55 protein-coding genes and 1 pseudogene (2 of these 56 running past the window's edge) are annotated in these 55,718 nt (G+C 61.2%); 25 read left to right on the top strand and 31 right to left on the bottom strand.

Annotated features, from left to right (window positions below; genetic code table 11):
- A protein-coding gene (locus K1567_RS21190) for a LysR family transcriptional regulator (protein ID WP_169868789.1) crosses the window boundary here: on the top strand, nt 1-436 show its end. It extends 461 nt beyond the left edge of the window; the window shows 436 of its 897 coding nt (coding positions 462-897); the start codon falls outside the window, past its left edge; the stop codon is at nt 434-436.
- Here K1567_RS21190 and K1567_RS21185 read toward each other — a convergent pair.
- A complete protein-coding gene (locus tag K1567_RS21185) occupies nt 417-872 on the bottom strand; it encodes a flavodoxin (RefSeq protein ID WP_034100540.1) in 456 nt (151 codons plus the stop codon). The genes K1567_RS21190 and K1567_RS21185 overlap by 20 nt on opposite strands.
- Nucleotides 873-1,001: 129 nt before the next feature.
- Between K1567_RS21185 and K1567_RS21180 the strand changes: the two genes are divergently transcribed.
- The gene (locus tag K1567_RS21180) at nt 1,002-1,469 is read left to right on the top strand and encodes a PAS domain S-box protein (protein ID WP_034100542.1); all 468 of its coding nucleotides are present in this window, start codon (nt 1,002-1,004) and stop codon (nt 1,467-1,469) included.
- 58 nt (nt 1,470-1,527) lie between these two features.
- Nucleotides 1,528-2,133, top strand: a complete 606-nt coding sequence (locus K1567_RS21175) for a hypothetical protein (RefSeq protein WP_034100543.1) — start codon at nt 1,528-1,530, stop codon at nt 2,131-2,133.
- Nucleotides 2,134-2,135: 2 nt separating this feature from the next.
- On the opposite strand, the gene K1567_RS21170 is transcribed toward K1567_RS21175, so the two are convergent.
- A complete protein-coding gene (locus K1567_RS21170) occupies nt 2,136-3,095 on the bottom strand; it encodes a MerR family transcriptional regulator (RefSeq protein ID WP_220698835.1) in 960 nt (319 codons plus the stop codon).
- A 213-nt stretch (nt 3,096-3,308) separates the two neighbouring features.
- Between K1567_RS21170 and K1567_RS21165 the strand changes: the two genes are divergently transcribed.
- From K1567_RS21165 to K1567_RS21140, 6 genes are all read left to right on the top strand, one after another.
- Nucleotides 3,309-3,869 (top strand): antibiotic biosynthesis monooxygenase, encoded by a 561-nt coding sequence (locus tag K1567_RS21165; protein WP_034139260.1) that lies wholly within the window; start codon nt 3,309-3,311, stop codon nt 3,867-3,869.
- 57 nt (nt 3,870-3,926) lie between these two features.
- Nucleotides 3,927-4,637, top strand: coding sequence for a dihydromonapterin reductase (folM, locus tag K1567_RS21160; protein WP_040269422.1), 711 nt, complete (start codon nt 3,927-3,929; stop codon nt 4,635-4,637).
- Nucleotides 4,638-4,656: 19 nt separating this feature from the next.
- Nucleotides 4,657-5,217 carry a GTP cyclohydrolase I FolE gene (gene folE, locus K1567_RS21155; protein ID WP_034100547.1) on the top strand — a complete coding sequence of 187 codons (561 nt, stop codon included), beginning with the start codon at nt 4,657-4,659 and terminating at the stop codon, nt 5,215-5,217.
- 2 nt (nt 5,218-5,219) lie between these two features.
- Complete coding sequence (gene folX / locus K1567_RS21150; RefSeq protein ID WP_034100548.1) at nt 5,220-5,591, top strand: dihydroneopterin triphosphate 2'-epimerase; 372 nt, start codon at nt 5,220-5,222, stop codon at nt 5,589-5,591.
- A gap of 85 nt (nt 5,592-5,676) precedes the next feature.
- Nucleotides 5,677-5,973, top strand: a complete 297-nt coding sequence (locus K1567_RS21145) for a DUF1244 domain-containing protein (RefSeq protein WP_034100549.1) — start codon at nt 5,677-5,679, stop codon at nt 5,971-5,973.
- Entirely contained in the window at nt 5,966-6,307 is a 342-nt protein-coding gene (locus tag K1567_RS21140) for a HopJ type III effector protein (protein WP_034100550.1), read from the top strand. Before K1567_RS21145 ends, K1567_RS21140 begins: the two co-directional genes overlap by 8 nt.
- Before the next feature lie 229 nt (nt 6,308-6,536).
- On the opposite strand, the gene trxB is transcribed toward K1567_RS21140, so the two are convergent.
- On the bottom strand, nt 6,537-7,499 hold the full coding sequence (gene trxB, locus K1567_RS21135) for a thioredoxin-disulfide reductase (protein WP_034115064.1): 963 nt from the start codon (nt 7,497-7,499) through the stop codon (nt 6,537-6,539).
- Nucleotides 7,500-7,792: 293 nt separating this feature from the next.
- Between trxB and cysZ the strand changes: the two genes are divergently transcribed.
- Together cysZ and K1567_RS21125 are read left to right on the top strand one after the other, a co-directional pair.
- A complete protein-coding gene (gene cysZ / locus K1567_RS21130; RefSeq protein ID WP_034115065.1) occupies nt 7,793-8,578 on the top strand; it encodes a sulfate transporter CysZ in 786 nt (261 codons plus the stop codon).
- A gap of 37 nt (nt 8,579-8,615) precedes the next feature.
- A complete protein-coding gene (locus K1567_RS21125; protein WP_034115066.1) occupies nt 8,616-9,818 on the top strand; it encodes a glycosyltransferase family 1 protein in 1,203 nt (400 codons plus the stop codon).
- On the opposite strand, the gene K1567_RS21120 is transcribed toward K1567_RS21125, so the two are convergent.
- From K1567_RS21120 to rplU, 7 genes are all read right to left on the bottom strand, one after another.
- Entirely contained in the window at nt 9,787-10,890 is a 1,104-nt protein-coding gene (locus K1567_RS21120; RefSeq protein WP_034100554.1) for an NADH:flavin oxidoreductase, read from the bottom strand. The genes K1567_RS21125 and K1567_RS21120 overlap by 32 nt on opposite strands.
- Nucleotides 10,891-11,038: 148 nt before the next feature.
- Complete coding sequence (locus K1567_RS21115) at nt 11,039-11,521, bottom strand: glutathione peroxidase (RefSeq protein ID WP_034115067.1); 483 nt, start codon at nt 11,519-11,521, stop codon at nt 11,039-11,041.
- 101 nt (nt 11,522-11,622) lie between these two features.
- Nucleotides 11,623-12,087, bottom strand: a complete 465-nt coding sequence (locus tag K1567_RS21110; RefSeq protein WP_040269428.1) for a CreA family protein — start codon at nt 12,085-12,087, stop codon at nt 11,623-11,625.
- A 15-nt stretch (nt 12,088-12,102) separates the two neighbouring features.
- The gene (proB, locus tag K1567_RS21105; protein ID WP_034100557.1) at nt 12,103-13,221 is read right to left on the bottom strand and encodes a glutamate 5-kinase; all 1,119 of its coding nucleotides are present in this window, start codon (nt 13,219-13,221) and stop codon (nt 12,103-12,105) included.
- 127 nt (nt 13,222-13,348) lie between these two features.
- Nucleotides 13,349-14,572, bottom strand: coding sequence for an Obg family GTPase CgtA (gene cgtA, locus K1567_RS21100; protein WP_024077369.1), 1,224 nt, complete (start codon nt 14,570-14,572; stop codon nt 13,349-13,351).
- 194 nt (nt 14,573-14,766) lie between these two features.
- On the bottom strand, nt 14,767-15,024 hold the full coding sequence (gene rpmA / locus K1567_RS21095) for a 50S ribosomal protein L27 (protein ID WP_003176049.1): 258 nt from the start codon (nt 15,022-15,024) through the stop codon (nt 14,767-14,769).
- A gap of 34 nt (nt 15,025-15,058) precedes the next feature.
- Complete coding sequence (rplU, locus tag K1567_RS21090; protein ID WP_003176051.1) at nt 15,059-15,373, bottom strand: 50S ribosomal protein L21; 315 nt, start codon at nt 15,371-15,373, stop codon at nt 15,059-15,061.
- 239 nt (nt 15,374-15,612) lie between these two features.
- Here rplU and K1567_RS21085 point away from each other — a divergent pair, with 239 nt between their 5' ends.
- The 3 genes from K1567_RS21085 to K1567_RS21075 all read left to right on the top strand — a co-directional run bounded on the left by K1567_RS21085 (nt 15,613) and on the right by K1567_RS21075 (nt 17,459).
- Complete coding sequence (locus K1567_RS21085) at nt 15,613-16,581, top strand: polyprenyl synthetase family protein (protein ID WP_034100558.1); 969 nt, start codon at nt 15,613-15,615, stop codon at nt 16,579-16,581.
- 118 nt (nt 16,582-16,699) lie between these two features.
- Entirely contained in the window at nt 16,700-17,041 is a 342-nt protein-coding gene (locus K1567_RS21080) for a zinc ribbon domain-containing protein YjdM (protein WP_034100559.1), read from the top strand.
- Nucleotides 17,042-17,201: 160 nt separating this feature from the next.
- The gene (locus tag K1567_RS21075; RefSeq protein ID WP_024077374.1) at nt 17,202-17,459 is read left to right on the top strand and encodes a hypothetical protein; all 258 of its coding nucleotides are present in this window, start codon (nt 17,202-17,204) and stop codon (nt 17,457-17,459) included.
- Nucleotides 17,460-17,522: 63 nt separating this feature from the next.
- On the opposite strand, the gene K1567_RS21070 is transcribed toward K1567_RS21075, so the two are convergent.
- On the bottom strand, nt 17,523-18,140 hold the full coding sequence (locus K1567_RS21070; protein ID WP_034100560.1) for an FKBP-type peptidyl-prolyl cis-trans isomerase: 618 nt from the start codon (nt 18,138-18,140) through the stop codon (nt 17,523-17,525).
- Between the two features lie 113 nt (nt 18,141-18,253).
- Complete coding sequence (locus K1567_RS21065) at nt 18,254-19,477, bottom strand: OprD family porin (protein WP_094065557.1); 1,224 nt, start codon at nt 19,475-19,477, stop codon at nt 18,254-18,256.
- Nucleotides 19,478-19,662: 185 nt separating this feature from the next.
- Between K1567_RS21065 and K1567_RS21060 the strand changes: the two genes are divergently transcribed.
- The 5 genes and pseudogenes from K1567_RS21060 to K1567_RS28055 all read left to right on the top strand — a co-directional run bounded on the left by K1567_RS21060 (nt 19,663) and on the right by K1567_RS28055 (nt 26,043).
- Nucleotides 19,663-20,559, top strand: coding sequence for a LysR substrate-binding domain-containing protein (locus tag K1567_RS21060; protein ID WP_034100624.1), 897 nt, complete (start codon nt 19,663-19,665; stop codon nt 20,557-20,559).
- Nucleotides 20,560-20,668: 109 nt separating this feature from the next.
- Nucleotides 20,669-22,096 (top strand): YfcC family protein, encoded by a 1,428-nt coding sequence (locus K1567_RS21055; RefSeq protein ID WP_169868792.1) that lies wholly within the window; start codon nt 20,669-20,671, stop codon nt 22,094-22,096.
- 34 nt (nt 22,097-22,130) lie between these two features.
- A complete protein-coding gene (locus K1567_RS21050) occupies nt 22,131-23,960 on the top strand; it encodes a CocE/NonD family hydrolase (RefSeq protein WP_169868793.1) in 1,830 nt (609 codons plus the stop codon).
- Between the two features lie 163 nt (nt 23,961-24,123).
- Nucleotides 24,124-25,188 (top strand): annotated as a pseudogene (locus K1567_RS28060) (methyl-accepting chemotaxis protein); the annotation flags it as partial.
- Entirely contained in the window at nt 25,180-26,043 is an 864-nt protein-coding gene (locus K1567_RS28055; RefSeq protein ID WP_371918507.1) for a methyl-accepting chemotaxis protein, read from the top strand. The pseudogene K1567_RS28060 and the gene K1567_RS28055, both read left to right, overlap by 9 nt.
- A gap of 627 nt (nt 26,044-26,670) precedes the next feature.
- Here K1567_RS28055 and K1567_RS21040 read toward each other — a convergent pair.
- From K1567_RS21040 to K1567_RS21025, 4 genes are read right to left on the bottom strand one after another with little or no spacing between them, the layout of a single operon-like run.
- Nucleotides 26,671-27,039 (bottom strand): glyoxalase superfamily protein, encoded by a 369-nt coding sequence (locus tag K1567_RS21040; RefSeq protein WP_034115072.1) that lies wholly within the window; start codon nt 27,037-27,039, stop codon nt 26,671-26,673.
- A 29-nt stretch (nt 27,040-27,068) separates the two neighbouring features.
- Nucleotides 27,069-28,532, bottom strand: a complete 1,464-nt coding sequence (locus K1567_RS21035; protein WP_169868794.1) for an amidohydrolase family protein — start codon at nt 28,530-28,532, stop codon at nt 27,069-27,071.
- A 1-nt stretch (nt 28,533) separates the two neighbouring features.
- Nucleotides 28,534-29,394, bottom strand: a complete 861-nt coding sequence (locus K1567_RS21030; RefSeq protein WP_034100567.1) for a MurR/RpiR family transcriptional regulator — start codon at nt 29,392-29,394, stop codon at nt 28,534-28,536.
- A gap of 12 nt (nt 29,395-29,406) precedes the next feature.
- Nucleotides 29,407-30,756: a gluconate:H+ symporter gene (locus tag K1567_RS21025; RefSeq protein ID WP_236238723.1), complete on the bottom strand. Its 1,350-nt coding sequence runs from the start codon at nt 30,754-30,756 to the stop codon at nt 29,407-29,409.
- 248 nt (nt 30,757-31,004) lie between these two features.
- On the opposite strand from K1567_RS21025, the gene K1567_RS21020 reads away from it, so the two are divergent.
- The gene (locus K1567_RS21020) at nt 31,005-31,385 is read left to right on the top strand and encodes a lysozyme inhibitor LprI family protein (protein WP_169868795.1); all 381 of its coding nucleotides are present in this window, start codon (nt 31,005-31,007) and stop codon (nt 31,383-31,385) included.
- A gap of 21 nt (nt 31,386-31,406) precedes the next feature.
- Here the strand turns inward: K1567_RS21020 and K1567_RS21015 are convergent, their stop codons facing one another.
- From K1567_RS21015 to K1567_RS21000, 4 genes are all read right to left on the bottom strand, one after another.
- Nucleotides 31,407-32,852 carry a SulP family inorganic anion transporter gene (locus tag K1567_RS21015; RefSeq protein ID WP_034115076.1) on the bottom strand — a complete coding sequence of 482 codons (1,446 nt, stop codon included), beginning with the start codon at nt 32,850-32,852 and terminating at the stop codon, nt 31,407-31,409.
- Nucleotides 32,853-32,980: 128 nt separating this feature from the next.
- A complete protein-coding gene (locus tag K1567_RS21010; RefSeq protein WP_034100570.1) occupies nt 32,981-33,877 on the bottom strand; it encodes a LysR family transcriptional regulator in 897 nt (298 codons plus the stop codon).
- 30 nt (nt 33,878-33,907) lie between these two features.
- Nucleotides 33,908-34,498, bottom strand: coding sequence for an NAD(P)H-dependent oxidoreductase (locus K1567_RS21005; RefSeq protein WP_220698834.1), 591 nt, complete (start codon nt 34,496-34,498; stop codon nt 33,908-33,910).
- A 115-nt stretch (nt 34,499-34,613) separates the two neighbouring features.
- Nucleotides 34,614-35,378 carry a sulfite exporter TauE/SafE family protein gene (locus K1567_RS21000; protein WP_034100572.1) on the bottom strand — a complete coding sequence of 255 codons (765 nt, stop codon included), beginning with the start codon at nt 35,376-35,378 and terminating at the stop codon, nt 34,614-34,616.
- 152 nt (nt 35,379-35,530) lie between these two features.
- Between K1567_RS21000 and K1567_RS20995 the strand changes: the two genes are divergently transcribed.
- Complete coding sequence (locus K1567_RS20995; RefSeq protein WP_220698833.1) at nt 35,531-36,451, top strand: LysR family transcriptional regulator; 921 nt, start codon at nt 35,531-35,533, stop codon at nt 36,449-36,451.
- Between the two features lie 45 nt (nt 36,452-36,496).
- Here the strand turns inward: K1567_RS20995 and kynU are convergent, their stop codons facing one another.
- Complete coding sequence (gene kynU, locus K1567_RS20990; protein WP_220698832.1) at nt 36,497-37,747, bottom strand: kynureninase; 1,251 nt, start codon at nt 37,745-37,747, stop codon at nt 36,497-36,499.
- Between the two features lie 144 nt (nt 37,748-37,891).
- Between kynU and K1567_RS20985 the strand changes: the two genes are divergently transcribed.
- Nucleotides 37,892-38,365, top strand: coding sequence for an Lrp/AsnC family transcriptional regulator (locus K1567_RS20985; protein WP_034100577.1), 474 nt, complete (start codon nt 37,892-37,894; stop codon nt 38,363-38,365).
- A gap of 222 nt (nt 38,366-38,587) precedes the next feature.
- Nucleotides 38,588-39,991, top strand: coding sequence for an amino acid permease (locus K1567_RS20980; RefSeq protein WP_034100579.1), 1,404 nt, complete (start codon nt 38,588-38,590; stop codon nt 39,989-39,991).
- A 39-nt stretch (nt 39,992-40,030) separates the two neighbouring features.
- On the opposite strand, the gene kynA is transcribed toward K1567_RS20980, so the two are convergent.
- Together kynA and kynB are read right to left on the bottom strand one after the other, a co-directional pair.
- Nucleotides 40,031-40,888 (bottom strand): tryptophan 2,3-dioxygenase, encoded by an 858-nt coding sequence (gene kynA / locus K1567_RS20975; RefSeq protein ID WP_034100581.1) that lies wholly within the window; start codon nt 40,886-40,888, stop codon nt 40,031-40,033.
- Complete coding sequence (kynB, locus tag K1567_RS20970) at nt 40,885-41,535, bottom strand: arylformamidase (protein ID WP_040269444.1); 651 nt, start codon at nt 41,533-41,535, stop codon at nt 40,885-40,887. Before kynB ends, kynA begins: the two co-directional genes overlap by 4 nt.
- 357 nt (nt 41,536-41,892) lie before the next feature.
- Between kynB and K1567_RS20965 the strand changes: the two genes are divergently transcribed.
- The gene (locus tag K1567_RS20965) at nt 41,893-42,237 is read left to right on the top strand and encodes a cupin domain-containing protein (protein ID WP_003230905.1); all 345 of its coding nucleotides are present in this window, start codon (nt 41,893-41,895) and stop codon (nt 42,235-42,237) included.
- A gap of 85 nt (nt 42,238-42,322) precedes the next feature.
- On the opposite strand, the gene mmsB is transcribed toward K1567_RS20965, so the two are convergent.
- Nucleotides 42,323-43,210, bottom strand: coding sequence for a 3-hydroxyisobutyrate dehydrogenase (gene mmsB, locus K1567_RS20960; protein WP_034100586.1), 888 nt, complete (start codon nt 43,208-43,210; stop codon nt 42,323-42,325).
- A gap of 15 nt (nt 43,211-43,225) precedes the next feature.
- Nucleotides 43,226-44,743, bottom strand: a complete 1,518-nt coding sequence (locus K1567_RS20955; RefSeq protein ID WP_034100588.1) for a CoA-acylating methylmalonate-semialdehyde dehydrogenase — start codon at nt 44,741-44,743, stop codon at nt 43,226-43,228.
- Nucleotides 44,744-44,875: 132 nt separating this feature from the next.
- Here K1567_RS20955 and K1567_RS20950 point away from each other — a divergent pair, with 132 nt between their 5' ends.
- The gene (locus K1567_RS20950) at nt 44,876-45,823 is read left to right on the top strand and encodes a LysR family transcriptional regulator (protein ID WP_169868800.1); all 948 of its coding nucleotides are present in this window, start codon (nt 44,876-44,878) and stop codon (nt 45,821-45,823) included.
- A gap of 249 nt (nt 45,824-46,072) precedes the next feature.
- Here K1567_RS20950 and K1567_RS20945 read toward each other — a convergent pair whose 3' ends face one another.
- The 6 genes from K1567_RS20945 to recC all read right to left on the bottom strand — a co-directional run.
- The gene (locus tag K1567_RS20945) at nt 46,073-46,564 is read right to left on the bottom strand and encodes an OmpA family protein (RefSeq protein ID WP_034100592.1); all 492 of its coding nucleotides are present in this window, start codon (nt 46,562-46,564) and stop codon (nt 46,073-46,075) included.
- Nucleotides 46,565-46,568: 4 nt separating this feature from the next.
- Nucleotides 46,569-47,831: a diguanylate cyclase domain-containing protein gene (locus tag K1567_RS20940; RefSeq protein ID WP_169868801.1), complete on the bottom strand. Its 1,263-nt coding sequence runs from the start codon at nt 47,829-47,831 to the stop codon at nt 46,569-46,571.
- Complete coding sequence (locus tag K1567_RS20935) at nt 47,828-48,403, bottom strand: YfiR family protein (RefSeq protein WP_040269449.1); 576 nt, start codon at nt 48,401-48,403, stop codon at nt 47,828-47,830. The genes K1567_RS20940 and K1567_RS20935 overlap by 4 nt, the downstream gene beginning before the upstream one ends.
- A gap of 155 nt (nt 48,404-48,558) precedes the next feature.
- Entirely contained in the window at nt 48,559-50,616 is a 2,058-nt protein-coding gene (gene recD / locus K1567_RS20930; RefSeq protein WP_034115084.1) for an exodeoxyribonuclease V subunit alpha, read from the bottom strand.
- Nucleotides 50,613-54,287 (bottom strand): exodeoxyribonuclease V subunit beta, encoded by a 3,675-nt coding sequence (gene recB / locus K1567_RS20925; RefSeq protein WP_034115085.1) that lies wholly within the window; start codon nt 54,285-54,287, stop codon nt 50,613-50,615. The genes recD and recB overlap by 4 nt, the downstream gene beginning before the upstream one ends.
- A protein-coding gene (recC, locus tag K1567_RS20920; RefSeq protein ID WP_220698831.1) for an exodeoxyribonuclease V subunit gamma crosses the window boundary here: on the bottom strand, nt 54,284-55,718 show its end. It continues 2,018 nt past the right edge of the window; 1,435 of the gene's 3,453 nt are visible here — the last part of the coding sequence; its start codon lies beyond the right edge, outside the window — the gene reads right to left on this strand; it ends in the stop codon at nt 54,284-54,286. The genes recB and recC overlap by 4 nt, the downstream gene beginning before the upstream one ends.

The following is a 55,718-nucleotide window of genomic DNA, read 5'->3' as shown; positions in this document are numbered from 1 at the left end:
TGCCTGGCAGGCGTTCTGCGATGAACCGCTGGACGCGTTGCTGCCCGTGGATCACCCCTTGGCGCAACAACCACAGGTACGCCTGGAGGCGCTGGCCGACACACCGTTCCTGATGTATCAGCGCAGCTTCGTGTTGAATGATCGGCTGCTGCAAGCCTGCCAAAGCCTGGGCTTTACCCCCAAGGAAGCCGGGCGCAGCGGCCAGGCGGATTTCCTTGCGGCCCTGGTCGCGGCCGGCCAGGGCGTGGTGCTGCTGCCCAGCGTGGTCGCCCGTGGGCTGGTGCGTCCAGGGGTGGTGCGCGTGCCCCTGCAAGCGCCGGATTATCTGCGCTGGGACATTGCTTTTATCTGGCGCGACGGCGCTTATCTGTCGAAAGCCGCCCAAGCCTGGCTGGCGCTGTTGCGTGAGTACCCACTCAACCGCGCAGTGCCGTGATCAACTCGCCCAGCCACGGTTCGGCGTCGGTTTCCGGGGTCACGCTTTCGCTGGCATCCAGGCGCAGCATCGGCAGCACTTCGCGCACGCCCAGCTCGCCGAACAGCTCGCGCATCTGCTCGCCACCGGCACAGAAGGTATCGCCGTAGCTGGCGTCGCCCAAAGCGATTACCGCGCCAGGCAAACCGCGCAAGGCAGCGGGTAGTTGATCGCGAAGTGTCGAGTACAGAGGCTGGAGGTTGTCGGGCAATTCACCCATGCCGGTGGTGGACGTCACGGCCACGAGCGCCTGGGGGGCATACGCCTGCACGTCCGCCAGGGTGGCGCGAGGATCGTGCCAGGCCTCGAAGCCCGCGGCTTTGAGGATGCCGACAGCGTGGCGGGCCACTTCTTCTGCGGTGCCGTACACCGAGCCGGAAAGGATGGCGACTTTCATCAATCTGATCCTGTAGTTGAGCGAAAGCCTGGGATATTAACAGCTGGCGCAAAAATTTCGCGGTGCCCAGTGCAAGATTCAGCACTTGCCATAAACTGCACATTCCACCGACATGCCATGGACCGCTCAATGATTAATGCCAAGCTGATGCAACTGGTCATCAATGCGTCGAACGACGGTATCGTCGTCGCCGAACGCGAAGGCAAAGACAAACCGCTGATTTACGTCAACCCGGCATTCGAACGGCTGACCGGTTACACCTTGGATGAAATCCTCTATCAGGACTGCCGCTTCCTGCAATCGGGCGATCGCGACCAACCCGCGCTGATGGCCATTCGCGACATACTGGAAAGCGGCGGCGCCTGCCGAGAAATCCTGCGTAATTACCGCAAGGACGGCAGTCATTTCTGGAATGAGCTGTCGCTGTCGACGGTTTATAACGAGGCCGACAAGCAGACGTATTTTGTCGGTGTGCAAAAGGATGTTACCCAGCAGGTCAAGGCCCAACAGCGCGTGGCCCAGTTGGAAGCCGAACTGGCCCAGGTCAAGGCCGAGCTTGCTGCCCTTCGCGCGACCAGCGGAACAAACAAAATTTAGAAAACAGGGTCACTAAAGGGGATAATGGCGCTTTAGCACCTCCTACCGAGCAACGGCGATGCCACGCAACGCACTTCTGACCCAGGATGAACTGGACTTCATTCAGAACATGCAGCACAACCCGCAACTCAACCTGCGGGATTCTTCGTCGAGCCTGACCGTCAACGGCGGCGCGCAGATTCGCGATCTACTCACCCGCCTCGCGGCTCATGACCATGTGACCATCCAGGCGCAGTTCGACAACCAGCAACTGACCTTCCCTTTGCAGTTGGTAGAGGACGAGTTCAATGCGGTGCATCTGCGGCTAGGCGTGCCGAGTATTTTCGAAGACGGGCCCATGATTCGCCCGTGGCGGCTGGCACTGGAAACGCCGGTGGCATTGGAGAATATCCGGGGCATCCCTGGCGCCCTGTGGGTGCATGAGGTGTCATTCAAAGGCGTGCTGGTGGAAATCCGCGGGCGCTTCAAGCCGCCGAAAACCTTCGCGTTGTGGTTCAGCCCTTCCGGCTACGAGCGCATCGCCCTGCGCGGCACGCTGCAACGGGAAACCGCGCGGGGCCTGTTCGCCTATCGCATTAGCCAGAGCAACGTGGACGAAACCGAACGCCTGCGCCACTTCATCCTGCACCAGCACCGCTTGGCTCACCCGCACGTGCATGCCTGAAATCAGGTATCGAGGCTGCCGCTGAGAAACTGCTGCAAACGGCGCTGCATCACCGGCCCGTAACTGCCCAAGCAGCCGATGGAAGAACCCGCCAGGTCGTTTTCGGCCAGGTCTGAAGCATCCCCGGCGATAAATAGCGGGCAATCCAGGGTTTGCGCCAGGCGGTTCAACCGCGCAGCCAGGTCGTGGTTATGGGCATGATTGGAGAAGATCACCAGCGCCTGGGGCTGGATCTTCTGGCAGACCAGCGTCAACTCGTCGAAAGGCTGGCCCATCCCGAGCACCGTCACGGCTAGGCCGTCGCGCGCCATCAGCAAGCCCGCCACCAGCAATTCCAACTTACGGCATTCGCCCGGCAGAGCCGCCAGTAAAACTCGACGCGGTGCTGCGGCGCTTGCCAGTTGCAGACGCTGCGATACTTGCATGCGCAGGAAGGCGTCGAAGAACAACCATTCACTGGCCTGGCCGAAGCGTCCTTGATGGCGCAGCAGCTCATTCCACAACGGCATCAGGACGTCTTGGAATGCGACGCTGACGGGGTAGGTGGCAAGCACCTGGCCGTACAGGCTCTCCAGTTGGCGGTCATCGAAACCACTGATGGCCTGTCTCAGCCGTGCCTGTAACTGCAGCCATTCATTCTCCTGCGGCGCAACCCCTTCGGCGCGGACCGCTGCAGCCTGGCGAGCATCCCGGGCGAGAATCTTGCCCACTTTACTGACCGCCACGCCACGCTCGATCCAACTGAGGATGCGATTGACCGTCTCAATATCGTGCCGGGAGTACAACCGATGCCCGCTTTCAGTGCGCATCGGTTGGATCAGACCATAGCGTCGCTCCCATGCACGCAGGGTGACGGGGTTGATGCCTGTCATTCTGGACACTTCGCGGATCGGAAACAGCTCTTGAGAATCCGTCGAGTCTGAATGCGAAATACTATCAACGGGGGCAATGATCAAAGGCATTTAAGACCAAGAACCAACGGTAAACGGGGCCTCATTTAACGCCTTTAAAGCTGTCTATTTCAAGACCTGTGCTTTTCAGACCAATGTCGCTGGTGTATTGGCTGAATTCAGGAATAATCCTTGCCTGTTTTTTCCACGTCGCTGCATTACCCCGCAGCCTCGTCTGTGTGCCACCTACCCGGTCAAGCGCACCTGTCTATTTGGAGATACACAATGTCTACCTCTCCCGTCACCCTGATGGTCGCCCGCCGTGTGGCTAAGGGACGCTACGAAGAACTGATGGCCTGGCTGCGCGAAGGCGAGCAACTGGCCACTGACTTCCCCGGTTACCTGGGTTCGGGCGTACTCGCGCCACCGCCCAACGACGATGAGTTCCAGATCATTTTCCGGTTTGCCGATGAACAGACCCTGCACGCCTGGGAGTTTTCGGCGTCGCGCAGTGCCTGGCTGAGCCGTGGCAGCGACTTGTTTGCCGACCCGTCCGAGCACCGTGTGCGTGGCATCGACGGTTGGTTCGGCGCAGTGGGTGCGCGTCCACCGCGCTGGAAGCAGGCCGTGGCGATCTGGCTGGCCTTTTTCCCGGTGTCGCTGCTGTTCAACTTTGTGTTGGGGCCGCTGCTCAACGGGCTGGAGCTGGTGCCTCGGGTGCTGGTCAGTACCCTGGCGCTGACGCCACTGATGGTTTACCTGTTCATCCCGCTGTCGACCCACCTGCTGGCGAACTGGCTGCACCCCACCCCGCCACCGCGCAAGGCCACCGAAGCGGCGGCGTGAGTACAGAGGCGGCGTGTCGCTGGTATGATTCGAGCCTGCCAGCGACGCGAGCCTCCCATGACTGCAACGAACGCCCCGATCCTGATCACCGGCGCCGGCCAGCGTGTCGGCCTGCATTGCGCCCATCGCCTGCTGGACGAGGGTCAACCGGTTATTTTCAGTTACCGCAGCGAACGCCCCGGCGTGCAGGCCTTGCGCGAACGCGGCGCGATCGACATCTTCGCTGACTTCTCCAGCGAGGCCGGGGTGCTGGCGTTTATCGCGCAAGTGCACACCCGCACTCAAAGCCTGCGCGCGATCATTCATAACGCCTCGGCCTGGATCGCGGAAACCCGGGGCGACGAAAGCCGCGCGTTTATCGACATGTTCAATGTGCACATGCTTGCGCCGTACCTGATCAACCTGCATTGTTCACCTTTGCTGCAACGCTCTTCACCCGCCGATATCGTGCATATCAGCGATGACGTGGTGCGCAAGGGCAGCCGCCAGCACATCGCCTATTGCGCCACCAAGGCCGGGCTCGACAGCCTGACCCTGTCGTTCGCCGCGCAGTTCGCGCCGCGGATCAAGGTCAACGGCATTGCGCCGGCCATGGTGATGTTCAACGAGGGTGATGACGCGGCCTATCGCGCCAAAGTCCTGGCCAAATCGGCACTGGGCATCGAGCCCGGCCCCGACGTGATCTACCAGAGCGTGCGTTACCTGTTGGATAACCCTTATGTCACCGGTACCACCCTGACCGTCAATGGCGGGCGGCATATCAAGTAAGCCGTTTTGAGGATGTTGTATGACCTTTTCCCTGCCCCACCATTACCGCGAGATCCTCATGGGCCTGGGCGAAGACCCGGAACGCGAAGGCTTGCTCGATACCCCCAAGCGCGCCGCCAAAGCCATGCAATACCTGTGTCATGGCTACGAGCAGAACCTGGAAGAGATCGTCAATGGCGCGCTGTTCGCCTCCGACAATGACGAGATGGTGATCCTCAAGGACATCGAGCTGTATTCGCTGTGCGAGCACCACCTGCTGCCCTTTATCGGCAAAGCCCATGTGGCGTATATCCCGACCGGCCGCGTGCTGGGCCTGTCGAAGCTGGCGCGCATCGTCGACATGTTCGCCCGACGCCTGCAGATCCAGGAAAACCTCACGCGGCAAATCGCCGATGCGATCCAGGAGGTCACCCAGGCCGCTGGCGTGGCTGTGGTGATCGAGGCCCAGCACATGTGCATGATGATGCGCGGCGTGGAGAAACAGAATTCAACCATGAACACCTCGGTGATGCTCGGCGCGTTTCGCGAGTCGAACACCACGCGCATGGAGTTCCTGCAACTGATTGGACGGAGCAAGTAGCAATGCCACAACTTCAACCAGGCATGGCGCGCATCCGGGTCAAGGACCTGTGCCTGCGTACCTATATCGGCATCAATGAGGACGAAATCCTCAATAAGCAGGACGTGCTGATCAACCTGACCATCCTGTATGCCGCCCAGGAAGCCGTGCGCGACAACGACATCGACCACGCGCTGAACTACCGCACTATCACCAAGGCCATCATTGCCCATGTGGAGGGCAACCGCTTTGCCCTGCTGGAGCGCCTGACCCAGGAGCTGTTGGACCTGGTGATGAGCAACGCATCGGTGCTGTATGCCGAAGTCGAAGTGGACAAGCCCCACGCGCTGCGGTTTGCCGAGTCGGTGTCGATAACGTTAGCTGCAAGCCGCTAGCTACAAGCTGCAAGCTATTGGCCAACCCCATTCCAACTTGCAGCTTGAAGCTCATCCGCTTGAAGCTGCCTCGAAGAGCCCCACGATGAACGATCAACAACGCCTCGAACTCGAAGCCGCCGCCTTCCGCCGACTGGTAGCGCATCTGGACAGCCGCAAGGACGTGCAGAATATCGACCTGATGAACCTCGCCGGCTTTTGCCGTAATTGCCTGTCCAAGTGGTACAAGGCCGAGGCCGATGAGCGCCAGATCGAGCTGAGCCTCGATGACGCCCGTGAAGTGGTGTACGGCATGCCGTACGCCGAGTGGAAAGCCCAATACCAGAAAGAAGCCAGCGCCGAGCAACAGGCCGCGTTCGCCCAAGGAAAATCCCATGACTGATCTGAACAATCTGCGCGCCAGCCTTAACAGTGGCGAGCACGCTTTTGCCGATACCCTGGCGTTTGTCGCGGCCGGTTACGATTACCAGCCCCAAGCGTTCACCAATGGCAACGTGGAAAACGCCGCTTTGCAGAACGAAGGTTCGTGCAAGACCCTGGGATTGGCCCTGCTGGAAGGCTTGAGCGATCAGGAAGCGCTGCTGGCGTTTGGGGAGCACTACCGTGCGGTGGTGGCCACGCCGGAGGGCAGTGACCATGGCAATATTCGCGCGTTGATGGCCCATGGGTTGGCCGGGGTGAGATTTGCGGCACAGCCCCTGACGCGCAAGTCCTGAGTCAGATGCAGGTAATAGGCTTGCCCAGATAGTGTCGGGTCAGCCAACTATTCAACAGCGGGTACATCTGCATCGGGGGCAAGCCCCCTTCCACAATTTTGATCGGGTCCATGCCTCCACAATGCGACAAGTTGAAGGCAAGCGCAGATTCAGTGTGGGAGGGGGCTTGCCCCCGATAGCGGTGTCCAAAAAAAACCGGCCTCGCAGCCGGTTTTTTTATATGGGCACTTTAGAACGAAGCATCCTTCAAACCGTCGAGGTAACGCTCGGCATCCAGGGCAGCCATGCAACCGGCGCCGGCCGAGGTGATGGCCTGGCGGTATACGTGGTCAGCCACGTCACCGGCGGCGAAGATACCTTCGATGTTGGTGGCGGTGGCGTTGCCTTCACGGCCGCCCTGTACCACCAGGTAACCGTCTTTGGCTTCCAATACGCCTTCGAACAGCGAAGTGTTCGGGGTGTGGCCGATGGCGATGAACACACCGTCGACTTTCAGCTCGTCGAAGCTGCCGTCGTTGTTTTTCAGGCGAGCACCGGTCACGCCCATATTGTCGCCCAGGACTTCGTCCAGGGTGGCGTTGAGCTTGAGGATGATTTTGCCTTCGGCGACGCGGGCGTGCAGCTTGTCGATCAGGATCTTTTCGGCACGGAAGGTCTCACGGCGGTGGATCAGGGTCACGGTGCTGGCGATGTTGGCCAGGTACAGCGCCTCTTCCACGGCAGTGTTGCCGCCACCAACCACGGCGACCGGCTTGTTACGGTAGAAGAAACCGTCGCAGGTGGCGCAGGCGGACACGCCCTTGCCCATAAACGCTTCTTCCGACGGCAGGCCCAGGTAACGAGCGCTGGCACCGGTGGCGATGATCAGGGCATCACAGGTGTACACGCCGCTGTCGCCGGTCAGGCTGTAAGGCTTCTTCGAGAAATCGACCTGGTTGATGTGGTCGAAAACAATTTCGGTCTCAAAGCGCTCGGCGTGTTCTTTCATACGCTCCATCAACGCCGGGCCGGTCAGGCCGTGGACGTCGCCCGGCCAGTTGTCGACTTCGGTGGTGGTGGTCAGTTGACCGCCCGCCTGCATGCCGGTGATCAGCAGCGGCTTGAGGTTGGCGCGGGCCGCATAGACGGCAGCGCTGTAACCGGCAGGGCCGGAACCGAGAATAATCACTCGCGAATGACGGGTATCAGACATGACTCGCTCCTATCGACCGCCCGAACCACAAGACGGCTGGAATAAAAAAGGACCGCGAAGCACTTGGGGAAGGCTTGAACTCGCAGATCCTGAAAAATAATGGGTGCAGCGTATAGAGGGGGGCAAGATTAAGGAAATACGGATTAACAATCCAGCTCATAGGCGGTCTCTATGCAGTCGGCGCCCTTGATCGACGCGTTTGTTACCTTTGATGTCGTCGCGCTGACCACGCTTTCGCCCTGAAGACAAAGCCGGTAAGGTCGGCGCGTTCGTCATTCTGCTCGGAGTTCGTCATGCCCGCCCCTGTTCTTTCCGGCCCGCAATACCTGCGCGAGGGCCTCAAACTGGTGTTGAGCCCCGGCCTGCGTTTGTTTGTGCTGCTGCCGCTGGCGATCAACCTGATCTTGTTCGTCGGCCTGATCTATTTTGCCGGCCATCAGTTCAGCCTGTGGGTCGATCACTTGATGCCGACCCTGCCCAGTTGGCTGAGTTTTCTCAATTATCTGCTGTGGCCACTGTTTGTGGTGCTGGTGGTGCTGATGGTGTTTTTCACCTTCACTATGCTCGCCAACATCATCGCGGCGCCGTTCAATGGCTTCCTGGCGGAGAAGGTCGAAGTGGTGGTGCGGGGCACCGATGACTTCCCACCCTTCAGTTGGGGCGAACTGATCGCCATGGTTCCCCGCACCCTGGCCCGGGAAATGCGCAAGCTGGGTTACTTCCTGCCACGGGCCATCGGCCTGTTTATCCTGTCGTTCATTCCGGTGGTCAACCTGGTCGCCGCACCGCTGTGGCTGCTGTTCGGCGTATGGATGATGGCGATCCAGTACATCGACTACCCGGCGGACAACCACAAACTGGGCTGGAACGAAATGCTCGCCTGGCTGCGCCAGAAACGCTGGCAGAGCATGAGCTTCGGCGGCGTCGTCTATCTGGTGCTATTGGTGCCGGTGGTCAACCTGTTGATGATGCCGGCGGCGGTGGCCGGCGCGACGCTGTTCTGGGTGCGTGAACAAGGGGCCGAGGCCATGGCGCAGCAACACAAAGCGACACCCGTCATAAATCCATCATCCCGATGACACATTGACGACATGGCCCACAGTGAGACTGTGGGTCATGACGACAGCTTCGCTTCACATCACCCTGATCACCGAAACCTTCCCGCCAGAGATCAACGGGGTGGCCAATACCCTCGGCCGCTTGTGCGATGGTTTGCGCGCCCGTGGCCATCAAGTCGAACTGGTGCGCCCGCGCCAGGGCGTAGACCAGAGCCGCCCGAGCGACGCCCAATTGCTACTGTGCCGTGGCTGGCCGCTGCCAGGTTATCCGGGGCTGCAATGGGGCCAATCGTCGATGCACAAGTTGCTACGACGCTGGACACGTCAGCGCCCAGATGTGCTGTACATCGCCACCGAAGGCCCCTTGGGGTTGTCGGCGTTGCGGGCGGCGCGGCGTTTGGGGATCAGCGTGGTCAGTGGTTTCCACACCAATTTCCAGCAGTACTCGAACCAATATGGCCTGAGCCTGTTAAGCCGGATGGTCACCCACTATCTGCGCTGGTTCCATAACCGCTCCAGTTTGACGCTGGTGCCCAGCGCCAGCCAACGCCTGGAACTGGAACGCCGGCATTTCGAGCGCCTGGGCATGCTGTCGCGCGGCGTCGACAGCCAACTCTTCCACCCGGCCAAACGCGACAATGCACTGCGCGACAGTTGGGGGTTGGGCAACGAAGACGTGGCGGTGCTGCATGTCGGGCGACTGGCCCAGGAAAAAAACCTAGGGTTGCTCAAACGTTGCTACGAGTCCTTGCAAACCACTTATCCACAGCGTCGACTGAAATTAATCATCGTCGGCGACGGCCCACAGCGGCCTCAGTTGGAGCGCGACCTTCCGGACGCAATCTTCTGCGGCACCCAGCGCGGCGAGACCCTGGCCAGGCACTATGCCTCGGGGGACCTGTTCCTGTTTCCCAGCCTCACAGAAACCTTCGGCAATGTAGTGTTGGAAGCCATGGCCTCAGGATTGGGCGTGGTGGCGTACGATCAGGCCGCCGCAACCCAGCACATCCGCCATGGCTATAACGGTGTGCTGGCGATGCCTGGAGATGAGGACGCGTTCTGCGATGCGGCCAACTGGCTACTCGAAGAAAGCGAAAGTTTGCGCAGGGCACGCTTGAATGCACGCCAGCATGCGAGCCGCCAGGGCTGGCCGGCGATCATCGAACAGTTCGAGCGCCAATTGCGCGGTGTCTGCGAGAGCGGACACCTGGCACCCGCCCTGTCGCCGCTTACACCAGGGTCGTCAACGCCTCACGACTGAACGGCAGGATGTCCGCTTCGCGGCCTTCGCGCACCTTGACGGCCCAATCCGGGTCCACCAGCAGCGCACGGCCTACGGCAACCAAGTCGAACTCGTCGTTGTTCAGACGCTCCAGCAGTTTTTCCAGGCTGGCCGGTTGGGCGACCTTGTCGGTGTTGACCATGAATTGCAGGAACTCGCCATCCAGGCCGACGCTGCCGACGGTGATGGTGGGTTTACCGGTGAGCTGGCGAGTCCAGCCGGCCAGATTAAGGTCGGAACCTTCGAACTCCGGCTCCCAGAAACGCCGCGTGGAGCAGTGGAAGATATCCACACCTGCTTCAGACAGCGGCTTGAGAAACTCACCCAGCGCTTCGGGGGTTTGTACCAGACGCGCGGTGTAGTCCTGTTGTTTCCACTGGGAGAAACGGAAGATGATCGGAAAGTCCGGGCCCACAGCGGCGCGGGTCGCTTGGATCAGCTCGATGGCGAACCGCGAGCGGTTGGCCAGGCTGCCGCCGTACTCGTCGGTGCGCTGGTTGCTGCCTTCCCAGAAGAACTGGTCTACCAGATAGCCGTGGGCGCCGTGGATTTCCACGCCGTCCATGCCGATACGCTGCGCGTCTTTAGCCGCTTGTGCGAAGGCGGCGATGACGTCCTGGATATCCTGGGCGGTCATACCGTGGACGACCACGTTGCCATCCTTGAGTTTTTCCATCGGGCCGTAGGCCGGTACGCTAGCGTCTGGCTCGGTGCCTATGCGGCGTACGCTGCCTACATGCCACAACTGCGGGACAATCTTGCCACCCTCGGCGTGCACGGCGTCCACCACTTTCTTCCAGCCGGCCAGAGCAGCTTCGCCATAGAAATGCGGGACGTTCGGGTAGCCGTTGGAGGCTTGGTGCCCGACCACGGTGCCTTCGGTAATGATCAGGCCCACGCCTGCGGCGGCACGGCGGCGGTAATACTCGACGACCTTGGCATTGGGCACGCCGCCGGGCGAGAACGAACGGGTCATCGGCGCCATGACCACACGGGTCGGCAAGTGCAGCGCACCGAGCTGGAACGGTTTGAACAAGGCTTGGGCAGGCATGGGAGCACTCCACGAAGGGCTGGATTTATGATGCGGATAATATGGCCAGCGCTGCGTGCCGAGTAGCACTATTGATCTGAGTGATTAAGGCTTAGAAACGCCGAACACCTGCAGGCGCGAACATGCTTGCGCCTGCAGGTGAGGGGGATCAGGACAAGGCTTTTTCGATAGCCTGAATGACCGTCGGATCATCCGGCGCCGTGCGCGGCGAGAAACGCGCAAGCACGCGGCCATCTTTACCCAGCAGGAATTTTTCGAAGTTCCAGGTGATATCCCCAGGAAACTCAGCACCCTCGCCCGCCAGCAGGCGGTACAACTGGTGACGCTCAGGGCCGTTCACGTCGAGTTTGCTACCCAGGGGGAAGGTCACGCCGTAGTTCAGGCTGCAGAACGCGCGGATTTCTTCCTCGCTGCCGGGTTCCTGGCCGGCAAACTGGTTGCACGGCAGGCCCAGCACGGTAAATCCGCGGCCTTTGTACTGTTGGTAGAGGTTTTCCAACGCCGCATATTGCGGGGTCAAACCGCATTTGGACGCAACGTTGACCACCAGCACAACTTGCCCCTTGAAAGGCGCCAGCGGCAGCTCCTGTCCGTCTAAAGCTTTGAGTTTCAGGTCGTGGAAAGCACTCATGACGAACTCCAGATATCCCATGTTCTATGCAATGCGGCTGTTCGAGAGTACAGACCGCAAGCCTGCAATCATAGACGGCGATTAAAAAACCCGCCTGCGGGTTACTGAGCGGTCGGCCACGGCAAAATCGGAATCGCCGTGACGGCATTCTGCGGGCTGCCCTCGATCAGGCGGTCGCTGTAGACCAGGTACACCAGGGTATTGCGCTTCTTGTCGAGGAAACGCACCACCTGCATGGTCTTGAACACCAGCGACGTGCGCTCCTTGAACACTTCGTCGCCATCCTTGAGTTCGCCCTTGAAGCGGATCGGCCCGACCTGACGGCAGGCGATCGAGGCTTCGGCGCGGTCTTCGGCCAGACCAAGGCCGCCTTTCACGCCGCCAGTCTTGGCGCGCGAGAGGTAGCAGGTCACGCCTTCGACCTTGGGGTCATCGAACGCTTCGACCACAATCCGGTCATTGGGGCCGACGAACTTGAACACCGTCGACACCTGGCCAACTTCCTCGGCAGACGCCAGCAGCGGCATGGCCAACAGCAGGCCGAGCAATCCTTTCATTACGCGCATCGTGTATTCCTTTGGTTAAACCAGGATCAGGTTATCGCGGTGCACCAGTTCCGGCTCCGCCATGTAACCCAATAGACCGACAATCGCGTCGGACGGCTGCCCGATGATTTTTTGCGCTTCCAGAGCGCTGTAGTTGGCCAGGCCGCGGGCGATCTCACGACCGTCCGGCGCCACGCAGACCACCATCTCGCCACGGCGGAAGCTGCCCTGAACCTGCTTGACGCCAACCGGCAACAGGCTTTTGTTGCCTTGGGACAACGCCGCCACAGCGCCGTTGTCCAGCACCAGAGTGCCACGGGTTTGCAAATGCCCCGCCAGCCACTGCTTGCGTGCCGCCAACATGCCGCGCTCCGGCGACAGCAAGGTGCCGATGCGCTCGCCGGCCTTGAGACGGTCCAGCACACGCTCCAAGCGGCCACCGACGATAATGGTGTGCGCGCCGGAACGCGCCGCCAGGCGCGCAGCGCGCAGCTTGGTCTGCATACCGCCACGGCCCAAAGCACCGCCGACACTGCCGGCCACGGCATCGAGCGCCGGGTCATCGGCGCGCGCTTCGTAAATAAGCTGGGCATCGGGGTTGTTGCGCGGGTCGGCGTCGAACATGCCGTCGCGGTCGGTGAGGATCACCAACAGATCGGCTTCCACCAGGTTGGCCACCAGGGCGGCCAGGGTGTCGTTGTCGCCGAAGCGGATTTCGTCGGTGACCACGGTATCGTTCTCGTTGATCACCGGGATCACCTTGAGCTCCACCAGGGCGCGCAAGGTGCTGCGGGCGTTCAGGTAGCGCTTGCGGTCGGACAGGTCGTCGTGGGTCAGCAGGATCTGCGCGGTGTGACGGCCGTGCTCGGCAAAGCTGGATTCCCAGGCTTGCACCAGGCCCATCTGGCCGATGGCGGCCGCCGCCTGCAGCTCGTGCATCGCGCTGGGTCGCGCGGTCCAGCCGAGGCGGCTCATGCCGGCGGCAACCGCCCCGGACGACACCAGCACCAATTCAACACCGGCCTCATGCAAGGCCACCATCTGCTCGACCCAGACGCTCATGGCTGCGCGATCCAGCCCCTTGCCATCCGCCGTCAGCAGCGCACTGCCGATCTTTACGACCCAGCGCTGCGCGCCTGTCACTTTGCTCCGCATCATCTTCAACCTTAGAGTGAGGGCTGCGCGACCCAGCGCGGCCCATAACGTTATTCGTGGCTACTTTAAAGACTACAGATACCAAAACGCCGCTCAAGTGAGCGGCGCTTAAGTTTACTGCAACGAATCAGTCGCGCACGTAAATGATTTCCGGACCGTCTTCGTCATCCACGTCTTCTTCGTCCCAATCATCGTCGCCGATGTCGTGGACCGACTTCACGCCGCTACGGCGCAGGGCACGCTGGTCATCCAGGGCCTGCAGTTGGGCGCGGGCTTCGTCTTCGATGCGCTGGTCGAGTTCGGCCAGTTCGGCCTTGAACACTGGATCGGCCGCCAGGCGGTCGGCGCGGTCTTCCAGGTAGCGCATGATGTCGCGGGTCAGGCGCTCGGTGCCTTCTTTGGCGATGGCCGAGATCACATAGACCGGACCGGTCCATTCCAGGCGATCGACGATTTCCTTGACGCGTTCCTCGTGTTCTTCTTCGAGGATCTGGTCGCACTTGTTCAGCACCAGCCAACGATCACGCTCGGCCAGGGAGGGGCTGAACTTGGTCAGTTCGCTGACGATCACTTCGGCGGCGTCCGGCGCGCTGGTGTCATCCAACGGCGCCATGTCGACGAGGTGCAGCAGCAAACGGGTGCGGGACAAGTGCTTGAGGAAGCGAATACCCAAGCCAGCACCGTCGGAAGCGCCTTCGATCAAGCCGGGAATGTCGGCGATCACGAAGCTTTTCCAGCGGTCTACGCTGACCACGCCCAGGTTAGGTACCAGGGTGGTGAACGGGTAGTCGGCGACTTTCGGCTTGGCGGCCGATACCGAGCGGATAAAGGTACTCTTGCCGGCGTTCGGCAGACCCAGCAGGCCCACGTCCGCCAGTACTTTCATTTCCAGCTTGAGGTCACGCTGCTCGCCCGGCTTGCCCGGCGTAGTCTGGCGCGGCGCACGGTTGGTACTGGATTTGAATCGGGTGTTACCCAAACCGTGCCAGCCGCCCTGTACCACCATCAGTTTCTGACCGGCCTTGGTCAGGTCGCCGATCACTTCCTGGGTCGCCGAGTCGATGATCGTGGTGCCTACGGGTACGCGCAGGACCAGGTCTTCACCCTTCTTACCGGTGCAGTCGGTGCTGCCGCCGTTGGAGCCACGCTCGGCATCGAAGTGCCGGGTGTAACGGTAGTCGACCAGGGTGTTGAGGTTTTCGTCGGCCATCATGTAGATGGAACCGCCGTCACCGCCGTCGCCGCCGTTGGGGCCACCGTTTTCGATGAATTTTTCGCGACGGAAACTCATGCAACCGTTACCGCCGTCGCCTGCTTTTACTCGGATGGAAACTTCATCAACGAACTTCATAACAAAACGCCTCTCGTCGCATGGACGAGCTTAAGAAACCAAGACATAAGACTCTTGCAAAAATGAGCGCAGCGACCTCAAGCAACATCCGCAAAATCCGCTGCTCTTGCCCATCACAAACAGCTTTGCAAGAGACTCACTCCACAAACGAAAAAGCCCCGTCGCAAGACAGGGCTTTTCCAGCGATCTCGCAATTAAGCTGCGACAACGCTCACGTAACGGCGGTTGAACGCGCCTTTTACTTCAAACTTGATCACGCCTTCGATTTTAGCGAAGAGGGTGTGATCTTTACCCATGCCAACGCCGTAGCCAGCGTGGAATTGGGTGCCGCGCTGACGCACGATGATGTTGCCCGGAATGATTTTCTGGCCGCCATACATCTTCACGCCAAGGCGTTTGGCTTCTGAGTCGCGACCGTTACGGGTACTACCACCAGCTTTTTTGTGTGCCATGAGTCAATTCTCCTAGTGAGGAATTAGGCTGAAATTAAGCCTGAATACCGGTGATTTTGATCTCGGTGTACCACTGGCGGTGGCCCATACGCTTCATGTGGTGCTTACGACGACGGAACTTGATGATGCGGACTTTATCGTGACGACCTTGGGAGATCACTTCAGCCACAACGGTAGCGCCAGCAACGACTGGAGCGCCGATGTTCACGTCATCGCCATTGGCGACCAACAGAACGCGATCAAAAGTCACGGATTCGCCGGTAGCGATTTCCAGTTTTTCGATCTTCAGGTATTCACCTGGGGCGACCTTGTATTGCTTGCCACCAGTAACAATTACTGCGTACGACATGGTATTTCTCCGATAATCCTGCTCACCCAGCGCTTTATAAGAAGAGGTATTGGCTGGCATGGCTGCATGGGATGGACGTCCCGAATGCAATTGCGTAAGGCAGGTGCTGCCCAGGAAGTTCAGGGTGCGCGATTGTACGCAAGGTAAATGGGTGTTGCAAGAGGCCGTCCATCGCGCCTTGACACTGCGGGGCCTGGGTCCTAGCATGCCGCGCAACCCTTCTGGAGCGACTGTCGCTGATGCAACCCCAAGCTTTCTACCGCGCGGTCGCGGACGATTTTAGCGCCGTCGACGGCATCATCAAGCAGCAGCTGACATCTAAAGTGCCGCTGGTCTCCAAAATTGGCGACTACATTACGTCGGCCGGCGGCAAACGCCTGCGTCCTTTATTAGTGTTGCTGTGCGGCAAGGCCCTGGGCCGCGAAGGCGATGACCTGCGCTTGCTGGCCGCCACCATTGAATTCCTGCACACCGCCACCCTGCTGCATGACGACGTGGTCGACATGTCCGGCATGCGCCGTGGCCGCGAGACCGCCAATGCCATGTGGGGCAACGCGCCCAGCGTGCTGGTGGGTGACTTCCTGTATTCGCGCTCGTTCGAAATGATGGTCGAGCTGGGCTCAATGCCGGTTATGAAAATCCTGTCCCAGGCCACGCGCATCATCGCCGAGGGCGAAGTGCTGCAACTGTCCAAGGTGCGTGACGCCAGCACCACCGAAGAAACCTACATGGAAGTGATTCGCGGCAAAACCGCGATGCTCTTCGAAGCCTCCACCCACAGCGCCGCCGCTTTGTGCGGCGCGACCGCCGAGCAGGCCGAAGCCTTGCGTAAGTTCGGCGATCATCTGGGCGTGGCATTCCAGCTGGTGGACGATTTGCTCGACTACCGTGGCGACGCCGAAACCCTGGGCAAGAACGTCGGCGACGACCTGGCCGAAGGCAAGCCCACCCTGCCGCTGATCTACACCATGCGCGAAGGTACGCCGGAGCAGGCTGCCCTGGTGCGCAAAGCCATCCAGAAAGGCGGGATCGAAGACCTGGAAAGCATCCGTGAGGCCGTCGAGGCGTCTGGTTCGCTGGAATACACCGCGCAACTGGCCCGTGACTACGTAGCCCGTGCCATCCAGTGCCTGGACGCCCTGCCCGCCAGCGAATACCGGGACGCCCTGGTTGAGCTGAGTGAGTTCGCGGTAGCCCGTACGCACTAGGTCATTCCAATGTGGGAGGAGCTTGTCTCCTTCCACATTTAGATTTCATTCAACCTGTAAGACCATAAATCCCTATACAATGTGCGACTTTAGCCATCCTGACCTTTAAGGAGCGCAAGTGAGCACTTTGCCACCCTGCCCGAAATGCAATTCCGAATTCACCTACGAAGACGGCACTCAACTGATCTGCCCGGAATGCGCCCATGAGTGGTCCGCCAATGGCGAGACCGAAGCAGCCGGCGATGAAACCGTTAAGAAGGACTCCGTGGGCAACGTGCTGCAGGACGGCGACACCATCACCGTGATCAAAGACCTCAAGGTCAAGGGCACCTCGCTGGTAGTAAAAGTCGGCACCAAGGTGAAGAACATTCGCCTGTGCGACGGTGACCACGATATCGATTGCAAGATCGACGGCATCGGCCCGATGAAACTCAAGTCCGAGTTCGTGCGCAAAGTCTGAATCTGCTGCTTCCATCCCGCGCCCGCCGCGGGATGGCGTTTCGCCCTCTGCGTTGACCGAACGCAATGCCCTTCCAGAAAAAACAGAAAATCGCCAATAGGCACTTGCTATTCAGCGAATAAGAATTATTCTCATTGAAACTCATCAAGGAGAATTGACCATGACTTATTTGATCGACGCCTGGCTGGATCGCCCACACCCTTACCTGCGGATCCTGCATCGGGAAACCGGCGAAGTCTGCGCGGTGCTTGAAGAAGAAGCGTTGAATGAACTGCAAGACCAGGGCGACCTGGACGTAAACGGCTTGAGTTCGAGCGAACCCGGTGTGCTCAAGGAGGTGGTGCGTAACCTGTTTTTGTTCTGCTATGCCCGAGCCTTGCGCCCGACCACTGAGCTCAATGGCAAGTTTCATCCATGAGCTACGCCACCCAACACTGTAGGAGCGAGCAAACTCGCTCCTACAGGTGATCAGCCAACAGTCTTACAGAACGTCGAGCAGCTCGACGTCAAACACCAGAACGCTGTGCGGCGGGATGCTGCCAACGCCTTGAGCGCCGTAAGCCAGCTCGCTCGGCACGTACAGGCGCCATTTGCTGCCGGCATTCATCAGTTGCAGAGCTTCGGTCCAACCGGCGATCACGCCGCCGACCGGGAATTCGGCTGGCTGGCCACGCTCGTAGGAGCTGTCGAACACAGTGCCGTCGATCAGGGTGCCGTGGTAGTGGGTACGCACTTGGTCTTCACGGGTCGGCTTGGCGCCGTCGCCCTGGGTCAGCACTTCAAATTGCAGGCCGGAAGCCAGGGTGGTGATGCCTTCGCGCTTAGCGTTTTCAGCCAGGAAGGCCAGGCCGGCACCGGCGGCCGCTTCAGCCTTGGCAGCTGCTTCAGCTTGCATGACTTCGCGGATCACCTTGAAGCTGGCAGCCATTTGTTCCTGATCAACACGGCTTGGCTTGCCCGCGAAAGCGTCGGTCAGGCCGGCCAGGATCGCGTCCAAGCTCACGCCCGGTGGCGGGTTGTCGCGCAGTTGGTCGCCCAACTGACGGCCGATACCGTAGCTGACGCGGGTTTCGTCGGTGGACAGATTAACTTCGGACATGAAGAGGCTCCGCTGTAGGACGGTACCGAAAACACTGTCTCCCGCACCGCCCAAAACTAAAAGGGCCAGCAGACTAGCACACAAGACAGCCCTGTGATCAGCCCCCGCCCCGACTACCAGAGTGCCAGGTCGTATGTGAGATAGAGCCGATAATTGTCCCGGTCACTGGCGTAGGTCGAACGATAGGTCGCCTTGCGCACCTCCACCCCAAGACCTTTGAAAGTGCTGTCCTGGATCACATAGCGCAGATTGGTGTCGGATTCCCATTCGCGGGCCTCACGCCCCTTGTAGTCACCGTTCTCACCCTTGTAGTAACGGGTCATAAAGCTCAGGCCGGGGAGTACGTCGGCAAAATCGTAGTCGTAGCGCAGCATCCAGGTTTGCTCACCCGCCTGGATGAACTTGCCCACACCGGCATTACTGAAGGAATACACCGTCGATACGCTGGCATACGGCAACGCAGTATCGCCCCGCACCTTCTGATAGCCGACGCCGAACGCTTGTGCGCCCAGCCGGTAAGTGAACAGCCCGCTGAAAAGGTCACTGTCGACCTTGCCATTACGCGCCTCCCCCGCCTCGCCGCTGATGAAGTAGCGCACGTCGCTAGTCAGCGAGCCACGTCCAACCGGTTGTTTATGGACAAGGCCGAAGAATTGCTGGCGATAGAACTCACGCATCTCGCCGTAATACCACGTTGCGCTCAGGCTCGGCGTCAAAGCATAGGTGGCCCCGGCGAAGTCGAAGTCGCTGCCACGGTTGCCGGTGTAGCCCTGAGGATAAATAGCCACGCTGTCGGTGGAGTTGCGCTGCTTGAACCGATCCAGATGCCCGGTGTGCAGGTACAGGTCAGGAATGCCGGTGTATTCCAACTGGGTGCCCTGGAACGTTTGCGGCAACAGGCGCCCATCGTTGTGCACCAACACTGGGATCTTGGGCAATAACGTGCCACTTTTCACCACCGCATCGCCCCAGCGCAGCTTCGCGGTGACGCCCAGGCTGGAGAATTCACTGGCCGCGTGGCCATCGTCGTGCACCGGCAACAGGCCGGTTCCGGCATGGGTGGGGCTGGAATCAAGGCGCAGCCCGGCAAGGCCGAGTGCATCCAGGCCAAACCCCACAGTGCCCTCGGTATAGCCGGACTGCAGGTTGAGCAGAAAACCCTGCGCCCACTCTTTGCGATCTTCGCCGCCATCGCGGTAACCGTCGTTGAAATAGAAATTGCGCAGGGTCAATCGCCCGTGGGAATCCTCCCAGAAGCCTTGCGCCATAAGCGCCGGTGACAGGCTTGCCATCAGGCTCGCCGAGACTATTTTTCCCCTGCTGATCAGTCTGCGCATGGCCGCTTCCTCAATGCCTTTTTATGGCTTTTTTATGGGCAGTTCGATGGCGCGACACACTGGACGGAATGTCGCGATGGAGCGGACACTAACGGCTCGTCGAAAGCCCTACAACGTTATGCGAGATGCGCATCAGGCTATGCGCAAAGCAGCAATTGCCGCTCGCAACCGCCAGGAAAACCATGGTGAATCTCAAGCAACTCGAAGCCTTCAAGGCGATCATGTCCACCGGCTCGACCATCGGCGCCGCAACGCGTATGGGCCTGTCGCAATCTGCGGTCAGCCGTCTGCTGAGCCAACTGGAAGAAGCCTTGGGGTTCGTGTTGTTTCTACGCAAGAAAGGCCGCCTGATAGCCACCCCGGAAGCAGAAGAAATGCTGATGGAGGTCACCGGCCTGGTGGACGGCATGCAGCGTATTCAGCGCCTGGCCGACGAAATGCGCGTAGGCCGCTCGCGCAAGAGCCTGCTCAAGGTCGGGGTGCCCACCAGCATGACCCAGGAGCTGTTGCCACCTATCGTTGCGGAGTTTCTCAAAGACCATGAGGACATCGTCGTGGAGCTGCTGACTGGTTCCTACGACACCATCGAGCGCGCCGTACTCGACCGTTCCGCCGACCTGGGCTTCGTACGCCTGCCGACGGAAATGCCCGATTTCGACATCGAACCGGTGCTGCAAACCGAAGGCGTCTGCGTGATGCCGGCCGACCACCCTCTGACTCGTCACGCCTGCATCGAAGTGCAGCACCTGCGCAATGTGCCGCTGGTGATGCTGGGCCGGCAACGCGCTTTACGGGCGCAACTGAACCAGGTGTTCCGCGCCGCCAACCTCACCCCCCAAGTGCGTGTCGAAGTGCATTCCGTAGGCGCGGCGTGCAGCTTTGTCGCCGAAGGTCTGGGGGTGTCCATCGTCAATGGTCTGCTGGCCAGCCACTTCCTGCATTTGCCGATTGTCACACGACCTTTTCGGCCGGCGCTGCCCTACGCATTCGGCCTGGCCTACCGCGTCAACGAACCCCGCTCACGAGTGGTGACCGCGTTCGCCGAGCATCTCAAACAGCGCCTGGCGCCACAAAACGCATAGCCCAACCCACCCTGCGCATAACGTTGTCGGCGCAAAAACTTTGCCCTAGTGTCCGCCCAACACACGTCACTCCCCCATAACAAAAACGGCGAACGCCGGGGCAGCCAGCATGAGCGAACCACAGATCACCTCCCCTCAAGCAGGGGTAGAAAAACCGACACTGCGCAAACAGATCAACCCGACCATCATCCTCCTATGCATCGTCTTGCTCGCGGTCGCCTTCACCTACGCGGTGAACGCGGGCAAGTTCGAGCGCCAGAACGGCCTGGTGGTACCGGGGTCCTACCAAGTGCTGGAAAAACACGATGCGTTGGGCCAACTGTTTTCACTGGAGCCGCGCAAGGTCAGCGATCCGGTGGCCCGCCCGGTGTCGCTGGTGGAAGGTTTCATGGCGATTCCCCAGGGCATCGAGAAACGTGCGGCGCTGATCTTCATGGTGTTGTTCATCGGCGGCATGTTCGGCGTGCTCAACAAAGCCGGGGTGATCGACGCCGGGCTGGAGCGCCTGCTGGGGCTGACTCGAGGCAATATCTACGTGCTGGTGCCGAGCCTGATGCTGGTGTTTTCCGCCGGCAGCACGTTCATGGGGCTGGCCAAGGAATTCATTCTGATCGTGCCGCTGATGGTCGCCATGGCCAATCGTCTGGGACTGTCGAACCTGATCGGCCTGGCAATCGTCGCAATCTCCGTGAAGATCGGTTACCTCGCGTCGATCTCTAACCCGGTGGCGTTGTCCGTCGCCCAGCCAATGGTCGGGCTGCCGATATTCAGCGGGCTGAGCATGCGCGTGCTCGCCTACTGTAGCTTCCTGCTGGTGGGGATCGCCTTCGTGCTGTGGAGTATTCGCAAGCACGGTTTCGATGCGAGCGCGCAAATCACGTTCGAACGCAAACCCCTGCCCATACGCCACCTGATCAACCTGATCGTCTTGATGGCGGGCATCGGTTTCCTGGTGTATGCCTCCAACCGCTGGGCCTGGAAATACCACGAACTGTCGGCGTTTTATCTGCTCCTGACGGTGGTGTTCAGCGTTGTCGCTGGGCTGGGGGCAAGCGTCGCCGCCAGCGCCTTCGTCGATGGCATGAAAAAAGTCCTGATCGCCGGCGTACTGATTGGCCTGGCCACCGCCGTGGAAATCATCCTGAGTACCGGCCAGGTACTGGACACCATCGTCAACAGCCTGGCCAATCTGGTGGGTGACCACGGCCCGATTGTGTCGGCCTACGGCATGTTCTTCGCACAACTGGGACTGGATGTGTTGATCCCCTCCACGTCAGGCCAGGCCGCCGTCACCATGCCGATCTTCGGCCCGTTGGGCCAACTGTCCGGCGTTAGTCCACAAACCACGGTGTTCGCGTTCTTGATGGGCAACGGCCTGACCAACATGATCACCCCGACCTCCAGCGGCTTGCTGGTGCTGCTGGCCACGGCCAATGTCGGCTGGGGCCAATGGGCGCGCTACATCCTGCCGCTGTTCCTGATCTACGCCGTGCTGGCGATGGTGCTGCTGGCCATCGCGGTCACGAGTGGGTACTGAGTCAATGACTGCTTTGCGAGGACGTATTTCCCCCATGCAAACCCTGCTTAACCAGATGATCCCGATGCGCGACGGCATTTGCCTGGCCACCGACATCTACTTGCCCGCACAGGGCGAGGGGCCTTTTCCGGTAGTCATCGAACGTACGCCTTACGACAAGAGCAAACCCTCGCGCTCGGAAAAACAGCTCGACGGCCAACACATCTCCCGCGAGCAAATGGCCGCGCGCTTTACCGATCAAGGCTTTGTCGCGATCTTTCAGGACTGCCGTGGCCGCTATGCCTCGCAAGGGGTGTTCACCAAATACACCGCCGAGGGCCAAGACGGTTTCGACAGCCTGGCCTGGATCGTCCGGCAGCCCTGGTGCAACGGAAAGATTGGCAGCATGGGTCTTTCTTACGCGGCCCATACCCAACTGGCGATGGCGTGCCTGCATCCGCCCGGCTTGAGCAGCATGGCGCTCGACAGCGGCGGCTTCGCCAACGCCTATCAGTGCGGGATACGCCAGGGTGGCGCGTTCGAACTCAAGCAAGCCACTTGGGCCTTTCGCCAGGCCAAGGAAAGCCCCACGGCACTGGCCGATCCGCAAATTCGCCAGGCCTTGGAGCAGGAAGACATTCTTCAGTGGTTCACACGCATGCCGTGGCAACCCGGCCAATCGCCCTTGCGCCATGTGCCGGAATACGAGACGTACTTACTGGACCAGTGGGCCCAAGGCAGCTTCAGCGAATATTGGCGCAAGAACGGTCTCTATGCCGAAGGCCACTATGGCCGGCTGCCTGATATTCCGGTGCTATTCATGTCCAGTTGGTACGACGCCTACGTCAGTTCGACCCTGGCCAACTACCGTGCTTTCCTGCAAAACGGCACGGCAAAGTCCCGACTGGTCATGGGACCGTGGCTACATGGTGATCGCAACATCAGCCACAGCGGCGACGTGGAATTCGGACCCACCGCAGTGTTTGACGGGCAGGTCGAGCAGGACTGGCTGAGCTGCCGCCTGGCATGGTTCGAGCAAACCCTCAACGCCTCGGCCCAAGCAGCGCAGACCCGCGTGCAGGTATTTTTGATGGGCGGCGGCAGTGGTCATCGCGACCGCAACGGCCGCCTGGAGCATGGCGGGCGCTGGCTGCAATCGACGCAATGGCCACTGCCGGACAGCCAGGTGCTGACCTTATACCTCAATGCCCACGGGCAGTTGAGCCACACAGCACCCGAGGCCGACAGCGCGAGCCTGAGCTACCTTGCCGACCCGGCGCACCCGGTCCCGACCATCGGCGGCGCGCTGACCTCCGGCGCTCCGGTGTTCGTGGGCGGGGCTTTCGACCAACGTGAACGCGCGGACTTCTTCGGCACCTGTGGTAACGACCGCCCCTTGAACGAACGCGACGATGTGCTGAGTTTCCAGACCGAGCCTCTGGAGGAAGACCTGATCGTCGCCGGTGACGTACAGATTGAGCTGTGGATCGACAGCGACGCCCCCGACACTGACTTCACCGCCAAGTTGATCGATGTATACCCGCCCAGCGCCGATTACCCCGAGGGCTTCGCGATGAACATCACCGACGGCATCCGGCGTTGTCGCTATCGCGATTCGTGGACCCAACCGAAGCCACTCACAGCGGGCGATCGGGTCAAGGTGCTGATCGAGCCTTTCGCTACCTGCAACCTGTTCAAGCGTGGCCACCGACTTCGCCTGGACATTGCCAGCAGTAACTTCCCGCGCTTCGACGTCAACCCCAATAGCGGCGAACCCTGCGGCCAGGCTAACCACCCACGGGTAGCGCGCAATACCCTGCACCTGAGTCGCGACGCCGCGTCCTGCCTGAGGCTGACCATCGTGTCCACCGTCACCACCGCGTAAACGCACAAGGGCGCCATCGCTGCCTGGCGATGGTGACCCTTCGTCGTCCCGCGCAATAAAAGCACTACAGAATCGTCTTTTGCCGCCGATACATTCCTTCTCAACTTGGCTGGCTCAAACAACAACACCGTCCAGCAGACAAATCACTTTTGCGGAGCATTCGATGAACAGCTGGTTCGGTAACATCAGCGTCAACCTCAAACTCGGCCTGGGCTTCGGCCTGGTGCTGGTTCTCACCTCGATCCTGGCCCTCACCGGCTGGACCAGCCTCGGCAGCCTGATCGACCGCAGTAACTGGATGAGCGATATCACTCAGCTCAACTCGTCGCTGACCAAACTGCGCATCGTGCGTTTGCAGTACATGCTGGCCAACGGCGACGAAGCCGTTGCGCAGAATGTGCAGACCAGCCTGGATGCGTTCGCCGCGCAACAACAGAAGCTGCTGGACAGCTTCAAGAGCCCGGAAAACGTCAAGCTGCTGACCGACCAGAAGGCCGTGATCACCGCCTATCAGCAGTCCCTGAACAAAATGCGCGAGGCTTACCGCAACGGCAACGCTTCACGCCAGGTCATGGGCGACAAGGCCGACATTGCCAACGCTCAGATCGAAGCACTGGACACCAATGTGCAGCAGATGCCGGACAGCCCGGAACGCTTCACGCAGTTCCAGGCGCTGACCAATGCCAAGCAAGAATTTCAGCTGGCGCGCTACGAAGTGCGCGGCTACACCAATAACGTCAACCCCGACACCGAAGCCCGCGCTGCGGCGCAAATCGAGAAAGCCATCAACGGCTTGAAAGGCTTGAGCGCGGTGTTCGGCAGCAGCCAGCAAAGCGCATTGACCGCGCTGGAAACCGCACTGAGCGCCTATCGCAGTGCCGTGCAGAACTACAAGGCCGCCAACGCCAACATCGTCGCCGCCCGGGCCGAGATGACCACCCAGGGTGCCGATATCGTCACCATCAGCGACAAGCTCTACGATATTCAGCTTGAGCGCCGCGACGCCGAAAGCGCCCAGGCCCGCAGCCTGCAATTGATCAGCACCTTGCTGGCACTGCTGGTTGGCATCATCGCCGCGCTGGTGATTACCCGCCAGATCACCCGCCCGATCCAGGACACCCTGGCCGTAGTGGAACGTATTGCCTCCGGTGATTTGAGCCATAACATCCAGGTCACCCGTCGCGACGAACTGGGCGTGCTGCAACAAGGCATCCAGCGCATGGGCACGACCTTGCGTGAACTGATCAGCGGGATTCGTGACGGCGTCACGCAAATCGCCAGCGCCGCCGAAGAGTTGTCGGCCGTGACCGAGCAAACCAGCGCCGGCGTGAACAGCCAGAAAATCGAGACCGACCAGGTCGCCACCGCGATGCACGAAATGACCGCCACCGTGCAGGAAGTGGCGCGCAACGCCGAGCAGGCCTCCCAAGCAGCGTCCGATGCCGATGGCCAGGCCCGTGAAGGCGACAAGGTGGTGGCCGAGGCGATCGCCCAGATCGAGCGGCTGGCCGCCGAAGTGGCACGCTCCACCGACGCCATGACGCACCTGCAGCAAGAGAGCAACAAGATCGGCAGCGTCATGGACGTGATCAAGGCCGTGGCCGAACAGACCAACCTGCTGGCTCTCAACGCCGCCATCGAAGCAGCGCGTGCCGGTGAAGCCGGTCGCGGGTTTGCCGTGGTCGCGGACGAAGTACGTGGCCTGGCCCAGCGCACACAGAAATCCACTGAAGAAATCGAAGGTCTGGTGGCCGGTTTACAGAACGGCACCCAGCAAGTGGCCACGGTGATGAACAACAGCCGCAGCCTCACCGACAGCAGCGTGGAACTGACCCGCAAGGCCGGAGTGTCGCTGGAGAACATCACGCGGACGGTGTCCAACATCCAATCGATGAATCAGCAGATCGCGGCTGCCGCCGAAGAACAGAGCGCCGTGGCCGAAGAGATCAGCCGCAGCATCGTCAACGTACGTGATGTATCGGAGCAGACCGCCACCGCCAGTGAGGAGACCGCCAAATCCAGCGTGGAACTGGCCCGACTGGGCAGCCAGTTGCAGCAGATGGTGAGTCACTTCCGGGTATAAGAAACCAAAAAGCCGCCTCGGCATACACCGAGGCGGCTCCGCTTTTCAGACCTTAGCGGTCATCGAAGCTGTCTCGCAGGAACTTCCATACGTGATAAGCACGCAGGCAGTTCACTACGAGGTTCCACATACGTCGTGCAAACTTAGACATACTCGGCCCTCCGTGAGTTGGGCCTTACCTCCAGCGCACTTACCGGAACATGTGGGCCTTCGGATGCGGGTCAGCGCTTCCAGTGAGGCGGCCGGGCTTTGGTTCCTCCCGCATGAATCCGGCACGGATTACTAGCCCGTGGCGTTCGGTCCATAATTCCGCGCGCATACCCAGCCACCTACGAAACGACATATTTGGAACGGGGGTAATACTAACTAACATCCTGACCGAAGGTGTGACAGGTGACGAAAAAACGGCAGCAAAAACTAACCGATTCATTGCAAAGTTTTGCCGCCATTTTTTGTAGATCAACAAAGAAGGCCGAGCATGATCGAGCCTTGCACGAAAGGATAGTCGGCATTAATATCCGCAAAGTGGGTCAGCGCTTTCAGTGAGCTAGTAATTCCAGCCACTAACTGGGATTGCAAAAAAACCGTCTTAACCAAGACGGTTTTTTATTGCCTGCGATTTACCGCTCAGCCCTCGCTCTCCTCCACAAACACCAGCCGATTGCCGAACGGGTCCTTGATGCTCATCTCCCGCGAGCCCCATGGCGTTTCCTCGACCTGCGGCTTAGCGTAGCAATAATCCTTGGCCAACAATTGCTGCTGATAACCGTCCACGCCTTGTGCCTGGATACGCACAGCGGCGCCAGGCGAGGCATCGCCATGGTGCTCGGACAAATGCAGCACACACTCGCCCAGTGACACTTGCAGGTACAACGGATAATTGGCCTCGAAACGGTGCTGCCAATCCACCTTGAAACCCAGGAAGTCGACGTAGAATTCCAAGGCCTTGGCCTCGTCGAAAATCCGCAGGATGGGGGTGACTTTTCCTAAGTGCATGGCGCTCGCTCCGTGTATGAAGGCGCCCACTATAAAGACGAAAAGCCACCGCGCAAATCCCCGCTGCGCGCCAGGAAGCGACCCGGTCGTTGACCGTTGGCCTGCCCATCGTGGTAGCTCAAAACGCCATTGACCCACACCCCTTCGATGCCTTCTGCCGCCCGCTGCGGCGCTTTGAAATCGGCCACGTCGCGCACCCGCAGAGGATCGAACAACACCAGATCTGCCCAGTGCCCTTCACGAATTTGCCCGCGCTCCGACAAACCAAACCGCGCCGCCGACAAGCCCGTCATTTTGTGAACCGCCGTATGCAGTGGGAACAGCCCCACATCCCGGCTGAAGTGCCCGAGCACTCGTGGGAACGCACCCCACAGGCGCGGATGGGGGAACGGGTCTTCCGGCAAACCGTCAGAGCCCACCATCGACAACGGATGCGCGAGGATGCGCCGCACATCTGTCTCGTCCATGCCGTAGTACACCGCCCCCGCCGGTTGCAGGCGACGTGCTGCGTCGAGCAGCGAAACGCCCCACTCGGCGGCAATGTCCTGCAAGTCGCGCCCGCCCATGGACGGGTGCGGCGTCGACCAGGTGATGGTGATGGGGAAAGCATCGGTGACTTGCTTGAGGTCCAGGGTCGAGGAACTGGCGGCGTAGGGGTAGCAATCGCAGCCCACCGGATGGGTTTTCGCGGCGTGTTCCAAGGACGCCAGCAACTGCGGACTACGCCCCCAGTTACCCGCGCCGGCACATTTGAGGTGGGAAATGATCACCGGCGCCTGGGCATGCCGACCGATCAGGAACGCCTCGTCCATGGCCTCCAGCACCGGTTCGAATTCGCTGCGCAAATGAGTGGTGTACACCGCGCCGAAGGCGGTGAGTTCTTCGCTCAATTGCAGCACCTCATCGGTCTCGGCGTTGAACGCGCTGGCGTAGGCCAGACCGGTGGACAAACCCAGAGCGCCCGCCTCAAGGCTTTCCTTCAACTGCGCGCGCATGGCCGCGATTTCCGCCGGGCTGGCCGTGCGGTACAGGTCATCCAAATGGTTGCTGCGCAGCGCCGTGTGGCCGATCAGCGCCGCGACGTTAACCGCCGGGTGGGCGTTTTCCACCGCCTGGCGATAGTCGGCAAAGCGCGGGTAGGCAAAGGCGTCGCGCCGACCCAGCAGATTCATCGGGTCCGGCGGATCGCCGCGCAGGCTGACCGGCGCGGCGCTGATGCCACAATTACCGACGATCACCGTGGTCACGCCCTGGCTGAGTTTGGGCAGCATCTGCGGTTGGCGGATCACCACAGTGTCGTCATGGGTGTGCACGTCGATAAACCCTGGTGCCAGCACGCGGCCGGCAGCCTCGATGTGATGCTCGGCCACGGCAGCCGACAGGTCACCGATCGATTCGATGCGCCCGGCCAACAGTCCTACATCGGCGACATATCCCGGGGTGTTGCTGCCATCGATAATCAGCGCCTGGCGGATCAACGTGTCGTACTTCATTTCAATCTCCAAGCGGTAAGGCATCGGGGCCGCCGCGGTAGTCGTCCAGGGCCAGCTTGATGCGGCGCAAGCGCTCCTGGTTATCGTCTGGCATGGCCAGCGCCAGCTCGGTGGCGAGCAGGTCAATGGCCAACAGCATGCCGTAGCGCGCCGCCGTGGGTTTGTAGATAAAACTGGTTTCGGCCGGTTGCAGCGGCAGCACGACGTCGGCCAGGCGCGCCAAAGGAGAGTCGGCGAGGGTGATGGCGATAACGCGTGCGTCGTAGTTGCGGGCCAGTGCCACCACATCGAGCAACTCGGGCGTCAGGCCGGTCAGCGAGCAGACGATCAATACATGCTGCGGGCCCAGCGTGGCGGCGGTGACGCGCATCATCACCGGGTCATGACAGGCCGCAATCGGAAAACCCAGGCGCACCAGGCGTACTTGCAACTCGTCGCTGCACAGGCTCGACGGCCCGCCCATGCCAAACGCGTGCACCATGCGCGCCCGGCTCAACAGGCTGACGGCATCAGCGAAACCTGCCTGATCGAAGCCCGACAGGTGCTGACGCAGAGTGGTTTCGATATCCCCCAGGATCTGCCGGTGAAACGCCGATTGCTCCGGCGTGCCCGCCGGGTCCAGGAAGCGACTGCCGACGCCGCTGGCCTGAGCCAATTGCAGGCGCAGATCACGCAGGTCGCGACACCCCACACTGCGGGCAAAGCGCGACAAGGTGGCGGTGCTGACCTCCGCCCGTTGGGACAACGCTTCCAGGCTGGCCGACGCAGCAAACCCCACGTCTTCCAGCATCAGCCGGGCGATGCGCCCTTCGCCGGCGCTGAAGGACGCCTGGCGGGCGCGGATCTGGTAGAGGATGTCCATGGCGTCTCCGAATTACAGCAGGCAGGACAGACCATAGGTCAGACCGAAGGCAACCACCGAAATCAGGGTCTCCAGCACGGTCCAGGTCTTGAAGGTCTGGATCACCGTCATATTGAAGTATTCCTTGATCAGCCAGAAGCCGCCGTCATTGACGTGGGAAAAGATCACCGAACCGGCGCCGGTGGCCAGCACCAATAATTCCGGGTGTGGATAACCCAGGCCCAGGGCCACCGGCGCCACTACACCGGAGGCAGTGGTCATGGCCACCGTCGCCGAGCCGGTGGCGATGCGCATCAATGCGGCGAACAACCAGCCCATCACCAGCGGCGACAGATGGAAGGCATGGGCCAGGCCAAGAATCTCGTTGGTCACGCCGGCATCCACCAGAATGCGATTCAAACCGCCACCCGCCCCCACCAGCAGCGTGATGCTGGCGGTCGGTGCCAGGCATTCGTTGGTGAATTTGAGGATCGACTCGCGATTGAAGCCTTGAGCCAGGCCCAGGGTCCAGAAACTCACCAGGGTCGCCACCAGCAGCGCGATCACCGAGTTACCGATAAACAACAGGAACTGGTTGAACCCCGTGCCCGGCGTGGAAATCACGTTGGCCCAACCGCCGATCATCATCAGTACCACCGGCAATAGGATGGTGGCCATGGTCAGGGTAAAACTCGGGAGACGGCTACGCGGTTCGCGCTCGATAAACTGGCGCTCCAACGGGTTTTCCGCTGGCAGGTGGATACGCGGGACGATGTACTTGGCGTAGACGGGACCGGCAATGATCGCCGTCGGAATGCCGATCAGAATCGCATACAGCACGGTCTGCCCCACCGACGCGTTGTACGCCAGCACCGCCATCATCGCCGCCGGGTGCGGCGGCACCAGCGCGTGCACCACCGACAACCCAGCCACCATCGGCAAACCCACCATCAGGATCGACACCCCCACGCGCCGCGCCACGGTAAAGGCGATGGGCACCAACAACACAAAGCCCACCTCGAAAAACAGCGGCAGCCCCACCAGGAACGCGATACACACCATGGCCCAATGCGCGTTGCGCTCGCCGAAACGATGGATCAACGTGCGCGCCACCTGCTCGGCGCCGCCGGACTCGGCCATCATCTTGCCAAGCATGGTGCCCAGTGCCACCACTAGGGCGATGTGCCCCAGGGTTTTGCCGACGCCCGCTTCATAGGACCCCATGATGGTATCCGCCGGCATCCCGGCCATCAGCGCTAGGCCGATGGACACCAGAGTGATAACGATGAACGGGTTGAGTCGGTAACGTGCAATCAGCACGATCAAAGCAATGATGGCGATGGCAGCGTATGCCAACAGCCCGAAGCCCGGTGATGCGGCCATGCGGTACTCCTCGGAAAGGGTCACGTCGAATTGGTTGTGAAAGTCATAAATCATTTCCGCACGGCATTTTCAAACTGCATGAAAGTAACTTTCGCCCACGGATAAGCGCTGTCGCCATCGGGCATGCCCGGCGCCATCGGATGAAAATCAGGGGGGTGTTCTTACATGAGGATCGGACGCTGCCGGAAACTCAAACCGCGCCGCTGGGTCTTAGAATGCGCATCCACTCATGCCCAGGAAAATCGATGATGATTCGTAGCTCTCTCGCCACCGGCGCCGTGCTTCTGGCTTTGTGCGGCCACGCATCGGCTGCCGATAACGCGGCGCTGGAAAAATGCATGGACAGCGCCAACACCACGCTCGACATGGTCACTTGCAACACCAAAGAGGCCAAGGTTCAGGACGAGCGCCTGAACCGCGCCTACAAAACCGCCCTCGCCGCCCAAGAAGGCCCGCGTAAACAGCAACTGCAGGACGTGCAGCGCCTGTGGATAAAGTATCGCGACGCTAATTGCGCCTTCGCCGGTTCGGCAACCGGTGGTTCCATCGATCGGGTCAACGGCTCCGGCTGCGTGCTGGACATGACCCAGACCCGCGCCCAGGAACTCGAAGACCTGGTCGGGCCATAACCCCTCGATCAGAGTCGAAGGTCAGTCATGATGCACCCGCGCGCGCTTGAGCAGTTTCTTGCAGCGCTCGGACAAATGCAGCACCCGCAGGTGCTTGCCGGCCTTGCTGTAGCGCTCGCGCAAGGTCATCAACGCGGCAATCGCGGAATAATCGACGAAGCTCAGGTGGCGACAATCCAGCGTCACTTGGGCCGGGTCGTTGGCCGGGTCGAATTGGTTCAGAAACGGCGTGGTCGAGGCGAAGAACAAGGTGCCGTGCAGGCGATAGAGCTTGCTGCCGTCGGCTTCCAGGTGTTCATCGGCATACAACTCGCGGGCCTGTTGCCAGGCGAAATTCAGCGCCGCAATCACGATCCCGCACAGTACGGCGGTGGCCAGGTCGGTGAACACGGTGATCACCGTCACCGCGATAATCACCAGTACATCGTTGAGCGGCACTTTATTGATTACCCGCAGCGACGCCCAGGCGAAGGTCTGCTGCGACACCACGAACATCACCCCCACCAGCGCCGCCAACGGGATCCGCTCGATCAGCGGTGACAGAAACAGAATGAACAACAGAATCATCACCCCGGCAAACACCCCGGAAAAACGCCCGCGCCCGCCGGAGCTGAGGTTGATCACGGTTTGCCCGATCATCGCGCAACCGCCCATGCCGCCGAACAGACCCGAGACCATATTCGCCGCGCCCAGGGCCACGCTTTCGCGGTCGGGGTAGCCACGGGTTTCGGTGATTTCGTCGGTGAGGTTGAGGGTCAGCAGGGTTTCCAGCAGACCGACCATGGCCATCAGGAACGCGTAGGGCGCGATGATGCCCAGGGTTTCCAGGGTCCAGGGAACCTGCGGCAGCGCAAAGCTCGGCAAGCCGCCGGCGATGTGGGCCATGTCGCCCAGGGTGCGCGTCGGCAAACCCAGCAGGTACACCGCCAGGCCCACGCCGAGGATCGCCACCAGCGCCGGCGGCACTGCGCGGGTGATGCGCGGCAACATATAGACAATCGCCATGGTCACCAGCACCAGGCCGGTCATCACATACAACGGCGTACCGCTGAGCCAGGCTTCACCGTTCTTGAAGTGTTCCAACTGCGCCAAGGCAATGATGATCGCCAGGCCGTTGACGAACCCCAGCATCACCGGGTGCGGCACCATGCGCACCAGTTTGCCCAGGCGCAACAGGCCGAAGGCAACCATGATCAGCCCGCCCAGCAGCACGGTGGCGAGCAAATATTCCACGCCGTGCTGCACCACCAGCGCGACGATCACCACGGCCATCGAACCGGCCGCCCCCGACACCATCCCCGGCCGCCCGCCGAACAGCGCCGTGAGGGTGCAGATGATAAAAGCGCCGTACAGGCCCATCAGCGGGTTGAGGTGAGCGACCAGAGCGAAGGCGATGCACTCGGGAAGCAACGCAAAGGACGTGGTGAGGCCGGCCAGGGTATCGGCGCGCAGACGGGTGAGGTTCATGAAGTACCAAGGTATTGCGGGGAATAAGGCCGGGAATGGTACGGAATTGAGCGGGGTGGGGCTAGTCTTGAAGGCCGAGTGGGGCTCATCGGGGGCAAGCCCCCTCCCCCATGACTGTGGGAGTCGAATCAGCAGGCATACCGCGCCAGCTTGGCCTGGATAAAGTCCAGGAAGCACTGGATGCGCAGCGCCAACTGGGAGTTGCGATAGAACACCGCGTGGATCGGTTGGCGGTAGCCGCTGTAGAACGTTTCCAGCAGCGGCACCAGGCGCCCGGCGTCGATATCGTCGAAGGTCATGAAGTTCGACAGGCACGCAATGCCCTGCCCCTCCAATGCCAGGTGACGCAGGGTCTCGCCACTGGAGGCGGCGATGCTCGGCTGAATCAACCAGCGGTCGCCTGCCGCGTGGCGCAACGGCCAGTGGTTGAGGGTTTCGGTCTGGGTGAAGCCCAGCAAGGTGTGGCTCGCCAGTTCAGCGACCGTGCGCGGGGTGCCGTGGCGTTCCAAATAGTCGGGGCTGGCGAGGATATGCAACGGCGTGCAGCCCAAGGAACGCGCATGCAGGCTCGAATCGGCCAATGCACCGATGCGAATCGCAATGTCGGTGCTCTGTTCCAGCAGGTCGATGATCAGGTCATCGCTGTTGAGCTCCAGCTGGATCTGCGGGTACAGGCGGCGGAATTCGGCGATGTACGGAATGATCCCGTGCAGCATGAATGGCACCGCCGCGTTGATGCGCAAGCGTCCGGCCGGTGTTTGCTGGCGCGAGGACAAGCGTTCTTCCAGCTCATCCATCTGCGCCAGAATCACCTTGGCCTGTTCGAAGAAGTATTTGCCCTCTTCGGTCAGGTCCATGCGTCGCGTGGTGCGGTTGATCAGCGTGGTGTCGAGCTTGGCTTCCAGGCGCGACAAGGTACGGCTGACCGCCGACGGCGTCTGCCCGGCCTGCTCCGCCGCCGCGGAAATCGAACCGCACTCGATCACGCTGACAAAGATCTGTAGTTCATCGGACCGGGCTTTCACGGGCGCTCCTCTCTCATCTTGAGGGGCAGCTTACACCGAGAGGTTGAACACCTGCGCCAGATGCTGCTCATAGCGCGCCACATCCGCCTCGATGGCTGGACGTTTCATCACGTCCACGCAGAGGAAAGTCGGCAGGCCGGTCATGCCAAGGAACTGATTGGCCTTGTGGAATGGGAAGTACACCGCGTCCACGCCCTTGGCTTCGAAAAAATCGCTGGGGTCGTCGAAGGCTTGCTGCGGTGCGTTCCAGGTCAGCGACAACAGGTACTGCTTGCCCTGGATCAGGCCGCCGCTGCCGTATTTCTGCGACGCATCGGAACGGGTGCGACCATCGCTGGCATACAGGCTGCCGTGGCCTTCGGTGAAGACTTCGTCGATGTACTTCTTGACGATCCATGGCGCGCCCATCCACCAACCGGGCATCTGATAGATGATCACGTCGGCCCATAGGAACTTGGCGACCTCTTCGGCCACGTCATAGCCGGCGTCGATATGGGTGACCTTGACGTCGATACCGGCACGGTCCAGCACCGCCGCTGCGGTGTCATGCAGGGTGGCGTTGTAGCGGCCATCGGAGTGGGCGAATTGTTTACCGCCGTTGAGCAATAGGACTTTTTTCATGGGAGATTCCAGAAGGTTGAAAGGTCTGGACGCAGACTATCCATCTGGCTCCCCTTGAATAAGCCACAAACCGGCAAAATACATTTGACCTAAAGGCACGAATACGCAGCCATTGTTAACCGCTGATCAGCAGATGCCCGCCCAAAAAAGCCATACCAACAAAAAATACCCGTTTGAACACCACGGCACTGATGCGCTGGCGTACCCACTGACCCAGCCACATGCCCAACAACGCCGGCACCAGCGCCAGCAGCGAGGCATTCAGTTCGGCGCCGCCCAGCCCGCCGCGCCAGGCCAGCCCGGCAGCCAAAGCCAGGGTAGACACGCTGAACGACAGCCCCAACGCCTGCACCAGTTGATCGCGCTGTAACCCCAGCGCCTGCAGATACGGCACGGCGGGGATCACAAACACTCCGGTGGCGGCGGTAACGATGCCGGTGAGCAATCCGCATAACGGGCCCAGCCAGCGTTCCGTCGCCGAGCCGACGTTGAATGTGGGCAAGAACAACCCGCTCAATGCATACATCAGCAACGCTGCGCCCAAGGCGTGCACCATCCAGCCGCCGCCGTCCATGCCCAGCCACGCAGTACCGAGCCCGGTGCCGAGAAAAATCAGCAGCAGCATCGGCCACAAGCGCTTGAACAGAGCACTCAGATGGCCGCCGAACGCCAATTGCCAGAGGTTGGTAACGGTTGAAGGAATGATCAGCAACGCCGCAGCCTGCGCCGGTAACATAGCCAGGCCGAGCAGGCCCATGGCCACGGTGGGCAAGCCCAGGCCGATCACCCCTTTGACGGTACCCGCCAGCATAAAGGTGCCGATCACCAGCAAAGACAAGGCCAGGCCGATATTTTGGTAAAACGTAAGGAAAGTCGTCATTGGTCAATAGTGACGTTTTCCGATGGGCTCGAAAATTCGCCATATACTGAGCCAGCCTCTTGTTTAGCTTGAGGCTTAGCGCCCCTCGAAACTCCAATGTGGGAGGGGGCTTGCCCCCGATTAGGCCCGCTGAGCCACCCGAGAAACCAGTCATGCACTTTGACCTGATCGACCTGCGTCTCTACCTGCACACCCTGGACGCCGGCAATATCACCGCTGGCGCATCCCGCAGCCATTTATCCCTGGCCGCCGCCAGCGCGCGCATCCGGGCCATGGAAGCGTCGCTGGGCATCGAGCTGCTGCAACGCGGTCGCCGCGGCGTCAGCCCAACGCCCGCCGGCAAAGCCCTGGCTCGCCACGCGCGGCTGTTATTGCAACAGGCCGATCACTTGCGACAGGACCTGGCCGCCTACGCCAACGGCGTCAAGGGCCAGGTGCGCTTGCTCTGCAATACCACCGCACTGAGTGAATACCTGCCTGAACTGCTGGCGGATGTACTGCGCGAACATCCCAACCTGGATATCGATGTGCAGGAGCTGCCCAGCCTGCGCATCACCCAGGCGTTACGCCAGGGCACTGCCGATTTGGGGATTATCTCCGACGCCGTCGACACCCACGGCTTGCAGACCCTGCCCTTTCGCGACGACCCACTGGTGCTGATCATGCCGACGGAGCATACGTTGGCGTCAGGCCCGGTCAGTTTTGTCGACAGCCTGCAACACGATTTCGTCGGCCTGGCCGCCCACAGTGCGCTGGCGGTGTACCTGGAAGAACAGGCGCTGCACGCCGGCTTCCGCCTGCACGCGCGCATCCGCGCCGAGAGCTTTGACGGGGTGATGCGCATGGTCGCCCGCGGCGCCGGCCTGGGGATCGTGCCCCAGGCCGCGTTGGACCGCTGGCCGGGGGAGCATCACTTTAAAGCCCAGCCCCTGCGCGAGGACTGGGCCTGTCGGCGACTGCTGTTATGCGCGCGCTCGTTCGAACAACTGCCGGGTTACGCTAAAGCCTTGTTCGATGCGCTGGCCAGATCCCCTGTGGGAGAGGGCTTGCCCCCGAAGACGGTACGTCAGTGACAGATGGGCTAACCGACCTATCGGGAACCAGCGCCCTCACACATTTCAGGTGACACTGTGGCGGACCTTGAATTGCGGCTGGTCCCAGGTGCGGTTATCGAGAATCTCACCGGGGACTTCCACGGCATCGAAGACTTCGGTGAAGCTTGTGTACAACGGGGTAAACCCAAAACGCATGATGCGCGGTTCGCGGTAATCGCCGATCACGCCTCGGGCGATCAGGGCCTGGATCACCGCGTAGCCTTCAGGATGCTCGAAGCTCACATGGCTGCCACGCCGGGCGTGTTCACGCGGGGTAATCAGCATAAGGTGATGGGCCGCGCAGCGAGCCTCCACCAAGTCGATAAACAGATCGGTCAACGCCAGGGATTTGCGGCGCAGGCTGGCCATGTCGGTCTGTTCAAAAATCTCCAGACCGCATTCCACCATCGCCAGCGACGTGATCGGCTGGGTGCCGCACAGGTAACGAGCGATGCCGGCGCTCGGCGCATAGCTGGACTCCATAGCGAACTGCCGCGTATGCCCGAACCAGCCCGACAACGGCTGGCGCACCAGGTCCACCAGCGCCGGGTTGACCCACACGAACGCCTGGGAACCGGGGCCACCGTTGAGGTATTTGTAGGTGCAGCCAATCGCGTAATCGGCGCCGGCCCGATGCAGGTCCACCGGCACCGCGCCCGCCGAGTGCGCCAGGTCCCAGATCGTCAGCGCACCGCACTCGTGGCTCAGGGTGGTCACGCCCTGCATGTCGTATAGGTAGCCGGTCTTGTAGTTGACGTGGGTGAGCATTACCACGGCCACGTCGGCGTCGATGGCCTGGGTCAGCTCGTCGGGGCTGTTCACCAAGCGCAGCGAATAACCCTGTTGCAGCAACTCGGCCAGGCCTTCGGCGATGTACAGGTCGGTGGGAAAGTTGCCGGCCTCGCTGACGATCACCTTGCGCGCCGGCGCCCGCTGGCGCTGCACACTCAACGCGGCACTGAGCACTTTGAACAGGTTGATCGAGGTGGTATCGGTGATCGCCACTTCGCCATCGCGTGCGCCGATCAGCGGGGCCAACCGGTCGCCCAGGCGCAGGGACAGGTCCGCCCAGCCCGCGCTGTTCCAACTGCGGATCAAACCGTCGCCCCACTCCTGGGCAATCACCTGTTGCGCCCGTGCCAGCGATGCCACGGGGCGGGCGCCCAGGGAGTTGCCATCCAGATAGATCATGCCGTGGGGCAGAGCGAACTGCTCACGCAAAGGCGCCAATGGGTCCTGGGCATCAAGGGTTTGGCAATGGCTTCGAAGGGGCATGGGCGATCCTGGTTTTTATAAGAGAAGATGAGCCAAATTATTAACGAAGCTTTAGAGAATTTTCGTGCAAAGTGGTGGGCAACAAGCTAATTAAGCTGTAGGAAATTCGAATTAAACCTCTAAATACGCGGAATTATTCTAAGCATGATTCTCGACCCCACCGACTTGCGCCTCCTGCATTTCCTGCAACAGGATGGCCGTATCAGCAACCAGGAACTGGCGGAAAAAGTCGCCCTGTCGCCCTCAGCCTGCCTGCGCCGCTTACGCCTGCTGGAGAGCGAAGGCGTGATCAGCGGCTACCGGGCGGTGCTGAATGCCGAGCAACTGGGGATCGAATTGGAGGCCATCGTTCACCTGTCTTTGCGCCAGGACGTGGAGGATTGGCACGAGACGTTCATCAAGAAAGTGCAAGGCTGGCCGGAAGTGGCCAGCGCCTATGTGATCACCGGCGCCAGCAACTATGTGCTGCGGGTACAGGCGCGCAACCTCAAGCATTTTTCGGACTTTATCGTGAACCACCTGAACCGCACGGCAGGGGTGACGGATATTCGCTCGGAGATCGTGCTGCAGAAAATCAAGGATAGGGATGAGGTGTTGGATCTGGTCGTGCGTAAATAGTCAGCCACGCCCCCATTCAAATGTGAGAGGGAGTTGACCCGGCAAGCACGGCGACCTCAACAATGGTGGAATCCGCCCAACAATGGCTGTTGGATCAGGCACTTGATGGCGTTCAGCTGTATTACGAACAGTTCACGCAGAGTAATATCTGACCCCAGCACTTCTGAGGGGCTGATGCGGCCTGCACTCCCCCTTAAGAAAAACAAGTAGAAGGGAACGTTAATGGCGGATGACATGGTTAACCCGGTGGGCCTCAAGCGTGGCTTGAAGAACCGGCATATTCAGCTGATCGCTTTGGGCGGCGCCATCGGTACGGGGTTGTTCCTCGGCTCGGCCGGGGTGCTCAAGTCTGCCGGGCCGTCGATGATCCTCGGCTACGCGATCGCCGGTTTCATCGCCTTTCTGATCATGCGCCAGCTCGGCGAAATGATCGTCGAAGAGCCGGTGGCCGGCTCTTTCAGCCACTTCGCGCACAAATACTGGGGCGGTTACGCGGGTTTCCTGGCGGGCTGGAACTACTGGGTGCTGTATGTGCTGGTGGGCATGGCCGAACTGACGGCGGTGGGCAAATACATCCAGTTCTGGTGGCCGGAGATTCCGACCTGGGTCAGTGCGTTGGTGTTCTTCGTCGCGGTGAACTTGATCAATACGCTGAACGTGAAGTTCTTCGGTGAGGCCGAGTTCTGGTTCGCGATCATCAAGGTGGTGGCGATTGTCGGCATGATCGTGCTCGGCTGCTACTTGCTGTTCAGCGGCAGCGGCGGCCCCCAGGCATCAATCGACAATCTGTGGAGCCACGGCGGGTTCTTCCCCAATGGCGGCATGGGGCTGTTGATGTCCATGGCGTTCATCATGTTCTCCTTCGGTGGCCTGGAGCTGGTGGGCATCACCGCCGCCGAGGCCAGCGAACCGCGCAAGGTGATCCCCAAGGCGATCAATCAGGTGGTGTACCGCATCTTGATTTTCTACGTGGGTGCGCTGACCGTGCTGCTGTCGCTGTATCCATGGGACCAATTGCTGCAAACCCTCGGCGCGTCGGGCGACGCCTACAGCGGCAGCCCGTTCGTGCAGATCTTCTCGCTGATCGGTAACGACACCGCTGCGCACATCCTCAACTTCGTGGTCCTGACCGCGGCGCTGTCGGTGTACAACAGCGGCGTGTACTGCAACAGCCGCATGTTGTTCGGCCTGGCCGAGCAAGGCGATGCGCCCAAAGCGCTGATGAAGCTCAACAAGCAAGGCGTGCCGCTGCGAGCCCTGGCGATCTCGGCGCTGGTGACGATGCTGTGCGTGGTGGTCAACTACGTCGCGCCGCAGAGCGCGCTGGAGTTGCTGTTCGCCCTGGTGGTTGCCTCGTTGATGATCAACTGGGCGCTGATCAGCATTACCCATATCAAGTTCCGCAAGGCCATGGGCCAACAAGGCGTGGAGCCGTCGTTCAAGACCTTCTGGTTCCCGTTCAGCAACTACCTGTGCCTGGCGTTCATGCTGATGATCGTCAGCGTGATGCTGGCCATTCCGGGGATTCGCGAGTCGGTGTTTGCGATGCCGGTGTGGGTGGGGGTGATCTATGTGGCCTACCGGTTGCGAATGAGTAAGGCGAAAGCGGTCGCCGCTGCGCAGTGATAGCCATATGGGAGGGGGCTAGCCCCCTCCCATATTTGTTTACAGCGTGGAACGCACTCGCCACAGCTCGGGGAACAACACCGTGTCGAGCATCTTGCGCAGGTAACCCACGCCTTCGGTTCCCCCGGTGCCCGGTTGGAAGCCGATGATGCGCTCCACCGTGGTCACATGGCGGAAGCGCCACTGGCGGAACGAGTCCTCCAGGTCGATAAACTTTTCGGCCAACTGGTACAGGTCCCAGTAACGGCTCGGATCGCGATACACCTCGCGCCATGCCGCCTCCACCGAGTCATCGTGTACGGTCGCGGCCGTTGGGTCGCGTTCGGCGCGTTGCGGGTCAATCGCCAAACCGGCCTTGACCATCAAATTGATCGCCTCGTCATACAGCGACGGCGTGGCAATCGCCACTTGCAGTTGCTGCAACAATTCCGGTCGATGGGCATGGGGTCGCAACAACGCTGGGCTCTTGTTGCCGAGAATAAATTCGATCTCACGGTACTGAAACGACTGGAACCCCGACGACTGCCCCAGGAACGGGCGAATGGCCTTGTATTCCGAAGGTGTCATGGTCGCCAGCACGGCCCAGGCATGCACCAGTTGGTCGAAGATTCGCGACACCCGCGCCAGCATCTTGAACGCCGGCGGCAACTCGCCCAGGCGCACGTGTTCGCGGGCGGCCTTGAGTTCATGGAGCATCAGCTTCATCCACAGCTCGGAGGTCTGGTGCTGGATGATAAACAGCATTTCGTTGTGGTCCGGCGACAGCGGGTGCTGGGCGCTGAGCACTTTGCCCAGGTCCAGGTAGTCGCCGTAGCTCATGGACTCGGAAAAATTCAGCTCGGCGTTATGCCATTCTTCCGGGGCTTGGTAGTCGGCAGAAAAGGGACATTGGCTCATCGCGTGGGCTCCTTGAGCGGGCGCAGGATTGCGCGGACCGGGCTGGCGTCGAGGTGGGCAAAGCGCAGCGGCAAGGCGATCAGCTCGTAGTCGCCCTCCGGCACGTCGTCGAGCACGATGCCTTCGAGAATCGCCATGCCATGCCGGGCCACGGCGTTGTGAGAGTCCATGGTCTTGGACTGTTGCGGGTCCAGGGACGGGGTGTCGATACCGATCAGCCGCACCCCCAGGCTGGCAAGCCGCTCGATGGTTTGCGGGGCGATGGCGGTGAAATTCTCATCCCACTCGGTCAGCGGCGCTTGTGGATAAGTACGCAGCAATACGCGCTCGGGCAAGTTATCCACACGACCGTCGAGCTGATGAGGCTGCACCAGCGCGCCACTGTCCAGGCAATGCAGCACTCGGCAAGGGCCCATGTACACATCCAGCGACACCTCGCCAATCGGCGCGCCGTCGGCGCTGTAGTGCAGCGGTGCATCCACATGGGCGCCGGTATGCGGCGACAAGGTCACGCGCCCGACATTCACCGGACACTCCGGGCCGAACTGCCATACGCGTTCTTCCTGAAACGGCGTATCGCCCGGCCAGGTGGGCGTGGCCGCGCTCAAGGGCGGGCTGATGTCCCACCACGTTTTTATTGGGTTCATGCTCAAGGCTCTCGGTCGTTACTGGGGTGAATGATACGAGGGCCTGCTGTGAATTTTCTTGCAAATTCTGGCGTAAGAGGGGAGTTCTTTCGCACTTACTGCGAGAAAAAGGCTTATTCACGCTCGAATATGTCGCCTGATGTGGGAGGGGGGCTTGCCCCCGGTTAAGTGGGCCAGTTGATCCAGGTGCCCGTTGTGACGCCGCCATCGAGGGCAAGCCCCTCCCACACTGACCTCGCCGTGCCAATAACCCCCTATTCATCTGCGCTTCTGGACATCCCGATGTCGAGTTCAGACCACTGAGGGTGCTGGCGACGCTATAGGGTTCGACTCTCGTTCCCTTGCCTCGGAGTCATCATGTCCAAGCCCATTACCGTACTGCGCGACACCCATCCCTTGCCGGTCCTGGATGCCTGCAAATGGGAGAAGCTCGAAGGCGACCCGCACACCGTCAACCTTAACGCCTACACCAGCGAAGACGGCAGCAAGATCATGGGCACTTGGATCTGCACCCCAGGCAAGTGGTATGTGGAATACGTGAAGTGGGAGTACTGCCACTTCCAAGAAGGCTACTGCGTGATCACGCCTGAGGGGATGGAGCCAATTCACTTGCGGGCTGGGGATATCTTTGTGGTGGAGCCAGGGATGAAGGGGACGTGGGAAGTGGTCGAGACGGTGCGTAAGTATTTTGTGTTCGCCTGAGTAATCACCCCGCTTATGGGGGCTTGAGCAGGCTGGTGGTGAGCGGGCTGGTCCTGCTCACCACGCAGTTTCCTTTGCGTAGGATCTACTTAGGCTTGCGATAGCTGTTAACAATCGCCGAGAAGTCCTTGCCGCCCTCCCCGCGCTGGCTCATGGATTGATACAACTGTTGGGCCACAGCGCCCAGAATCACCGGTTGCTTGGCCTGGCGGGCAGCTTCGGTGGCCAAACCCAAGTCCTTGAGCATCAGGTCCGCGCCGAAACCGCCGGTATAGCCGCGAGACGCCGGGGCAGTTTCGATCACGCCTGGCCACGGGTTGTAAGTGTCGGAACTCCAGCAGCGCCCGGTGGAGCTGTTGATAATGCCCGCAAGCACCTGGGTGTCGATCCCCAGCGCATCGCCCAAAGCCATGGCTTCGCTGACGCCCACCATGCTGATGCCCAGCAACAGGTTGTTGCAGATCTTGGCGATCTGACCAGTACCTACTTCACCGCAATGCACGATGTTGCGGCCCATTTGCCCCAGCACCGGTTGCAGGGTAGCGAACAGTTCCGGGGTGGCACCGACCATAAAGGTCAGCGTACCCGCCTGGGCGCCGCCGGTGCCGCCGGAGACGGGCGCGTCGGCCATCGCCACGCCGTGTTTGGCTGCCGCTGCGGCCACGTCGCGAGCAGTCTGCGGGTCGATGGTGCTGCAATCCACCGCCGGCACGCCGCTACCGATACCGGCGAGTACGCCATCGTCATTCAGCCACACGCTGCGCACATGGGCGGCGGCGGGCAGCATGGTAATCACCAGCTCCGCGCCCTGGGCCGCATGGCGTGGCGAGTCGCTGATGGTACCGCCCAATTCGGCGAGTTCCTTGAGCACAGTCTGGTTGAGGTCAAACAGGTTCAGCGCGTGGCCGGCCTTGATCAAGTTGCGGGCCATGGGCGCGCCCATGTTGCCCAAACCGATAAATGCAATCTTCATGAGGGTCTCCCGGAATCAGCGCAGGTTGATGGTGGTGTTGACGCCATCGTTGACCGTGTCGTCGTCGAACCAGCGGCTCGTGACGGTTTTGGTCTGGGTGTAGAACTGCACCACTTGCTTGCCGTAGGGGCCGAGGTCGCCGAGCTTGGAACCACGGGAACCGGTGAAGCTGAAGAACGGCACCGGCACTGGGATCGGGATGTTGATACCCACCTGGCCCACGTCGATTTCGCTCTGGAATTTACGCGCCGCCGCCCCACTCTGGGTAAACAGGCCGGTGCCATTGCCGAATGGGTTGGCGTTGACCAGGGCGATGGCCTCATCAAGGGTGTCGACTTCAATCACCACCAGCACTGGGCCGAAGATTTCTTCGGTGTAGATGCGCATGTCCGTGGTCACGCCCGAGAACAGGGTCGGGCCGACAAAGTTGCCCTGCTCGAAACCCGGTACCTGGATGTCGCGACCGTCCAATTCGAGCTTGGCGCCTTGCTGTACACCGCTTTCGATCAATTCCAGGATGCGTGCCTTGGCGCGCTTGGAAATCACCGGGCCGACATCGGTGCCGGCTTCGCTGCCGGCGTTGACCTTGAGCTTCTGTGCCAGCGCCTTCAGGTCCGGCAGCCATTGCTTGGACGCCCCCACCAGCACCACCACGGAGGTGGCCATGCAGCGCTGGCCTGCCGCACCGAAACCGGCGCCGACCAAGGCATTGAGGGTGTGTTCGCGGTTGGCATCCGGCAGCACGACGGCGTGGTTCTTGGCGCCCATCATCGATTGCACGCGCTTGCCGTGCTTGCCGGCCAGGTCATACACATGGGTGCCGACGGCGGTGGAGCCGACGAAGGACACCGCCTTGATGTCCTTATGGGTGCACAGTGCATCTACCACGTCCTTGCCGCCATGCACCACGTTGAGCACACCGGCCGGTACGCCGGCTTCCAGCGCCAGCTCCACCAGCAGCATGGTCGATAGTGGGTCCTGTTCGGACGGTTTGAGGACGAAGGTGTTACCACAGGCGATGGCCATCGGGAACATCCATAGCGGAATCATCGCCGGGAAGTTGAACGGGGTAATGCCCGCACACACGCCGATGGGCTGGCGCAGGGTGTAGGTATCGACGCCACCGGCGACGTTCTCGGCGAACTCGCCCATTTGCAGGGTACCGATGGAACAGGCGTGCTCCACCACTTCCAAGCCACGGAAAATATCGCCCTCGGCATCGGCAATAGTCTTACCCTGCTCGGCGCTGAGCACGACGGCGATGCGTTTGGAATGTTCGCGAATCAACGCCTGCAGCTTGAGCATGATGCGCATGCGCGCGCCGATCGGCGTCAGCTTCCAGGTCTGGAAGGCGCGATGGGCGGCATCGATGGCGGCGTTGACTTCATCGGCGGTGGCAAACGGGACTTTGGCCAGCACTTGCTGAGTGGCGGGGTTGACGATGTCTTGCCATTGGGTGGTCTTGGACTCGACCCACTCACCGTTGATCAGCAACTTGACCGGTTGTACGGAAATTTCGGCAGATGCGTTCATGTGGTCTCCAATTCTTATTTATATGCAGAGAACCAAGGCGTTGAACCGCCTTGAAGAATGAGGCGTTCGGACTGTTTTTGGAGTATAGATGTGCAAATCTCTAATAAGAACGCACATAAAAGCCGGACCAATATGCAAAAAAACATCACGTCGCTGGGCTCCCTGAACTGGGATGACCTGAAGTTTTTCCTCGAAGTGGCCCGCACCCGCAAGGCCAGCGTCGCCGCCAAGCGCCTGGCGGTGGACTACACCACGGTGTCGCGGCGCATCAGTTCGCTGGAAGTGTCATTGGGCACGCTGCTGTTCGAAAAATCCCGCACCAACGGCTTTGTACTCACCCCCGAAGGCCAACGATTGCTGGGCTACGCAGAGTCCATTGAAAGCACCCTGCACATGGCCTGCGAGCAGGTGTCCGGCTCCGGTGTCGCACTGTCCGGGCATGTGCGCATGGGCTGCACCGAAGGCTTCGGCAGCTTCTTCGTCACGCCGCAGTTGAGCCACTTTGTCGGCACCTACCCGGCGATCTCCGTCGACATCCTGCCCCTGCCCCACTTCATCAGCCTGTCCAAGCGCGAAGCCGACATCGTCATCGCCTTGGAACGCCCGGAACACGGGCCGTACGTGTGCTGCAAACTGTGCGATTACACCCTGCAGTTGTACGCCACCCAGGATTACCTCGACCAACATCCGCCGATCCAACGCCCGGCGGACCTGGCCACCCACCCGTTTATAAGTTACGTCGATGACCTGGCCTTCAGCTCCGAGCTGCTCTACCTGGCCAACGTAGTCCCCGGCGCCAGCGCCAGCCTGCGCAGCACCAGCGTGATTGCCCAGTACGTCGCGGCACAACAGGGCCGCTCGATGGCGATACTGCCGTGCTTCCTGGCGGCACAAGACCCACGCTTGTTGCCGGTGCTGGGGGAGCAAATCACGATCACGCGCCAGTTTTGGATGTATTGCCGGGAGGACTTAAGGAAGCTGAAGCGGATTACGTTGTTGTGGGACTACATCCGGGAAGTGACCGAGCAGAACCGGGGGTTGTTGATGGGGGAAACGCGGGAGATGCGGTTTGCGAATTAATCGGCCGAAACCAAACCAACCGGTGGGCAGGGACTCGCCGTGGGTCAGCCACGCCGCCATCGGGTTCAAGCCCCCTCCCACATTTGATCTGGTTTCGTCAGCCAGGTATTCAACCTGCAATGCATTCGAGGTGGGAGGGGGCTTGCCCCCGATGGGGCCTGCTCAGTCGTTACCTGTGTTGCTGACCCACCGCTATTGGGGGGCAAGCTCATACTTGATCGGCATTCAGGTTGAAGCACGTGAAACCGCTCAGTCGGCAATCACCACAATCGCCACCCGCCGATTTTCGGTGCGCCCTGCGGCTGTATCGTTGGATGCCACGGGCTGGCTGCTGCCCAAGCCGCGCAGTTGGATGTTTTCTTCTTTCATACCGACGCCCGTCAGCACCGTGGCCACGCTTTTGGCGCGGCGCAGGGAGAGTTGCTCGTTGTAGGCTTCTTTGCCGGAGGCGTCGGTATGGCCGTCCACGCGTACGCGCTCTATGCCCACGCCGAGCAGGGCCTTGCCGATGCGTTGGACGATCGCGGTGCTCGGCGGGTTGAGGGTTTCGATGTCGCTGCCGAACAGCACTTTGCCCGACAGACCGAATGCCCAGCCGTCATCCGTGAGTTCAAAGCCCTGTTGTTTGAGTACCGCGACTTGCGCCGGGGTCAGGCCTTTAGGGGGTTGTGTCTGACAGCCGCCGAGGGCCAACAAGGCCACCAGCACAGTAAGAAACAGAACGCGTGCAGTCGAGAACAAGGGATCAACTCCTGTGTTGAACGTTAACAGCAGAGTGCTCCGACTCCGCCGTGTGCTGGCCGCCCTGGGACAGACGTTTGGCCTGGTACATCGCCGCGTCGGCGGCATTGAGCAAGGTGCCGGGTGTGGCGCCATGCTCGGGGTAAATGGCAATGCCGATGCTGAGCGACGTCAGCACTTGAGAGCCACCCGGCACGTCAATCGGCATGTCCATGCTGGCGATGATCTTGTCAGCGATGCGTTGCGCGTCCTCGGCCTTGTGCAACGGCGCAAGCAGGATGGCGAACTCGTCACCGCCCAGGCGCGCCACCAGGTCACCGTCACGCAGTTGCGCGCGCACACGGGCAGCGACAGCCACCAGCACCGCGTCGCCGGCGGCGTGGCCGAAGTTGTCGTTGATGTCTTTGAAGCGATCGCTGTCGAGGAACAATACCGCGACCCGCTCGTCGAGCTTGGCCGCGCCGCGCAGGGCTCGAATCAGCCGACCTTCGAAGAACGCCCGGTTGGGCAGGCCGGTCAGGCTGTCGTGGTTGGCCTGGTGAGCCAGGGTTTCGTTTTCGCTTTGCAGGTGGCTTTGCCAGGCTTCCATTTCGCCGAGCAAGGCATTGAAGTCACTGCCCAGGCTGTCGAGTTCGGCGATGCGCGCGGGCGGCACACGTCGATCAAAATCCCGCTCGCTGCGGGCAGCGTGAGCTACGGCGGCCAGGCTTTGCAACGGCACGGTGATCCCACGCAGCAGACGCCGGGCCAGGTGTAATGCGACCCAGGCGCTGAGGGCGGTGCAGATCAGAATCCCGGCCAGACCACTGAGCAGAAAGCGCAGCAGGCTGCCGCCGTGGCCGGTCAGGTGGATACTGCCGACGGTACGGCCTTGGTGCAGGATCGGTTGGTTGATCGGCTGTTCAAGCAGGGCATGCGCCAGTGCCAGTTCCACCCGCGAGAGCATGCCGGTTTCGGGGCGTGCCCAGTGGGCCAGTAACTTGCCATTGGCGTCGAAAACGTCGGCATCGGCCACCTCTTCGGTGGACGCAATCAGGCTCAGTGCCTCGGTGGCTGCGGCGCGGTCGTTGAACACCACCGCAGCTTCCACGGTGTAAGTGATGGAGCGTGCGATAAGGTGCAAGTTGTGTTCGGCATAGACGCGCAGCGCCAGCACGCCGAGCAGGGTCAGGGACACACTGGCCAGGGTTACCGCCACCAGAGCCAGGATCAAATGACCACGGCCGATAACCGAGCGCAGGCTAGGTCGCACTTTCACATGGGTCATGGAGCAGGCGCCCGGCGGCGGGACAGTTGCAGCACGCTGGGGTGAATGCGCACGCCGCTGCGTGCCACCGAGTCGAGGTTGACCTCGAACGACACTTGTTCATCGCTTACGCGCAGGCAAAACAAGCTGCCGACGGTGCACTGGTCGCCGCCTTCGCTGATGCTGAGCACCGGGTGGCCGATCAACGAGGCAAACAATTGGCTGCGCTCATCGGCGGTAAGTTTGCCGATGTACACCGCGTCGCAGGCGTTGACGATATCGGGATGGTTGACCAACAGGCGCTGCACCACAACCGGACGACCGGTCGCCTGGATGGTGCCTTTGATCAGGTCATCGGTGTATTGGGTGGGCCCGACGATACACAGGCGCAATTGCGCCGGCTCCACCGGCCAGCGCGCGTAACTGAGAATACCGAGAACCACCTGAGTGACCGCCTGGGCACGCTGCGCGGCCATACCCTCGGTGGCCGGGACGTCCGCAAACCCGTGCGGCGCCAGCACACACAGCAGCGCCATCAGCAGCAGGCGTCTCCAGCTCCAACGGCACTCTGTGGGCGAGACAGCCACGTTCATGCTGCGATTCTCTCAGGTGTTTTCGTGGGGTGATGCCGCAACGATAGCACAGCGGCGGAAAACCCCGCGAGGCAGTGCCTTCGCGAGGTCCGCTATTTTTTCAGAAAATTCAGGCAGTAGAATCAGAAATATTAGATGACCTATCAGTCAATTTTTTAGGCGCCTTGATCCAACTCCAGCATCAACCCACTCAAGCGCTTGACCTTGCGCCGCACCGCTTCCTCAAACACACCGCCGCGCGGCTCGATCAGGCTGAACCAGCGCTTGGCGCGGGTGATGCCGGTGTATATCAATTCTTTGGTCAACACCGGGTTCAGGGCGTCGGGCAGGATCAGCGCAGTGTGGGTGAATTCCGAGCCTTGGGATTTGTGCACGGTCATGGCGTACACGGTTTCCACATCGTTCAGGCGGCTGGGCAGCACGAATCGCACGCCGCCCTGGCCGTCATTACGTGGGAAAGCCACCCGTAGCACCTGAGGGCCACCGTCGCTTTCGGGCAGTTTGAGGGCGATGCCGATATCGCCATTCATCAGGCCCAGGCCGTAGTCGTTGCGCGTCATCAGCACCGGGCGACCTTCGTACCATTGCTCGTCACCCTCGATCAGCCGCACTTTACGCAGCGCCGCGGTGATTCGCAGATTCAACCCCTCCACACCCCACGGACCTTTGCGCACGGCGCAGAGCAATTGGAACGCGTCGAAGGCCTGCAACAATTGCTGCGCCCAGGCCGTCCAGGCGTGGTCGTCACGGGGGGTGGCGGGTGACGGACGCGCCGATTGCAGCAGGTTCAGGTAATAGCGATAGCCCTCGGCACCGCCGCCCTGCCCGTCCAGCACCAGGCGCTCAAGCGCGTGGTCGTGTTCGCCCTTGAGGCTGACGCAGAACAGGTCGCTGTGGCTGCGCGCGGCCAGCAGCTTGCGGGCCTCTTCGGCTTTTTGCTGGTTGACCCAGCGCGCCAGTTGGCCGATGCCGCTACCTTCGCCGAACCGCCGCGAATAGCGCAGCATCACCACTTGTTGCGCCAGGGGGTGGCTGTGGTCCAGGTCTTCGCTCAGGCCGCTGGTGCTGAGGTCTTCACCGCTGACGGCTTGTAGCCACTGGCGCGTGTCGGGGCTGTACCAACCGGCTTCGGCGTCGCGGCATAAATCGCCGAGCACGGCACCGGCTTCCACCGAGGCCAGTTGATCCTTGTCGCCCAGCAATACCAGACGGGCGTGAGGCGGCAGCGCGTCCAGCAGATTGGCCATCATCTCCAGGTCGATCATCGAGGCTTCATCCACCACCAGTACATCCAGGGGCAGCAAGTTGCCCGCATGGTGACGGAAATGCCGAGTGCCAGGGCGACTGCCCAGCAAACGGTGGACGGTGGTGACTTGGGTCGGGATCTTTTCCCGCACCGTATCGGGAACACTCAGCGACAGCACTTGCTGGCTGATGGATTCGGTCAGGCGCGCCGCCGCTTTGCCAGTGGGAGCGGCCAGGCGAATGCGCAGCGGGCTGCCGGATTCCACGGCCGGCGCCTGCAACAGCGCGAGCAGGCGCACCACAGTGGTGGTCTTGCCGGTGCCGGGGCCGCCGGTAACGATGCTGAACGCCCCTCGGGTAGCCAGGGCGCAGGCGAGTTTCTGCCAGTCCACTACGCCGTCGGGCGCGGGTTGAGCGAACAGGCCATTGAGCCGCTCGGGCAAATCGGCGGTGAAGTTTTCCTGTGTCGCCAGGCGCTGGCGCAATGCGGAATCGATGCGTCGCTCGTAGGTCCAGTAGCGCCGCAGGTACAGACGTTTCCCCGACAGCACGAGGGGCCGGCTTTGTGCCGCTTCACTGCCGTCGAGTGCAAGGGCGACCAACGAGCTGGCGGCCAGTGCATGGCACCAATGGGCGCCATCGAGGCCATCGAGCAACTGCGACGGAAGCAACATCGCGCCGGTCTGCAGGTCGCCTTCGGGCGGTAGGGACAGGGCAAAATCCGGCGCCTTTAGGGTTTCGAACAGATCAAGGCAGACGTGCCCGTGACCCAATTGGTGGCTGGTCAACGCCGCCGCGAGCAACACTAGAGGATCGGCCTGGGGATCGAGTTCGTGCAGGAAGCCAACGAAAGCCTTATCCAGCGCCCGCAACCAGCCGCGCTCGACCCAGCGTTCCAGTAATTGCACCAGATCGGCGGAGCGTTCCAGCGGCGCTAGTGCCTCCAGCGGTAATGGCGACAGGCTCATAACAGCACTCCTTGTTCCCAGGCCGGCTCAGTTTTGGGTGGCAGCGGTTTGCCTTGGAACAACAGGTCCAGGCCTTCGATCAGCGCCCGTGGCGGCCGGGTGAAATACGCGCCTTGGCTGGAAGACTGGGTGCCGCGCAGGAACAGATACAGTGCGCCGCCAATGTGGCGGTCGTAATCGTAGTCGGGCAACCGTGCCTTGAGCTGGCGATGCAGGGCCAGTAGGTAGAGGACATATTGCAGGTCATACCGATGCTCAAGGATCGACTGTTCCATGGCTTGCGGGGTGTAGGCCGAATCGTCAGGCCCGAGCCAGTTGGATTTGTAGTCGGCCACGTAGTAGCGGCCATCGTGTTCGAACGTCAGGTCGATAAACCCCTTGAACATGCCGTTGAGCAGCACTGGTTCGGCAGCCACCCGGGCGACGCCGTCATGGGTGTACTGACACACCAGTTTATCCAGGGCGAGCACATCGACCTTATGACTGGCGAACCAGAACTCCATCTCGATCTGATAGTGCCGCAAGCCGCTCAAGGCCACGCGACCGTTATCCACAGGCAGTGGCGTGTGCAGCAGATGGCCCAGCCAGGCACTGAGGGTAACGATCCACCCCTCCCAGTTGCGCCGATTGCAACGCGCGCCGACGGCTTGTTCGATGGCCTGCGGCGTCACGTTGAAGCCTTCTTCACCCGCCCATTCCAGCAAACCGTGCAGGAAGGTACCGGGGTTGGGGCCGCGTGGGAAACGGTGAATGTCGCCACCAGACGCTGCCACTTCACGCGGTGCATCCGGGTCCAGGCGCTCGTCATCGAACAGCTTTTGCGCTTGTGGGTTTTCGGGCGCTTCGAGGGTCGGGCTGCTCAGGCTGTCGCCAATACGCAGCGCGCTGTAGGAAGCAATCCACCAGTTTTCCGCCGCCTTGCGGCTGGGCAACAACGGCGCGAGCAGCGTGGCCTGGTTGCGCGGCGGGTGGAACAGCACCTCTTGCGCCTCAGGCACTTGGGCGTAATGGATGGCTGGGCAACCGTCCTGCAAATCCAGCAGCCAACGGGCCAGGCCCGCCGACTCGCGCAGCACATTGCCGCCGCCAAGCAAATAGCCCAGCGCACACAAGTGCAGGACCGAACTACTGCTGTTGCCGCGCTTGAGGTCGGCGATGCCCAGCCAGCACGCGTGCTTGGCGCGGGTCAGGGCGACATAAAACAAGCGCAGGTCTTCGGCCAGCCGCTCGTCGTCAGCCTGGGCAATCAGCTCGGCGGTCGGGCGCAGGCTGACCTGGGATTTGCCATGTTCATCGTGGTAGTGCAGCGGCAGGCGGCTGCCGTCCACGGGTTTGGTCGAACAAATAAACGGCAGAAACACCAGGTCGTATTCCAGACCTTTGGATTTGTGGATGGTGACCACTTTGACCAATTGCTCATCGCTTTCCAGGCGTAGGATCTGCTCTTCACCGGCTTGACCCGAGAGCGCCAGATGCTCGGCCAGGTGGCGGATCAACGCTTGTTCGCCGTCCAGCTCCGAGGCGGCCTGTTGCAGCAGTTCGCTCAAGTGCAACAGGTTGGTCAACACACGTTCGCCGTCGCTGCGGGCGATCAGGGTTTGCGGCAATTTGAAGTCGTGCAGCAAACGCCGCAGCATCGGTAGCACGCCTTGGGTGCGCCAAATCGCACGGTAACCGCGAAACTGCATAACGCGGCTTTCCCACGCCAATTCGTCCTGATTCAGACGCTCCAGTTCGGGCAGCGACAGATTCAACGTGACACACGCCAGGGCGGCACGCAGGGGGCGCTCCATATCCGGCTCGGCGCAGGCCTTGAGCCAGGCCAACAGGTCATGGGCTTCCTGGGCGGCAAACACCGAGTCCTTATCGGACAGGTACACGCTTCGCACACCCCGAGCGGCCAATTCCGCACGCACGGCTTGGGCCTCCTTGCCGTCGCGGACCAGGATGGCGATATCCGACGGCAATACACCTTTGAAGCTGGCGTCCGGCTGTAGGAAACCGGCCTTGCCTTGCTGCCCGGCATTGAGCAGCTCAACAATCTGCGTAGCACAAGCAGCAGCCAGCTGCTGGCGGTACACCGCGTTGGAAATCGGCTGGTCGGTTGCCAAGTGCCAGAGGTTCATCGCCGGCACAGGCTGGCCGTCGACCAGCAAGGTCTCTTTGCGGCCTTGGGACAATACCGGCTGGAACGGCACCGGGTTATCGCCATTCGGCTCGCGGAACAGAAACGCACCGCGCCCGGACTCCGCACGCTGGAACACATGATTCACTGCGTCGACCATGGCATGGCTGGAGCGGAAGTTGGTGCCCAGGGTGTGATGGCGGCCGAGTGTGGATTTACGTGCGCGCAGGTAGGTGTAAATGTCGGCGCCACGGAAAGCGTAGATCGCTTGCTTGGGGTCACCGATCAGGAACAGGCCGCTATCCAGGTGGTTTTCTTCGATGCGATAGATGCTGTCGAAGATGCTGTACTGCACCGGGTCGGTGTCCTGGAACTCATCAATCAACGCGACCGGGAATTGCTCGCGGATCACGCTGGCCAGGCGCTCGCCGCCCTCTGCTTGAAGGGCCGCGTTGAGGCGGATCAGCATGTCATCGAAGCCCATTTCGGCGCGTCGGCGTTTTTCCTCTTCGAAGCGTTTACCCACCCAGGCGGCGGCGTGTTGCAACACGGCGGCGTCCGGGGTGGGCAACGCGTCAAGGCTGGCTTTGAGGTTGGCCATGGCATCGATACCGGGATGCCGGGGCGGCTCGCCTTTCCAAGCTTCGGCCATGCCCTCGGGCGTAAGGCGTGTGAAGCCGGTGCCGATGTCCAGTTGCTCCTGGGTTTCGTCGCTTGCCCAGGCACTGATTTTTTCGAACCAGGGCTCGAAATAGCGCGCTTGCATCTTGCGACCGTCGACGGCTTTGGCAGCCACGGCCTGCAGGCAAAGATCGCGCAGTTCGGCGGCCCATTGCTGCCAGGGCGCTTTGAGGGCGACCAGCGCTTCGCGGCGCTCCTGCAAACAGGCGTTGATCAACTCGGCGGGATCGCGGGTTTCGTCGCTGGGACGCTCGCTGCCGAACAGCGCGCGCACGCGCGGCATCAGCGCAGCGGGGCCGCCCCAATGAGTGCGCACCCAGTTGAGGGCATCGTCGTGCATCGGGTAGCAGAACAGCCGCCAGTAATCGCGCAGTACTTCGCCGAGCAGGTCGCTGTGATCGGTTTCCAATGTCTGGGTAAACAGGCTGCCGCTGTCGAACGCATGTTCGCGCAGCATGCGCTGACACCAACTGTGGATGGTGGACACAGCCGCTTCGTCCATCCACTGGGCAGCGATGTCCAGGCGGTTAGCGCAGGCGGGCCACTGCTCAGGCGCATAGTGCACACGCAGGTCGGCGATCAGAGCGTCGGGCGACGGGATCTCATCGCGGAAAAACCGCGCGGCCTCAGCCAGGCGAATGCGGATACGCTCACGCAGCTCCTTGGTGGCGGCGTCGGTGAAGGTCACCACCAGGATCTGCGGCGGCAGCAATTCACGACCAAAACCCCACGCATCGCCGCCGTGGCCAAGCACCAGGCGCAGGTACAAGGCGGAAATTGTGAAGGTCTTGCCGGTGCCGGCGCTGGCTTCAATCAGCTGGCTACCTTTGAGTGGGAAGGCCAGGGCCAAAGGTGTGCTGCTCATGCGCGGGCCTCCTCGCCAGTAAGTGATCGCCACGGCGCATCAAGCATGGGTCGGTACAGTGTTTCGCACCAACCTTCGAATTCTTCGCTGGCCACCAAGGCTGCGTAATCCGGAAATTGGCGCGTGAGCGCGGGGGTTTCCCGGCGTTCGCCGTCGGTGGTCAGCCCGTCGCCTTCGTAGGCTTTGCTCGCCGCGGCATGGGCTTTGGCCGGATCGGTCTGGCCCAACCAGGCGAATGCGGTCTTGACCGCCACCGGCAGCGGCTTGCGCATGCCGCTGCGCCAGGCCAGGAGCAGGTGGCCGAGGATATCCTGGGCGAGCGCTGGGTCCAGCGGGGCCAACAGCAAGGTGTCATCACTGGCCACTAGGCCGGTACTCAACGGCAGCCCGCAAGCGCAGGCCACCAGATGATTGACCCACGGGCGGATCAGACGATGCCACTTGCGTGTCTTGATCGAGCCGATGCTATTAGGAATGGTGCTGACGCTGAGCAACCCGCCATCACTGCGCCGATGCAGCCCACTGATCCAGCCTTCCAACCTGATCCCCTGATGCTCAAAACTGACCGGTTCCGTCGCGGTATGCGGGATTGGCCATAGGGCCAGTAGTTGCTGGTAGCGTTGCAGCAGGCCGGGCAAAGGCTCGATCAGTTCGTTGCGCAGACATTCGCCGAAACCAACCATGGGCAGCAGGCCACTACCTTGTAGGCGCTGGGCCTGGGCCTTGAGCGCCTGGTCGAGGTGCTCCGGTTGGCTCAGCGCGGCATTGAGCAGGCTGTCGCTCAGGCTGTAGCGTTGCAGAGCATCAAGGACGAAGGGTTCCTCATCGGCCAGAGGTACTTCGGCGGCCTCAAAGAACACTTTCAGACGCTGACTGAAGAAATGTTTAACCGGGTTGCGTAGGAAATCCTGTAACTGACCGAGACTTAGAGGTTCTTCTTGCTGATGCTGCGCCAATTCCGGCTCCGTGCCGGTGATGGGCGCGTCCTCGTGCAATACCTGCCATTCGCGGGCGTAGCTGAACAGCGGATCGCCTGCGTGGAAATAGCGGGCGCTGAACGGCTGCAATGGGTGTTCCTGGGTCAGCGCGTCAATGACGGGGGCGTCGTTTGCCGCGTGTTTCCAGCCGCTGGCGAGATGATCGCGCAACTGGCCGATCAGCACCGAAGCCGGACGCTCGCTGTTGTCGCGGATGCTGCGGCCGACCCAACTGATGTAGAGCTGGTCTCGGGCAGAGAGCAGGGCTTCGAGCAACAAGTAACGGTCGTCTTCGCGACGGGACCGGTCGCCTGGGCGGTAGTCGCTGCCCATCAGGTCGAAGTCCAGCGGTGGCTGGGCGCGAGGGTAATCGCCGTCGTTCATACCCAGCAGGCAGACGAGCTTGAAGGGAATGGCACGCATGGGCATCAGGGTGCAGAAATTGACAGCTCCG

Origin of the sequence: Pseudomonas sp. S5F11, from assembly GCF_019641515.1 — a bacterium.
Lineage (GTDB): Bacteria > Pseudomonadota > Gammaproteobacteria > Pseudomonadales > Pseudomonadaceae > Aquipseudomonas > Aquipseudomonas rhodesiae.
This window is presented reverse-complemented; position numbering and strand designations above follow the sequence as displayed.

Excerpts from the sequence above, each read along its gene's own strand:
- K1567_RS20965 (WP_003230905.1), top strand. The coding sequence starts at position 41,893 with ATGTCCAAGCCCATTACCGTACTGCGCGACACCCATCCCTTGCCGGTC.
- K1567_RS28055 (WP_371918507.1), top strand. The coding sequence starts at position 25,180 with ATGGGCACGACCTTGCGTGAACTGATCAGCGGGATTCGTGACGGCGTC.
- K1567_RS21005 (WP_220698834.1), bottom strand. The coding sequence starts at position 34,498 with ATGAAAAAAGTCCTATTGCTCAACGGCGGTAAACAATTCGCCCACTCC.
- proB (WP_034100557.1), bottom strand. The coding sequence starts at position 13,221 with ATGCGGAGCAAAGTGACAGGCGCGCAGCGCTGGGTCGTAAAGATCGGC.
- mmsB (WP_034100586.1), bottom strand. The coding sequence starts at position 43,210 with ATGAAGATTGCATTTATCGGTTTGGGCAACATGGGCGCGCCCATGGCC.
- K1567_RS21140 (WP_034100550.1), top strand. The coding sequence starts at position 5,966 with ATGACTGATCTGAACAATCTGCGCGCCAGCCTTAACAGTGGCGAGCAC.
- K1567_RS20940 (WP_169868801.1), bottom strand. The coding sequence starts at position 47,831 with ATGACCCATGTGAAAGTGCGACCTAGCCTGCGCTCGGTTATCGGCCGT.
- K1567_RS20985 (WP_034100577.1), top strand. The coding sequence starts at position 37,892 with ATGATTCTCGACCCCACCGACTTGCGCCTCCTGCATTTCCTGCAACAG.
- kynB (WP_040269444.1), bottom strand. The coding sequence starts at position 41,535 with ATGAACCCAATAAAAACGTGGTGGGACATCAGCCCGCCCTTGAGCGCG.
- K1567_RS21165 (WP_034139260.1), top strand. The coding sequence starts at position 3,309 with ATGTCTACCTCTCCCGTCACCCTGATGGTCGCCCGCCGTGTGGCTAAG.
- K1567_RS21025 (WP_236238723.1), bottom strand. The coding sequence starts at position 30,756 with ATGGCCGCATCACCGGGCTTCGGGCTGTTGGCATACGCTGCCATCGCC.
- K1567_RS21000 (WP_034100572.1), bottom strand. The coding sequence starts at position 35,378 with ATGACGACTTTCCTTACGTTTTACCAAAATATCGGCCTGGCCTTGTCT.
- K1567_RS20980 (WP_034100579.1), top strand. The coding sequence starts at position 38,588 with ATGGCGGATGACATGGTTAACCCGGTGGGCCTCAAGCGTGGCTTGAAG.
- K1567_RS20995 (WP_220698833.1), top strand. The coding sequence starts at position 35,531 with ATGCACTTTGACCTGATCGACCTGCGTCTCTACCTGCACACCCTGGAC.
- K1567_RS21170 (WP_220698835.1), bottom strand. The coding sequence starts at position 3,095 with ATGCCTTTGATCATTGCCCCCGTTGATAGTATTTCGCATTCAGACTCG.
- K1567_RS21180 (WP_034100542.1), top strand. The coding sequence starts at position 1,002 with ATGATTAATGCCAAGCTGATGCAACTGGTCATCAATGCGTCGAACGAC.
- kynA (WP_034100581.1), bottom strand. The coding sequence starts at position 40,888 with ATGAGCCAATGTCCCTTTTCTGCCGACTACCAAGCCCCGGAAGAATGG.
- K1567_RS21110 (WP_040269428.1), bottom strand. The coding sequence starts at position 12,087 with ATGCGCGTAATGAAAGGATTGCTCGGCCTGCTGTTGGCCATGCCGCTG.
- folM (WP_040269422.1), top strand. The coding sequence starts at position 3,927 with ATGACTGCAACGAACGCCCCGATCCTGATCACCGGCGCCGGCCAGCGT.
- K1567_RS20955 (WP_034100588.1), bottom strand. The coding sequence starts at position 44,743 with ATGAACGCATCTGCCGAAATTTCCGTACAACCGGTCAAGTTGCTGATC.
- K1567_RS21185 (WP_034100540.1), bottom strand. The coding sequence starts at position 872 with ATGAAAGTCGCCATCCTTTCCGGCTCGGTGTACGGCACCGCAGAAGAA.
- rpmA (WP_003176049.1), bottom strand. The coding sequence starts at position 15,024 with ATGGCACACAAAAAAGCTGGTGGTAGTACCCGTAACGGTCGCGACTCA.
- K1567_RS21015 (WP_034115076.1), bottom strand. The coding sequence starts at position 32,852 with ATGAACCTCACCCGTCTGCGCGCCGATACCCTGGCCGGCCTCACCACG.
- K1567_RS21030 (WP_034100567.1), bottom strand. The coding sequence starts at position 29,394 with ATGGACATCCTCTACCAGATCCGCGCCCGCCAGGCGTCCTTCAGCGCC.
- folX (WP_034100548.1), top strand. The coding sequence starts at position 5,220 with ATGCCACAACTTCAACCAGGCATGGCGCGCATCCGGGTCAAGGACCTG.
- K1567_RS21035 (WP_169868794.1), bottom strand. The coding sequence starts at position 28,532 with ATGAAGTACGACACGTTGATCCGCCAGGCGCTGATTATCGATGGCAGC.
- K1567_RS21175 (WP_034100543.1), top strand. The coding sequence starts at position 1,528 with ATGCCACGCAACGCACTTCTGACCCAGGATGAACTGGACTTCATTCAG.
- K1567_RS20950 (WP_169868800.1), top strand. The coding sequence starts at position 44,876 with ATGCAAAAAAACATCACGTCGCTGGGCTCCCTGAACTGGGATGACCTG.
- K1567_RS21145 (WP_034100549.1), top strand. The coding sequence starts at position 5,677 with ATGAACGATCAACAACGCCTCGAACTCGAAGCCGCCGCCTTCCGCCGA.
- K1567_RS21120 (WP_034100554.1), bottom strand. The coding sequence starts at position 10,890 with ATGCCTGCCCAAGCCTTGTTCAAACCGTTCCAGCTCGGTGCGCTGCAC.
- K1567_RS21050 (WP_169868793.1), top strand. The coding sequence starts at position 22,131 with ATGCAAACCCTGCTTAACCAGATGATCCCGATGCGCGACGGCATTTGC.
- recD (WP_034115084.1), bottom strand. The coding sequence starts at position 50,616 with ATGAGCCTGTCGCCATTACCGCTGGAGGCACTAGCGCCGCTGGAACGC.
- K1567_RS21070 (WP_034100560.1), bottom strand. The coding sequence starts at position 18,140 with ATGTCCGAAGTTAATCTGTCCACCGACGAAACCCGCGTCAGCTACGGT.
- folE (WP_034100547.1), top strand. The coding sequence starts at position 4,657 with ATGACCTTTTCCCTGCCCCACCATTACCGCGAGATCCTCATGGGCCTG.
- cysZ (WP_034115065.1), top strand. The coding sequence starts at position 7,793 with ATGCCCGCCCCTGTTCTTTCCGGCCCGCAATACCTGCGCGAGGGCCTC.
- kynU (WP_220698832.1), bottom strand. The coding sequence starts at position 37,747 with ATGCCCCTTCGAAGCCATTGCCAAACCCTTGATGCCCAGGACCCATTG.
- K1567_RS21075 (WP_024077374.1), top strand. The coding sequence starts at position 17,202 with ATGACTTATTTGATCGACGCCTGGCTGGATCGCCCACACCCTTACCTG.
- K1567_RS21125 (WP_034115066.1), top strand. The coding sequence starts at position 8,616 with ATGACGACAGCTTCGCTTCACATCACCCTGATCACCGAAACCTTCCCG.
- K1567_RS21065 (WP_094065557.1), bottom strand. The coding sequence starts at position 19,477 with ATGCGCAGACTGATCAGCAGGGGAAAAATAGTCTCGGCGAGCCTGATG.
- recB (WP_034115085.1), bottom strand. The coding sequence starts at position 54,287 with ATGAGCAGCACACCTTTGGCCCTGGCCTTCCCACTCAAAGGTAGCCAG.
- K1567_RS21040 (WP_034115072.1), bottom strand. The coding sequence starts at position 27,039 with ATGCACTTAGGAAAAGTCACCCCCATCCTGCGGATTTTCGACGAGGCC.
- cgtA (WP_024077369.1), bottom strand. The coding sequence starts at position 14,572 with ATGAAGTTCGTTGATGAAGTTTCCATCCGAGTAAAAGCAGGCGACGGC.
- K1567_RS21085 (WP_034100558.1), top strand. The coding sequence starts at position 15,613 with ATGCAACCCCAAGCTTTCTACCGCGCGGTCGCGGACGATTTTAGCGCC.
- K1567_RS21020 (WP_169868795.1), top strand. The coding sequence starts at position 31,005 with ATGATTCGTAGCTCTCTCGCCACCGGCGCCGTGCTTCTGGCTTTGTGC.
- K1567_RS20935 (WP_040269449.1), bottom strand. The coding sequence starts at position 48,403 with ATGAACGTGGCTGTCTCGCCCACAGAGTGCCGTTGGAGCTGGAGACGC.
- rplU (WP_003176051.1), bottom strand. The coding sequence starts at position 15,373 with ATGTCGTACGCAGTAATTGTTACTGGTGGCAAGCAATACAAGGTCGCC.
- trxB (WP_034115064.1), bottom strand. The coding sequence starts at position 7,499 with ATGTCTGATACCCGTCATTCGCGAGTGATTATTCTCGGTTCCGGCCCT.
- K1567_RS21055 (WP_169868792.1), top strand. The coding sequence starts at position 20,669 with ATGAGCGAACCACAGATCACCTCCCCTCAAGCAGGGGTAGAAAAACCG.
- K1567_RS21115 (WP_034115067.1), bottom strand. The coding sequence starts at position 11,521 with ATGAGTGCTTTCCACGACCTGAAACTCAAAGCTTTAGACGGACAGGAG.